General features: G+C 68.8%; 55 protein-coding genes (2 of these 55 only partly in view). 26 read left to right on the forward strand and 29 right to left on the reverse strand.

What is annotated here, in order from left to right; genetic code table 11:
• Positions 1-86 carry the 3' end of a hypothetical protein gene (locus ACQP2T_RS49005; protein ID WP_433511661.1) on the forward strand. 232 nt of this gene lie to the left of the window's left edge, so 86 of the gene's 318 nt are visible here — the last part of the coding sequence; its start codon lies beyond the left edge, outside the window; the stop codon is at positions 84-86.
• Positions 87-126: 40 nt separating this feature from the next.
• Here ACQP2T_RS49005 and ACQP2T_RS49010 read toward each other — a convergent pair whose 3' ends face one another.
• The 3 genes from ACQP2T_RS49010 to ACQP2T_RS49020 all read right to left on the reverse strand — a co-directional run bounded on the left by ACQP2T_RS49010 (position 127) and on the right by ACQP2T_RS49020 (position 2,216).
• Positions 127-696, reverse strand: a complete 570-nt coding sequence (locus tag ACQP2T_RS49010; RefSeq protein ID WP_433509575.1) for a transposase — start codon at positions 694-696, stop codon at positions 127-129.
• Positions 651-1,196 (reverse strand): winged helix-turn-helix domain-containing protein, encoded by a 546-nt coding sequence (locus ACQP2T_RS49015; protein WP_433509576.1) that lies wholly within the window; start codon positions 1,194-1,196, stop codon positions 651-653. The genes ACQP2T_RS49010 and ACQP2T_RS49015 overlap by 46 nt, the downstream gene beginning before the upstream one ends.
• Before the next feature lie 447 nt (positions 1,197-1,643).
• The gene (locus ACQP2T_RS49020; RefSeq protein WP_433511662.1) at positions 1,644-2,216 is read right to left on the reverse strand and encodes a TetR/AcrR family transcriptional regulator; all 573 of its coding nucleotides are present in this window, start codon (positions 2,214-2,216) and stop codon (positions 1,644-1,646) included.
• Between the two features lie 103 nt (positions 2,217-2,319).
• On the opposite strand from ACQP2T_RS49020, the gene ACQP2T_RS49025 reads away from it, so the two are divergent.
• On the forward strand, positions 2,320-3,255 hold the full coding sequence (locus tag ACQP2T_RS49025; protein ID WP_433511663.1) for an SDR family oxidoreductase: 936 nt from the start codon (positions 2,320-2,322) through the stop codon (positions 3,253-3,255).
• Between the two features lie 91 nt (positions 3,256-3,346).
• On the opposite strand, the gene ACQP2T_RS49030 is transcribed toward ACQP2T_RS49025, so the two are convergent.
• The 3 genes from ACQP2T_RS49030 to ACQP2T_RS49040 all read right to left on the reverse strand — a co-directional run bounded on the left by ACQP2T_RS49030 (position 3,347) and on the right by ACQP2T_RS49040 (position 6,530).
• A complete protein-coding gene (locus ACQP2T_RS49030; protein WP_433511664.1) occupies positions 3,347-4,120 on the reverse strand; it encodes a TIGR03084 family metal-binding protein in 774 nt (257 codons plus the stop codon).
• Positions 4,121-4,230: 110 nt separating this feature from the next.
• Complete coding sequence (locus ACQP2T_RS49035; protein WP_433511665.1) at positions 4,231-4,899, reverse strand: SGNH/GDSL hydrolase family protein; 669 nt, start codon at positions 4,897-4,899, stop codon at positions 4,231-4,233.
• Positions 4,900-5,045: 146 nt separating this feature from the next.
• Positions 5,046-6,530 carry an MFS transporter gene (locus ACQP2T_RS49040; RefSeq protein WP_433511666.1) on the reverse strand — a complete coding sequence of 495 codons (1,485 nt, stop codon included), beginning with the start codon at positions 6,528-6,530 and terminating at the stop codon, positions 5,046-5,048.
• Positions 6,531-6,778: 248 nt separating this feature from the next.
• Between ACQP2T_RS49040 and ACQP2T_RS49045 the strand changes: the two genes are divergently transcribed.
• Positions 6,779-7,393 carry a TetR/AcrR family transcriptional regulator gene (locus ACQP2T_RS49045; RefSeq protein WP_433511667.1) on the forward strand — a complete coding sequence of 205 codons (615 nt, stop codon included), beginning with the start codon at positions 6,779-6,781 and terminating at the stop codon, positions 7,391-7,393.
• 177 nt (positions 7,394-7,570) lie between these two features.
• Here ACQP2T_RS49045 and ACQP2T_RS49050 read toward each other — a convergent pair whose 3' ends face one another.
• The 6 genes from ACQP2T_RS49050 to ACQP2T_RS49075 all read right to left on the reverse strand — a co-directional run bounded on the left by ACQP2T_RS49050 (position 7,571) and on the right by ACQP2T_RS49075 (position 14,621).
• Positions 7,571-8,179 (reverse strand): hypothetical protein, encoded by a 609-nt coding sequence (locus ACQP2T_RS49050; RefSeq protein ID WP_433511668.1) that lies wholly within the window; start codon positions 8,177-8,179, stop codon positions 7,571-7,573.
• Positions 8,180-8,401: 222 nt separating this feature from the next.
• Entirely contained in the window at positions 8,402-8,863 is a 462-nt protein-coding gene (locus ACQP2T_RS49055) for a hypothetical protein (RefSeq protein WP_433511669.1), read from the reverse strand.
• Positions 8,864-9,093: 230 nt separating this feature from the next.
• Positions 9,094-10,383 carry a homoserine dehydrogenase gene (locus ACQP2T_RS49060; RefSeq protein WP_393466511.1) on the reverse strand — a complete coding sequence of 430 codons (1,290 nt, stop codon included), beginning with the start codon at positions 10,381-10,383 and terminating at the stop codon, positions 9,094-9,096.
• The gene (gene lysA, locus ACQP2T_RS49065) at positions 10,380-11,762 is read right to left on the reverse strand and encodes a diaminopimelate decarboxylase (protein ID WP_433511670.1); all 1,383 of its coding nucleotides are present in this window, start codon (positions 11,760-11,762) and stop codon (positions 10,380-10,382) included. Before lysA ends, ACQP2T_RS49060 begins: the two co-directional genes overlap by 4 nt.
• A 121-nt stretch (positions 11,763-11,883) precedes the next feature.
• The gene (locus ACQP2T_RS49070) at positions 11,884-12,486 is read right to left on the reverse strand and encodes an anticodon-binding protein (RefSeq protein WP_433511671.1); all 603 of its coding nucleotides are present in this window, start codon (positions 12,484-12,486) and stop codon (positions 11,884-11,886) included.
• A 287-nt stretch (positions 12,487-12,773) separates the two neighbouring features.
• Positions 12,774-14,621 (reverse strand): hypothetical protein, encoded by a 1,848-nt coding sequence (locus ACQP2T_RS49075; protein WP_433511672.1) that lies wholly within the window; start codon positions 14,619-14,621, stop codon positions 12,774-12,776.
• 70 nt (positions 14,622-14,691) lie between these two features.
• Between ACQP2T_RS49075 and ACQP2T_RS49080 the strand changes: the two genes are divergently transcribed.
• Positions 14,692-16,326 (forward strand): asparagine synthetase B family protein, encoded by a 1,635-nt coding sequence (locus ACQP2T_RS49080; protein WP_433511673.1) that lies wholly within the window; start codon positions 14,692-14,694, stop codon positions 16,324-16,326.
• A 261-nt stretch (positions 16,327-16,587) separates the two neighbouring features.
• A complete protein-coding gene (gene treS, locus ACQP2T_RS49085) occupies positions 16,588-18,288 on the forward strand; it encodes a maltose alpha-D-glucosyltransferase (protein ID WP_433511674.1) in 1,701 nt (566 codons plus the stop codon).
• Here treS and ACQP2T_RS49090 read toward each other — a convergent pair.
• The 3 genes from ACQP2T_RS49090 to ACQP2T_RS49100 are packed head-to-tail and all read right to left on the reverse strand — an operon-like array spanning position 18,280 to position 21,772.
• Positions 18,280-20,547 (reverse strand): FtsX-like permease family protein, encoded by a 2,268-nt coding sequence (locus ACQP2T_RS49090; RefSeq protein ID WP_433511675.1) that lies wholly within the window; start codon positions 20,545-20,547, stop codon positions 18,280-18,282. The two genes, treS and ACQP2T_RS49090, sit on opposite strands and share 9 nt — an antisense overlap.
• Entirely contained in the window at positions 20,544-21,269 is a 726-nt protein-coding gene (locus ACQP2T_RS49095; protein ID WP_397295441.1) for an ABC transporter ATP-binding protein, read from the reverse strand. Before ACQP2T_RS49095 ends, ACQP2T_RS49090 begins: the two co-directional genes overlap by 4 nt.
• A complete protein-coding gene (locus ACQP2T_RS49100; protein ID WP_433511676.1) occupies positions 21,266-21,772 on the reverse strand; it encodes a PadR family transcriptional regulator in 507 nt (168 codons plus the stop codon). The genes ACQP2T_RS49095 and ACQP2T_RS49100 overlap by 4 nt, the downstream gene beginning before the upstream one ends.
• Positions 21,773-21,900: 128 nt before the next feature.
• Between ACQP2T_RS49100 and ACQP2T_RS49105 the strand changes: the two genes are divergently transcribed.
• From ACQP2T_RS49105 to ACQP2T_RS49140, 8 genes are all read left to right on the forward strand, one after another.
• Positions 21,901-23,148 carry an ABC transporter substrate-binding protein gene (locus ACQP2T_RS49105; protein WP_433511677.1) on the forward strand — a complete coding sequence of 416 codons (1,248 nt, stop codon included), beginning with the start codon at positions 21,901-21,903 and terminating at the stop codon, positions 23,146-23,148.
• Positions 23,149-23,155: 7 nt separating this feature from the next.
• Positions 23,156-24,481 carry an ABC transporter substrate-binding protein gene (locus ACQP2T_RS49110; protein WP_433511678.1) on the forward strand — a complete coding sequence of 442 codons (1,326 nt, stop codon included), beginning with the start codon at positions 23,156-23,158 and terminating at the stop codon, positions 24,479-24,481.
• 11 nt (positions 24,482-24,492) lie between these two features.
• The gene (locus ACQP2T_RS49115) at positions 24,493-25,872 is read left to right on the forward strand and encodes an ABC transporter permease subunit (protein WP_433511679.1); all 1,380 of its coding nucleotides are present in this window, start codon (positions 24,493-24,495) and stop codon (positions 25,870-25,872) included.
• Positions 25,869-26,768, forward strand: coding sequence for a carbohydrate ABC transporter permease (locus tag ACQP2T_RS49120; RefSeq protein WP_433511680.1), 900 nt, complete (start codon positions 25,869-25,871; stop codon positions 26,766-26,768). Before ACQP2T_RS49115 ends, ACQP2T_RS49120 begins: the two co-directional genes overlap by 4 nt.
• Positions 26,769-26,858: 90 nt before the next feature.
• Positions 26,859-28,226, forward strand: coding sequence for a M1 family metallopeptidase (locus ACQP2T_RS49125; protein ID WP_433511681.1), 1,368 nt, complete (start codon positions 26,859-26,861; stop codon positions 28,224-28,226).
• Between the two features lie 69 nt (positions 28,227-28,295).
• The gene (locus ACQP2T_RS49130) at positions 28,296-28,973 is read left to right on the forward strand and encodes a uracil-DNA glycosylase (RefSeq protein WP_433511682.1); all 678 of its coding nucleotides are present in this window, start codon (positions 28,296-28,298) and stop codon (positions 28,971-28,973) included.
• Between the two features lie 10 nt (positions 28,974-28,983).
• Positions 28,984-29,307, forward strand: coding sequence for a hypothetical protein (locus tag ACQP2T_RS49135; protein ID WP_433511683.1), 324 nt, complete (start codon positions 28,984-28,986; stop codon positions 29,305-29,307).
• Positions 29,308-29,379: 72 nt separating this feature from the next.
• Positions 29,380-29,670: an MTH1187 family thiamine-binding protein gene (locus ACQP2T_RS49140; RefSeq protein ID WP_357942525.1), complete on the forward strand. Its 291-nt coding sequence runs from the start codon at positions 29,380-29,382 to the stop codon at positions 29,668-29,670.
• A 35-nt stretch (positions 29,671-29,705) separates the two neighbouring features.
• Here the strand turns inward: ACQP2T_RS49140 and ACQP2T_RS49145 are convergent, their stop codons facing one another.
• On the reverse strand, positions 29,706-30,407 hold the full coding sequence (locus tag ACQP2T_RS49145; protein WP_433511684.1) for a helix-turn-helix domain-containing protein: 702 nt from the start codon (positions 30,405-30,407) through the stop codon (positions 29,706-29,708).
• A gap of 172 nt (positions 30,408-30,579) precedes the next feature.
• On the opposite strand from ACQP2T_RS49145, the gene ACQP2T_RS49150 reads away from it, so the two are divergent.
• The 3 genes from ACQP2T_RS49150 to ACQP2T_RS49160 all read left to right on the forward strand — a co-directional run bounded on the left by ACQP2T_RS49150 (position 30,580) and on the right by ACQP2T_RS49160 (position 34,356).
• Complete coding sequence (locus ACQP2T_RS49150) at positions 30,580-31,761, forward strand: cytochrome P450 (RefSeq protein ID WP_433511685.1); 1,182 nt, start codon at positions 30,580-30,582, stop codon at positions 31,759-31,761.
• A 3-nt stretch (positions 31,762-31,764) separates the two neighbouring features.
• Entirely contained in the window at positions 31,765-32,589 is an 825-nt protein-coding gene (locus ACQP2T_RS49155) for an oxidoreductase (RefSeq protein WP_433511686.1), read from the forward strand.
• A 171-nt stretch (positions 32,590-32,760) separates the two neighbouring features.
• Complete coding sequence (locus ACQP2T_RS49160; protein WP_433511687.1) at positions 32,761-34,356, forward strand: FAD-dependent monooxygenase; 1,596 nt, start codon at positions 32,761-32,763, stop codon at positions 34,354-34,356.
• Positions 34,357-34,385: 29 nt separating this feature from the next.
• Here the strand turns inward: ACQP2T_RS49160 and ACQP2T_RS49165 are convergent, their stop codons facing one another.
• The 4 genes from ACQP2T_RS49165 to ACQP2T_RS49180 are packed head-to-tail and all read right to left on the reverse strand — an operon-like array spanning position 34,386 to position 37,235.
• The gene (locus ACQP2T_RS49165; RefSeq protein ID WP_433511688.1) at positions 34,386-35,207 is read right to left on the reverse strand and encodes an ABC transporter permease; all 822 of its coding nucleotides are present in this window, start codon (positions 35,205-35,207) and stop codon (positions 34,386-34,388) included.
• The gene (locus ACQP2T_RS49170; RefSeq protein ID WP_433511689.1) at positions 35,204-35,512 is read right to left on the reverse strand and encodes a hypothetical protein; all 309 of its coding nucleotides are present in this window, start codon (positions 35,510-35,512) and stop codon (positions 35,204-35,206) included. Before ACQP2T_RS49170 ends, ACQP2T_RS49165 begins: the two co-directional genes overlap by 4 nt.
• Complete coding sequence (locus ACQP2T_RS49175) at positions 35,509-36,438, reverse strand: ABC transporter ATP-binding protein (protein WP_433511690.1); 930 nt, start codon at positions 36,436-36,438, stop codon at positions 35,509-35,511. The genes ACQP2T_RS49170 and ACQP2T_RS49175 overlap by 4 nt, the downstream gene beginning before the upstream one ends.
• A complete protein-coding gene (locus ACQP2T_RS49180) occupies positions 36,438-37,235 on the reverse strand; it encodes an ABC transporter permease (protein ID WP_433511691.1) in 798 nt (265 codons plus the stop codon). The genes ACQP2T_RS49175 and ACQP2T_RS49180 overlap by 1 nt, the downstream gene beginning before the upstream one ends.
• A gap of 62 nt (positions 37,236-37,297) precedes the next feature.
• Here ACQP2T_RS49180 and ACQP2T_RS49185 point away from each other — a divergent pair, with 62 nt between their 5' ends.
• Positions 37,298-38,533: a winged helix-turn-helix transcriptional regulator gene (locus ACQP2T_RS49185; protein WP_433511692.1), complete on the forward strand. Its 1,236-nt coding sequence runs from the start codon at positions 37,298-37,300 to the stop codon at positions 38,531-38,533.
• 387 nt (positions 38,534-38,920) lie between these two features.
• On the opposite strand, the gene ACQP2T_RS49190 is transcribed toward ACQP2T_RS49185, so the two are convergent.
• Positions 38,921-39,871, reverse strand: coding sequence for a hypothetical protein (locus ACQP2T_RS49190; protein ID WP_433511693.1), 951 nt, complete (start codon positions 39,869-39,871; stop codon positions 38,921-38,923).
• Between the two features lie 156 nt (positions 39,872-40,027).
• On the opposite strand from ACQP2T_RS49190, the gene ACQP2T_RS49195 reads away from it, so the two are divergent.
• Positions 40,028-40,606, forward strand: coding sequence for a DUF4240 domain-containing protein (locus ACQP2T_RS49195; RefSeq protein WP_433511694.1), 579 nt, complete (start codon positions 40,028-40,030; stop codon positions 40,604-40,606).
• 643 nt (positions 40,607-41,249) lie between these two features.
• Here the strand turns inward: ACQP2T_RS49195 and ACQP2T_RS49200 are convergent.
• Entirely contained in the window at positions 41,250-41,864 is a 615-nt protein-coding gene (locus ACQP2T_RS49200; RefSeq protein WP_433511695.1) for a hypothetical protein, read from the reverse strand.
• Positions 41,865-42,374: 510 nt separating this feature from the next.
• On the opposite strand from ACQP2T_RS49200, the gene ACQP2T_RS49205 reads away from it, so the two are divergent.
• A complete protein-coding gene (locus ACQP2T_RS49205; protein ID WP_433511696.1) occupies positions 42,375-42,593 on the forward strand; it encodes a hypothetical protein in 219 nt (72 codons plus the stop codon).
• Positions 42,594-43,169: 576 nt separating this feature from the next.
• Here ACQP2T_RS49205 and treZ read toward each other — a convergent pair.
• The 5 genes from treZ to ACQP2T_RS49230 form a co-directional block, all read right to left on the reverse strand.
• Positions 43,170-44,912: a malto-oligosyltrehalose trehalohydrolase gene (gene treZ / locus ACQP2T_RS49210; RefSeq protein WP_433511697.1), complete on the reverse strand. Its 1,743-nt coding sequence runs from the start codon at positions 44,910-44,912 to the stop codon at positions 43,170-43,172.
• Positions 44,902-47,079: a malto-oligosyltrehalose synthase gene (gene treY / locus ACQP2T_RS49215; protein WP_433511698.1), complete on the reverse strand. Its 2,178-nt coding sequence runs from the start codon at positions 47,077-47,079 to the stop codon at positions 44,902-44,904. The genes treZ and treY overlap by 11 nt, the downstream gene beginning before the upstream one ends.
• Positions 47,072-49,165: a glycogen debranching protein GlgX gene (glgX, locus tag ACQP2T_RS49220; protein WP_433511699.1), complete on the reverse strand. Its 2,094-nt coding sequence runs from the start codon at positions 49,163-49,165 to the stop codon at positions 47,072-47,074. Before glgX ends, treY begins: the two co-directional genes overlap by 8 nt.
• Before the next feature lie 174 nt (positions 49,166-49,339).
• Positions 49,340-49,891: a hypothetical protein gene (locus ACQP2T_RS49225; protein ID WP_433511700.1), complete on the reverse strand. Its 552-nt coding sequence runs from the start codon at positions 49,889-49,891 to the stop codon at positions 49,340-49,342.
• The gene (locus ACQP2T_RS49230; protein WP_433511701.1) at positions 49,888-50,166 is read right to left on the reverse strand and encodes a hypothetical protein; all 279 of its coding nucleotides are present in this window, start codon (positions 50,164-50,166) and stop codon (positions 49,888-49,890) included. The genes ACQP2T_RS49225 and ACQP2T_RS49230 overlap by 4 nt, the downstream gene beginning before the upstream one ends.
• 344 nt (positions 50,167-50,510) lie before the next feature.
• Between ACQP2T_RS49230 and ACQP2T_RS49235 the strand changes: the two genes are divergently transcribed.
• The 5 genes from ACQP2T_RS49235 to ACQP2T_RS49255 all read left to right on the forward strand — a co-directional run bounded on the left by ACQP2T_RS49235 (position 50,511) and on the right by ACQP2T_RS49255 (position 53,220).
• A complete protein-coding gene (locus ACQP2T_RS49235) occupies positions 50,511-51,362 on the forward strand; it encodes a helix-turn-helix domain-containing protein (protein ID WP_433511702.1) in 852 nt (283 codons plus the stop codon).
• A 203-nt stretch (positions 51,363-51,565) separates the two neighbouring features.
• Positions 51,566-51,727 carry a DUF397 domain-containing protein gene (locus tag ACQP2T_RS49240; RefSeq protein ID WP_433519934.1) on the forward strand — a complete coding sequence of 54 codons (162 nt, stop codon included), beginning with the start codon at positions 51,566-51,568 and terminating at the stop codon, positions 51,725-51,727.
• A gap of 233 nt (positions 51,728-51,960) precedes the next feature.
• The gene (locus ACQP2T_RS49245; RefSeq protein ID WP_433511703.1) at positions 51,961-52,065 is read left to right on the forward strand and encodes a hypothetical protein; all 105 of its coding nucleotides are present in this window, start codon (positions 51,961-51,963) and stop codon (positions 52,063-52,065) included.
• Positions 52,066-52,143: 78 nt separating this feature from the next.
• Positions 52,144-52,491 (forward strand): large conductance mechanosensitive channel protein MscL, encoded by a 348-nt coding sequence (mscL, locus tag ACQP2T_RS49250; protein ID WP_433511704.1) that lies wholly within the window; start codon positions 52,144-52,146, stop codon positions 52,489-52,491.
• 153 nt (positions 52,492-52,644) lie between these two features.
• Complete coding sequence (locus ACQP2T_RS49255) at positions 52,645-53,220, forward strand: hypothetical protein (RefSeq protein WP_433511705.1); 576 nt, start codon at positions 52,645-52,647, stop codon at positions 53,218-53,220.
• 27 nt (positions 53,221-53,247) lie between these two features.
• Here the strand turns inward: ACQP2T_RS49255 and ACQP2T_RS49260 are convergent, their stop codons facing one another.
• Positions 53,248-54,159: a threonine ammonia-lyase gene (locus tag ACQP2T_RS49260; RefSeq protein WP_433511706.1), complete on the reverse strand. Its 912-nt coding sequence runs from the start codon at positions 54,157-54,159 to the stop codon at positions 53,248-53,250.
• A gap of 67 nt (positions 54,160-54,226) precedes the next feature.
• Here ACQP2T_RS49260 and pip point away from each other — a divergent pair, with 67 nt between their 5' ends.
• Positions 54,227-55,198 (forward strand): prolyl aminopeptidase, encoded by a 972-nt coding sequence (gene pip, locus ACQP2T_RS49265; protein WP_433511707.1) that lies wholly within the window; start codon positions 54,227-54,229, stop codon positions 55,196-55,198.
• On the opposite strand, the gene ACQP2T_RS49270 is transcribed toward pip, so the two are convergent.
• Entirely contained in the window at positions 55,143-55,700 is a 558-nt protein-coding gene (locus tag ACQP2T_RS49270) for a phosphatase PAP2 family protein (protein ID WP_433511708.1), read from the reverse strand. The genes pip and ACQP2T_RS49270 overlap by 56 nt on opposite strands.
• Before the next feature lie 159 nt (positions 55,701-55,859).
• Here ACQP2T_RS49270 and ACQP2T_RS49275 point away from each other — a divergent pair, with 159 nt between their 5' ends.
• Positions 55,860-56,560, forward strand: partial view of a universal stress protein gene (locus ACQP2T_RS49275; RefSeq protein WP_433511709.1) — the 5' portion only. Its footprint extends 94 nt past the window's final position; only the first 701 of its 795 coding nucleotides appear in the window; the start codon lies at positions 55,860-55,862; its stop codon lies beyond the right edge, outside the window.

Consider the following 56,560-nt stretch of genomic DNA (forward strand, 5'->3'; position numbering starts at 1 on the left):
ACTGGGTTGCTGCCAACAGTAAGCGCTATATCCGACGGGTCGAACGGGTTGCCGCCCGAAACTATCCGGTGACTGACGATGGCTGAGCAGATCTGAACGACTTCTAGAGAGTTTCAAAGGCTGTGGTTATGGCGGTTTGAAGTCGAGATGGGTCTTGGCGATGAAGCCGCTGATCAGCTGAGGCCGGTACTGCATCTTCTTCAGCCTGGTCTTGATCAGTCGGGCGAGCTCGTCGAGGGTCTTCTTGGTCAGGTTGGCCAGCGAGCGCTTCAAGTGGGCCCAGACCGCCTCGACCGGGTTGAGTTCGGGTGCGTAGGTGGGCAGTCGGATGACCGTCAGCCATGGGCGGGCGTTGATCAGCGTGCGCATCTTCACGCTGATGTGGGTGTTGAGGTTGTCCCAGCAGACCACGATCGGGCCGCCGAGCTGCTGGTGGGCGGCGTCCAGCAGGGCCGCGTAGTCGCGTTCGGAGAAGGACTTGCGTTCGCCCTTGCGTCCGCGGCGTAGCCGGATCCGGTAGATCAGCCGCGGGGCGCAGCCGGGTTTGGTGGCCACCAGGCCAGCGATCATGACCGTGCCCGAGCCGCCGCCCGACACCTTCACCACCGGGGTGGTCCCGCGCGGTCCCCAGCTACGGCCCTTGGGCGGCCTCAACCCCTGGCCAGCCTCGTCCTCGAAACATAACCAGGCGCCCAATCGTGCCGCGGTCCTTTTCCCTCGCTCCAGGCATGTTCCCGCCAGGCGGCGATCGCGTCCTCGTCGCGTTCGGCGGCCCGGCGGGCGGGCGCCTGCCAACTCCACCCCATCCGATGCAGCAGGTAGTCCACCCCGCCCACCGTGTAGGACACCCCGAACAGCCGACCGATCAGATCCGCGATCCGGGCCAGGGTCCAGCATTGGTCCTCGGCCCAGCCGTGCGCGGCAGGCCCTTGTTCCAGCGCCGCCGCCAAGGCCTCCACCTGTGGGCCGGTCAGTTTGCACTTCTCCCCGCCCGGCCCCTTGGAGGCCAGCGCGTCCATCCCGCCTTGGTCAAAGGCCCGGTGCCAGCGGTTGGCCGACATCAGGCTGACCCGGAAGTGTTCGGCGACCTGCCGGTCACTCGCCCCGGCGGCGAACATCTCCCCGGCCGCGAACCGCACCTGCTCCCGGCGGGCCCGCGCCTGCGCGGTCAGCCCGCCACTGTCGGGATATCTCATGTCTCCGGTATGAACGGCGACCGCCCACATGTCACCCCAGCCGTGACGATACAACTACATAACGTCAACCTTTGAAGCTCTCTATTACGAGCGCAACGGTCAATGGCAGGACGAGGACCATCTCGTCCAGGCAGACTATGACGTTGAGGTCACCGATCCGCGTTGGTTGGCGGCGCTGGTCCCCGGCCATAGCTGGGGAACCCCGGTGTATTCAAACCCGGCCGACCAGCCGCCGGTCTACCGGTGAAGCCTCCCGCTACATGACCGGACCCTCCACCTCCTCAGCCGCACAACATGCTCTTGAAACGGCCATGCGTTTCACGGGGACTCGTCGACAGCGAGCATCAGCAGAACCCGGGACGTGGACCAGCCGCGTTGCTGGTAGGGCTGCCCGGCGAACCGCCGCAGCGCATGTGTGGTGCGCATGCGGCGGGCCAGGTGATGGGCCTAGGTGACCCCCGCGCCCGCGGTCAGTGCCTTCAGCTCGTCGAATGATTCTCGGATGAGTTGCGGGAAGTCCGGCTGGCCGGTGGCGAGCCAGCGTACGAACGCGATCTTGAAAACCGCGATCCCCGCCTCAGCGGCCAGGCTCGCGGCCGTGTCCGCGACGCCGCGCAGGCGCAAGGCGTCGGCGAGCGCCGAGGCGAACGACTCGAGTTTGATCAGCTCACGCTCTCGAAGCTCCGCGTTCGCGGCGATGATGGCCTGGCGCTGCAGGGAGTGTTCGCGGCGCTCCTGAAGCTGGGCGGCGGCGGCCTCGAAGGCCGCGGCGACCGCGTCGATCGGCGCTGTGGAATCAGGGGCGTCGGCGACGGAGCTCACGAGGAGCTCTTGCAGCGCGGCCCCGCCCCAGAACAGCACCTCGCGCTTGTCGGCGAAATGCCGGAAGAACGTTCGCTCCGTTAGCCCCGCCCGGTTGGCGATCTCGGCCACCGTGGTCTGTTCGTACCCGCGTTCGCCGTAGAGCTCCATTGCCGCTTGCACCAGCCGGCCGCGCGCGTTCGGCTCCCATCGCCCCATGCCCCGATCGTACCTTGATGACAGCGACTGACATTGCTTGCTACTGTGATGACAGCAACTGACATCAGTCAGCCGCTCGGCTGACTTATCCGGAGGTTTTCTCATGCGCGTTTTCGTCACCGGCGCGTCCGGCTGGATCGGCTCCGCCGTCGTTCCCGAGCTCATCGGCGCGGGCCATCAGGTCACCGGGCTGGCCCGCTCAGAGGCCTCGGCCGCCGCCCTCACCGCGGCCGGGGCGCAGGTGCATCACGGCACACTCGATGATCTCGACGGCCTGCGGGAAGCGGCCGCCGCGTCGGACGGCGTGATCCACCTCGCGTTCAAGCACGACCTCGCCTTCTCTGGAGACTTCCAGAGCGCTGTCGACGCGGACCGTCGAGCCGTCGAGACGATGGGCGAGGCACTCGCGGGTTCTGATCGACCGTTCGTCCTCGCCTCCGGGCTGATCGGGCTGGCACCAGGGCGGGTGGCGACCGAGCAGGACGGGCGTGGTCCCGCATCGGATGCGGCGCAGCCGGGCAGCGGTCCGCATGCTCGTCAGGCCACCGCGCGGCTGACGCTCGCCCTCGCTTCCCGCGGCGTCCGCTCGTCGGTCCTGCGGCTCCCCCCGACGGTGCACGGCGAAGGCGACTACGGCTTCATGGCAGCCATAGTCGGCATCGCCCGCGACAAGGGCGTCTCCGGCTACATCGGCGATGGGGCCACGCGCTGGCCCGCCGTGCACCGGGTCGACGCCGCCCGCCTGTTCCGCCTGGCGCTGGAGCAGGCCCCGGCGGGATCGGCGCTGCACCCTGTCGCCGACGAGGGCGTGCCGATCCGCGCCATCGCCGAAGTGATCGGCCGCCATCTCGGCATCCCGGTGGCCGCCATCTCGCCGGAGAGCGCGGGCGAGCACTTCACCTGGCTGGCCGGTTTCCTCGCGACCGACAGCCCGGCCTCGAGCACGCTGACCCGCGAGCTACTGGGGTGGCAGCCGACCCAGCCCGGACTCGTCGACGACCTCGACAAGGGGCACTACTTCCACAGTTCATCCGCTTGATCGGCTTCTGGACGAGCCTGCTGACGGACACGCTCATGGCAAAGGTCCGCCTGCGTCCAGGAGGGCGGACCCGAGCTCGCCACTCGCCTCCTCAGAGGAAGACGCGAGCGATCTCAAGCCACTTCCGCGCGTCCTCGCCGACTGCCGTGAGGTCCGTCTGGGCTCGGGGCCTGCGCTGGGTGACTCGAAGGCAGAAGTCCAGAGCGCTGCCCTGAACCCGTTGTTCGGCATCTTCTGGGCCCCACGCCCAGGTTTCGCCGTCGGGAGCAGTCAGCTCGACGCGGAACGGCTCTGCCGGAGTAGGCAATTGGGCGGCATAGAACGACAGCTCCCGCCCTATCACTCCCAACGAGGCCACATGCTGGAGTCGAGCAGTCGGACGGCGTGAGGCACCCAGCGCGTCGAAAACGTCCTGCCCGTGAGCCCATGTCTCCATCAGTCGCAGCGGCACCATGAGAGCTTTGGTCAGCTGGGAGCCGTACCACGGAAACCCATGGTCCAGTGGAACGTCATGTAGCGCCGCTGCCACTTCGGTCCGGCCCGCGCGCCACTGTTCCAGAAGCACTGATCGCGGTTTGGCCGCCCCCTCGGCCGCGTCGAGATCAGCGGATTGGCTGCCTGCGGCTTCCGCCTGCTTCAGCACGGCGTCGAACGCCTCCGGGGTCCGGATGGCGATGAGAACGTTCGCATCCGCTGAAGCAAGGTGAGCGATCTGGTGGGCGATCGTCCACCCCACTGCCGGGGTCGGCTTCGACCAGTCGGCCTCCGCCGATACCAGGGCATCGAGCTCATCCCCTTCGGCCACCAAGTCGGGCAGAGCCCGGTCGAGCTCTACACCGGACAGGTCAAGCCCGTAGTTCAACATCGGTGCCACCTCCACAAAGTTGATCTAGGGTGGTCAGGCTACCCGAGGATGATCTCGGCAAGCCGAACTCCGTTCCCGCCCCTGACCGGTCGGGAGCCGTGGGCGCCCGGTCACGAGACCAGTCGCAGCCAGGCCGCCGCGAGTGCGGCGTGACCGGCCGACGTCGGGTGTACGCCATCCGCGGCCCAGTACTCCGGCCCGGTCGTCGCGGCGAGTTCGGCGAACATGCCGTCGGCGGGAACCAGATGGGCACCGTACTTGTCGGCGAGTTCCCGCACGGCCTGGATCTTCGGGTTCAGGTCGGCGCGCCATTCCTTTCGCTCTTTCTCTCCGATGAGTGCGCGCGCGACACCAGCCTTGACGACGCCGCTGATCGGCAGGAGGAAGGGCTCGATGAGGATCAACTCCGTGCCCGCCTTGGCGAGGGGCGCGAGCAGGCGGTCATAACCCGCTTCGAACTCCTCCACAGGGATCACGTACCCCTCCGGGTCCAGCGTGTGCCAGCCCATGTCGTTGACCCCGACGAGGATCGACACCACGTCCGGTCGCGCGTCGAGCACGTCCGCCTGCCAGCGGGCTTCGAGGTCCATCACCTTGTTGCCGCCGATCCCGGTGTTCAGCCAGGTCACGGGGCGGTCCGGATGCCGGAGGCCCCACTCGCCCGCGATGCGCAGCGGGTAGCCGAACCCGAGGCCGTCTTCGCTCCGCAGCCGTTGGCAGTCGGTGATCGAGTCTCCGGTGAACACTACGGTGCTGCCGGGTCGGAGGGTGATCGTCATGTGTGCTCCTTGAAATCGGTTCGGGGGGGTCGGTTCGGGGAGGGGCCCGGGGATCGGTTCGGGGAGGGGAAGAGTCACCAGGGGAATGGAGTACTGCTCAGCTCTCCGAAGCGCTGTGTGGCCCAGTGATGATGGTGCGTGGGGTGTCAGGCGTCCTGGGGGACGGTGTCGTCGATGGGAGTGGCCCCCTGGTCGCCGACGGCGGGCCGGGTGCGGGCGATCCCCCAGCCGACAAGGACCGCCGCGACGATGGTGAGGGTGAGACCCGCGATGGTGACGGCCTGGTGGAACTCTCCGGTCTGCCGCGGGCTCCAGTGGGAGGTGGCGATGTCGCCGGTGAACAGAGTGGCGAGGATGGTGCCGGTGACGACTATGCCGGTGCCGGAGGTGACCTCGGTGGCGGTGTCGACGAGCGCGGTACCGATGGTGGTCCGGTTCTCGGGCAGGCCGCGTACCACGTTGAACCCGGCGACGACGCCCACCACGCGCATCCCGGCCGCCACGAGGACGAGCGCGATCGCGACCCACAGGTAGCCGAACCGGCCGAGCAGACCGTAGACGGCGAGGCCGGACACGACCGCCGCGGAGCTGATCCATGCGGCCCGGTCCAGGCCGACGCGCTCCACGAACGGGTTGACGAACGCGCTGCCGGCGATGAGTACGACGACCTGCGGCAGCATCCCGATGGCGGCCAGTGCGGGCGGCCAGCCCCAGTCGAGCTGCAGTTGCAGCGTCACCATGTAACCGAGTCCGGCGGTCGCCAGTCCGGTGGCGGCCTTGTAGGCCAGGCCGCTGGAGACCAGGGGGAGGGCAAGGAGCTTCAGGTCGAGCAGCGGATGGCGGGCCAAGCGCTCGCGCAGGACGAAGCAGATCGCCGTCCCGGCGGCCATGGCGGTGACCACCCAGGGCGCCCAGGAGCCGGCACCCTCGTCCACGAACAGCGTCGGCGCGAGGAGCGCGAGCACGATCGTCGCCGTACCCAGCAGCATCCCGGGTACGTCGAGGGGGTCACGGTGGAGGCCGGCCGGGTCGTCGGCGGCGACGCCGGACCGTACGCCGAGGAACGCGAGCACGGCGATCGGCGCGTTCACCAGCAGCAGGACCTGCCAGGGAGCGACCGCCAGCACCAGGCCGCCCGCCGTCGGGCCGACCGCGAGCCCGACCAGGCCGACGGTCGAGATGAGGGTCAGTGCGCGCACGCGCAGGCCGTCCTCCTCGAACAGCCGGAACGCCAGCGCCATCGATCCCGGGGTCGTCATCGCCGCGGCGACCCCCATCGTCGCCCGTACGGCGATCAGCTGCTCGGCGCTGGTGACCACGGCGGTCGCCAGGCTCGCCCCGGCGAGCAGGACCAGCCCGATCAGCATGATCCGCCGCCGGCCGAACCGATCGGCCACCGCGCCGAACACCAGCATCAACCCGCCGAACACGACCGCGTAGGCGCCCGTCACCCACTGCAGCGCGGTCGTCGAGGCGTGCAGCTCGCGTCCGATCACGGGCAGGGCGACGTTCAGGATCGAGTTGTCCAGCATCTCGAAGAGGAACACCGCTGACAGTCCCGCCAACGCGACCCACGCTTCCCGCAACGACCGGGGAGTAGGACCGGGGTGGCCCGCCGCCATCTCATTCATGAAGATCCGCGCCCGTGGGGCGCTCCGGCACGGGGCTGTCCGACACGGGACGGCTCTCCGGCACAGGGCTGTCCGGCCGTTCGTGCGGGCCGGTCACCTCCCCTCCCCCGTACGGGACACGGCCGGGGTGCCGCGCCACCCGCTGGGGCCTACCGGGGTCCGCCCCGGCGACAATGACGGTTGTCTGTTCGATGAACACGCCACTACGTTAACTGACTAAGTTAAGTGACACAAGGAAGTGGAGCCGGATGCCCAGGACCGGAGCGCGAGGCGGGCCGCAGACGCGGGCGAAGATCTCGGAGGTCGCGACCCGGCTGTTCGTCGAACGCGGATTCGACGCGGTCACGGTCACCGAGGTCGCGCGAGAGGCCGGGGTCTCGGCCGTGACGGTCTTCAAGCACTTCCCGCGCAAGGAGGACCTTCTCCTGGACCGCGAGGTCGACGCCGTTGGGCTCCTGCGCTCAGCGGTACGCGACCGCGCCCCGGACGCCGGAGTGCTCCAATCCCTGCGTGATGTGGCGTTCCGTCTCCTCGAGGAGCGGCACGCCCTGTCCGGCCTCAAGGACGGGTCCGTCCCCTTCTTCCGGACCGTCGCGGCCTCGCCCGCGCTGCTCGCCCGCGCCAGGGAGATCGCCTCCGACCTCCAGCAGACCCTCGCCGGCGAACTCGAAAACGACCCGGCCTTCGACGGCGACGCCCCGCTGCTCGCCGCCTTCTTCATCGCCGGCTACTCCACCGTGCTGGTGGAGACCGCCCGGCTCCTGATCGCCGAAGAACCGGCCGACACCACCGCAGACGACCACCGCGCCCGCCTGGAGCGCCTGTTCGCCGCCCTCAGCGGCGGATTCGCGCCCTCGCTGTGAGGATCAGCGGCGTGCTGTGCTCAGTGGCGGGCAGTGCGGCGGTGATCCTCACGGCGTACAGCACGCAGTGGCGGACAGTGCGGCGGTGAACCTCACGGCCGCACTGCCCGCCTGCGTTGCGGGCCAGGTCGAGAACGCCCCCACGCCACGCTCGTCGATCAGCCAGCCGAGCTGTGGTCACGTGATGCGGTTCGCCTTGTCCGCCGTCTTGCGGAACTGCGTGCCGTCCCACTTGTAGATCTGGCTGACCATCAGGTCTGGACAGCACCTGGGGGCCTGGTCGCTGAGCGCCTTGCCGTGCAGCTGCACACGCCCGCCCTGGATCGCGACCTTCAGGGACTTGAAGTAGCGGTTCTTGCCGAGTTTCCCGAGCAAGCGCGGAGCCGAGGGCTTGGAGGCTCCGTCGTAGACGAAGGCGATCAAGGGATTGCTCGACGTCGAGCTCGGGCACGACGACACGACGACGGTCTCACGCTTGCCGTCACGGGTAAGGTCGCCGACGGCGGCTACGCGGGCGTGCACGACGTACCAGGCGGCGCGCGGCCTCGGCTTGGGGCAGTTCAGAGCCGGCTCCACTACGGACGGCCAGTCGATCCGGTCGGCGGAATTCACCGCGATGGAGACGGTGGCCGGTGCCGCCGCACTGTCCACGGTGGCCGCGTTGGCCGTGTTGGCGATACCCCCGCCGAGGACGACCGTCAGGCAGGCGGCCAGGGAGGCGGCGCCGGTCCAGGCTCCGTATCGGCGGGCTCTCGGGTGGCTCGTGCGCTCGGTAAGTGAGGTCATAGTCAGTCCGACGCGGGAAACCTCGGAGATGTTGTGGGCTATTTGTTCCTGCCGTGAGACAAACGCCGATCCCATCGTGATGCTCGAAGCGCATCGGCCCTGCTTGGGACGGCGTGTTGCGAGCACCGGTCTCCTCATCCCTTGGCGGCATCGTTTGTGCCGAATCGCAACCGCCATTCGGCACCCACCGGTGGCGGTGCCACGTCATCTCCGCGCTTTGGGCTACGGTGCGAATACCTCGCCGTGCTCCTCATCGGGCAAGGGCCGGCCCGCCTGTGCGGCCAAAGCCGGATCGGCCAGGATTCGGGCAGTCGCCCGCCATTCAGCCGTTATTCGAGGCAACGTGGCATGCACGTCGAGATCGATGACGTCGCGAGTGGCATCGACGATGTCACGGACGAATTCCTGACGCTCGCCAACCGAAAGATGGCGAACCCACGGGAAGACCACCGGCAGAGCACGTTCGACCGCCCGCGCCCCCTCATCGCTCGCGACCAGTACGGCCAGCAGGCGAGACACGACGTCGGCCGTCTCCTCCCGCTCCCGATCGTGCCGCGCGGTGGTGATGTACAGGTCTTCGCCGTCGCGACGCTTGACATGCAACCGGTGCGCTCGGTCGAGCGTGTCTGCCACTCGTTTGGAGTGCTTCGAGAGGTCGGAGAAAGGCACGGTCGGAGTAGCCATACCGCGACGCTACTTCGGAACAAATTCCAAAGTTATGGGAACGCCCGGGCCGATCAAAGCGGTCCCAGATTGCTGCCGGACGCGCTCAGGCCAAACGTCCGCCTGCGGAAAGACGCCCGAGCGCAGCGAGGACCATGCCTTTGTGGGGGTGTGGGGGGCGCTGAGCCCCCCCCACCGAACACAGCCCGACCCTCAGAGCGCGAAGCGCCCCAAGGGGAGGACCATGCTTGTCAGAGGTCGCCTTCCACCCGCATCACGCTGGCCACCGCCCGCACGATGTCGAGGTCGCGCAACCCCTCCATGGTGGCCGACAATGCCGCGTCCGTTGCCCGGTGGGTCACGATGACGAGTTGAGCGTCGTCCCCGTGGCCCTCCTGGCGTACTGTCTGGATCGACACGTCATGCTTGGCGAACAGGTCCGCCACCCGGGCCAGCACGCCCGGCTTGTCCGCCACGTCCAGCGCCACGTGGCACCGCGTGACGGTCGCCCCCATGGGGTGCACGGGCAGGTCGGCGTACGTCGACTCCGAGGGGCCGCGCGTGCCCGCCAGGCGGTTGCGGGCCACCGCCACCAGGTCGCCGAGCACCGCCGAGGCCGTCGGCGCGCCGCCCGCGCCCTTGCCGTAGAACATGAGCTGGCCCGCCGACGCCGCCTCCACGAAGACCGCGTTGTACGCCTCGCGTACGCCGGCCAGCGGGTGCGTCCGGGGGATCATCGCCGGGTGTACGCGGACCCCGACCGAGCGGCCGTCGTCGGAGCGGGCGCAGATGGCCAGCAGCTTGATGACGTAGCCCATGGCCTTGGCCGAGGCCACGTCGGTGGCGGTGATCTCGGTGATGCCCTCGCGGTGCACCTCTTCCGCCGTCACCCGGCTGTGGAAGGCCAGGCCGGCCAGGATCGCGGCCTTGGCGGCGGCGTCGAAGCCCTCGATGTCGGCCGTGGGGTCGGCTTCGGCGTAGCCGAGCGTCTGGGCCTCCTCCAGGGCGTCGGTGAACGAGGCGCCCGTGGAGTCCATCTTGTCGAGGATGTAGTTGGTGGTGCCGTTGACGATGCCGAGGACCTGTTTGACGTGGTCGCCGGCGAGTGATTCGCGTAGCGGGCGCAGCAGCGGGATGGCTCCGGCCACGCTGGCCTCGAAGTAGAGGTCGCCGCCGCCCGTGCGGGCGGCCTCGTGCAGGGTCGCGCCGTCCTCGGCGAGCAGGGCCTTGTTGGCGGTGACGACCGACTTGCCGCTGGACAGGGCGGACACGATCAGCGAGCGGGCGGGCTCGATGCCGCCGATGACCTCGATCACGATGTCGACGTCGTCGCGGGTGACCAGCGACTCGGCGTCGGTGGTCAGGAGCTCGGGTGCCACCTCGACGTCGCGCTTGCGGCCCAGCCGGCGTACGGCCACACCGGCCAGCTCCAGCGGTGCCCCGATGCGGGCGGCCAGGTCGTCGCCCTGCTCGTGGATCAGCCGGATGACCTGCGAGCCCACCACCCCGCAGCCCAGCAGGGCCACTTTCAGCGGTTTCACAACTGCCCCCTCAACAGGTCGTCCTCGGTCTCGCCCCGCACGATGACACGTGCCTCGCCGTCGGTGACGGACACCACGGCGGGCTTGGGCAGATAGTTGTAGTTGCTGGCCAGCGACCGGCAGTAGGCACCGGTGGCCGCCACGGCGATCAGGTCGCCCGGCGCGAGGTCGGCGGGCAGGAAGCAGTCGCGCACGATGATGTCGCCGCTCTCGCAGTGCTTGCCGACCAGGCGGCTGAGCATCGGCTCGGCGGAGCTCTCGCGGCTGGCCAGCACGGCGGTGTATTCGGCGCCGTAGAGCGCGGTGCGCACGTTGTCGCTCATGCCGCCGTCGACGCTGACGTACGTGCGCAGCCCCTCGACGTCCTTGACCGTCCCGACCTCGTAGAGGGTGATCCCGCCGGGCCCGACGATGGTGCGGCCGGGCTCCACGGTCAGCCTCGGCACCGGCAGCCCGGCGTCGGTGCAGACCTTGGAGACGATCTCGCGCAGGCCGTCGGCGATCTCCTTGATGTCGGGGGCCTCGTCACCCTCGACGTAGGCGATGCCGTAGCCGCCGCCCAGGTCGAGCTCGGGCAGCACCACGTCGTGCTCGTCCTTGATCTGCACGAGCAGCGTGGCCAGGCGGCGCGCCGCCACCTCGAACCCGGCCGTGTCGACGATCTGCGAGCCGATGTGCGAGTGGAGCCCGACGAGCTCCAGCGCGGGCAGCGCGAGAATGCGGCGTACGGCCTCGGCGGCGGCGCCGGTGTTGAGCGACAGGCCGAACTTCTGGTCGTCGTGCGCGGTGGCGATGAACTCGTGCGTGTGCGCCTCGACCCCGGTCGTCACCCGGATCATGACCTTGGGCCGTGTGCCGTGCCTCTCGGCGAGGAACCCGAGCCGGGCGATCTCCTCGTAGGAGTCGACGACGATGTGGCCGACGCCCGCCTCCAGCGCCCTGGACAGCTCGGCGGCCGACTTGTTGTTGCCGTGCAGCGTGATGCGCGAGGCCGGGAAGCCGACGCTGAGCGCCACCGCCAGCTCGCCGCCGCTGGCCACGTCGAGGCCGAGGCCCTCGTCCTGGAGCCAGCGGACGATCTCCTTGCACAGGAACGCCTTGCCGGCGTAGTGGACCTCGGAGCCCGCGAAGGCCGTGGCGTAGTCGCGCATGCGCGAGCGCACGTCGTCCTCGTCGAACACGTAGAGGGGCGTGCCGTGGTCGCGGGCCAGATCGCGGACGTCCACGCCGCCGATCGTGAGCGCGCCATCGGTCCGGCTCGACGTTCGCGGCCAGATCGAGGGATTGATCCGGTTGAGGTCGGCGGGCGCCAGCGGTGGGCGCTCGTGGGGCAGCATCTCTGCGTGCCGGTCCCCGGCGGGATGGACGAATCGACTCACCCGAACGAGGCTATCGGAACCGCCGAACCGCCCGGACCCGCTGCCCACGTATCGAGACACGATCAAGCTCCAGGAGGGATATTTTTACGATTTTTCGCCCTTTGGCCGGATATTTTGCCAATCACAGACGCTCCGGGCCCGGCAGCACCTTGAGCACCGCCGCCGCCAGCCGGACGCGCGCCGTGTGCACCGGTGCGGGGGGCTCGTCTCCCATGGGTACGGCGGGGGCCAGCTCATGGGCGTCGTGGTACGCCGTCGCCAGCCTTACCAGGTAAGGCTCCCACCCAGGAGACCTGCTCAGTCGCCGGCCCGGCAGCTCGGCCAGCACGCGGAGCACGGCGCGGTCTCGCGGGTCGGCGAGCAGCTCTGGGCGGAAGGGCCCGGCTGGGACGTCCAGGTCGCGCGCCCATCGCTGGACGGCGGCCGCCCGCGCGTGGGCGTAACGGACGACGAAGCCCGGGTTCGCCCATGTGCGGGGGAAATCCGGCCAGGGGTCCTCCGGTATGTCGAGCGGCTCCACGGAGTCCACCAGCGTCCCAGGTACGTCCACGACGATCCGCAGGAAGCCGTTGTCCAGGACCTCGCCGGAGACGCGCGCCGCCAGGGAGGCGGGGGGTACACCGCGACGGAGTGCGGCGGCCGAGATGTAGACCGCCTCCCGCTCCCACGTCCCCTCCGGCACCGGCGGCTCCCCCAGCACCTCGGCCAGCTGTTCTGGCGTCACGGGGTGGCCGCCGTGGTGGTCACGATGGTCCCCCGTCCCACGACGGTCTCAATCCCTGTGACGGTCTGTTGTGGCTGGGGTCTCTTGGAGGGATACCCCCTCCGGGGAGCAGAGGAAGGCGGCCCGTCGTGGCTGGGGTCCCTTGGGGAGACCCCCTCCGGGGGAGCAGAGGAAGGCGGCCCGTCGTGGCTGACGTCCCTCGGGGGAAGCGGAAGAAGACGGCCTGTCGTGGCAGGGGTCCCTGGGGAGAGACCCCTTCCGGGGAGCGGACGAGCGGACACACCGCGCTAGATGAGCGCGTGTGGCTCGGCGGAGCCGTATTCGACCAGTTGAGCGGCCCCCAGCAGCCACCGGTCCTCCTCGCGTACCCGCACATAGCCGAACCGGTCGGCCGAGAACACCTTGATCCCGTCCGCCCGGCACTGCCGCATCAGCACCTCGTCCCACCCGTCCGTGAGGTCGGCGAAGCCGAGCTCACGCAGGGTGTTGCGGCGGGCCAGGAGCGTGGCGCCGGCGATCTCCGGCAGGTAGGAGTATTCGGCGTCCGGCTGCTTGAGCAGGGTCGCCTGCGGTTTGCGGAGGTGGGCGTAGAAGGCGGCCTTGCCGACGATGTCGGCCGTGCTGAACAGGAACGCCCTGCGCAGGTCGGTCAGATAGTGGGCCCCGTAGACGTCGCGCGGATCCATCACCGCGACCAGGTCGGCCTCGCACAGGTCGAGACCGTGGTTGAGCATGGCGCCGGTGCTGGCGGCCGGGTCGAGGTCGCGGAAGACCACGTCGACGCCTGTCAGGACCTCGCGGACGCGCTGCTCGGCCCCGCGCCAGGCGAACACCACCACCTGGGTGACCCCCGACTGCCTGGCCACCTGGGCCAGCGCGTGCTCCAGCAGCGCCGAGTCGGGCACCGGCAGCAGCACGGAGACGTTGAGCGTGGCGCGTACGGCGGGCAGGCCGATGGCCTCCAGCAGTTCGTCGGTCCGCTCGGACATCGTGCCGGTGGCGTGGGCGCGACGCAGGGCCGCGTGCGCGCGGCGCGCGTCGGGCTCGGTGCCGATCGAGGTGTTGCAGGCCGCGAGTTCGGCCAGCACCCACTGTGGGGTGCCGGGCGGGCAGTCGACGGAGGCGGGCCAGCGGTAGGAGGTCAGCACGTCGGGGTAGGTCAGGTGCTCGGGCAGCAGCTGGTCGAGCGTGAGCACCCGGTCGATGCGGCCGCCCGAGAGCGGGATCGGGTTGTGCACCCGCGGCTGCACCCCGAAGTGCAGGCGCGGCCAGCCCACGGTGAGGTCGTTGGTGAAGCGGTGCTCGAACAGCTCGGCGGCGGCCGTATAGGGGGCCACGTCGCCCTGCGTATGCCAGAACACCGTGCGGATGCCCCGCTCGGCGCACCAGGCCAGCAGGGCCTTGAGCCCCTCGCCCGGCTCACCGGTGATCTCCTCGGCCCACGGGCCCTTGGTGACCGACTCGACCACGAGCAGGTGGGGCACCTCCAGCGGCAGCACCCTGGCGAAGTCGCGCGGCGTGAAACCAGTCGTCTGCCGCCACTCGTAGCGCAGCAGCGCCTCGGTGTGCGGGTCGGCGATCACCGCGGCGGTCAGGTGCGGGCGGGTGTTGGGCCCGGTGGGTACGCGGAACGGCTTGAGCTTGAACGAGGCGCCGTTGAGCGTACGCACGGAGGTGGTGGCCTGGTAGGCGGCGCCCGGCCGCTCGTCCTTGTCCTTGGCCGCGGCGGCGACCGGCTTGCGCTTGGGCGCGGTGGGTCGTTTGACCGGCTTTGCGGCGCCCTTGAGACCTCTGGCCAGGCGGACCGGGTTGCTCTTGCCGCTCCTGATCGCGTCGCCGAGGCGGTTCCAGCGGGCCACCTTGATCGAGGAGAGCTTCCAGTTGGCCACCTCGGCCTGGAAGCGCTGCTCGGCGAGCTCCTTGCGGAGCTTCTCGGCGGCGGCGCGCTCGATCTCCAGCCGCTCCTCCGCGTCGGTGAGCCGCTCGGCGAGCGCCTTGGCCTCAGCGGCGTGGTGCTCGGCCTCCACGAGCCGCGCCTGGGCCGCGTCCAGCAGCCTGGCCAGCTCGGCCGCGTGCTCGGCATGGGCGATCGCCTCACGCAGCGCTCGCCTTGTGCTCTCCAGCTCAGTGCTCACCGAGACCTCCGATTCCTAGCCCGGCAAAGGATACTCTTTTGCGGGAAGCAGCTCGAAGGGATGAGATCCGGTGCAGTTCAACGTGCGGCCCTATGTCTGCGGCGGTCTCGGCCGGATCGACACCGTCATACTCGGCAAGCTCGCCGCCGCCGGGCCTCGGGTCAGACCGGCGCTCCAGACGGCCGAGGCGGCCCTGTACAGCTCGACGCCGCTGCCGCCCTATCACCGCGCCGGGGGCTCGTTCGCGTTCTCCTGGGGTGAGCGCAGGCCCTCGGCTCTCGACGGCTGGATGTCCATCGCCGAGACGTACGAGGTGCCGGGGCTGATCGGCGACGGCCCGCGGATCACGTTGCACGCGGGCGCGCTCGGGCTGGTCGACGTCTATTACGTACGGCACGGCGACGCGATCTATTTCTCGTCCCTGATCCAGCCGTTGCTGTCGCTGGTCCCGGTCGAGATCGACTGGTCCGCCTGGGCCTCGATCATCCAGGTGACGTTCCCGCTCGGCGAGGCGACGCCCTACCAGCGGATCAAGCGGCTGCCGGGGTCGAGCGCGCTGGTGTTCGACGGTGAGCGGCTGGCCACGGAGCGCGGGCTGCCGCGCTGGCTGCGCCGCGAGCCGTACGAGACGTGGACCAGCGCCCACGAGATCGTCGAGGTGCTGCACGAGGTCTACAAGGACTACGACGGACGCAAGCTGCTGGTGCCGGTCAGCGGCGGCTACGACTCGCGGCTGCTGGCCAGCGTGGCGAAGGCGCGCGGCTTCGACGTGGAGTCCTGGACGACCAGCCCCGACGAGGGCACCGACACCGACATAGCCTTCGCCCGCTCGATCACCCGTGAGCTGGGCATCACGCACCGGGTGATCACCCAGTCCGCCGACGACTACCCCGGCGACGCGGCGGAGGTGGCCCGCCGGCTCGAATACCTGACGCCGCACCACGCCTGGTACGCCCCGTTCGCCAAGGAGGTGCAACGGGCGGGCCGGGTGCTGGTCGACGGCCTGGCCGGCGGCCCGCTGCTGAAGAACTTCATGGTGAGCGGGGCCGCGCTGGAGGCCACCTCGCAGGCCGAGCGGTCGGCCGCGGTGCTGAAGTCGCTCAGCCTCGGCGCCCCGTCACAGCCGTTCCTGTCGGCGGCGGCCGGCGCCTGGATGGAGGAGGCGGTGCGCGAGCAGTTCGCCGCGGCGACCTCCATGCTGCACGGGCACCGGGCCGAGCTGCCGCTGTCGGTGCTGCACACCCGCACCGTGCGGGGCATCGCCCGCTCGGCGGTCAACCTGGTCGGGCCCGAGGCGTCGTTCGCGGCGCCGTTCATCCACCCCGACTTCTTCGACGCGGCGCTGTCGGTAGGGGTGGCCAGAAAAGACAAGGGTCGCTTCTACCGCGAGATATTGCACGCCGCCAACCCGCGGGTGGCGGCCCTGCCGTCCACGAACGTGGTCAAGCAGCCGCTGCTGCGGGTCCCGCTGCGCTCCACGGCCGCTCCCGCGCGGGCGTACGCGCACCGCATGCTGGAGACCGTCGCCGCGCGGGTGCCCGAAATGCTGTCGGATGAGCTGCACATGGTCATCGCGGGCGGCCCCGACGCGCTGACCCGGTTCAGCGGGTGGAACGACCGGTTCTGGGTCCGTGGGCTGGTGCTTTTCGGGCTCTGGCTGAGCGACTTTGAGAACGATCTCGGTGATGTATCATCCCCTTTCTGATGAACTCTCGGTAACATCACGGTTACGCAGTGATCTCGTGGGTATTAACGCGAGCACAGCACAAGCGGGTTCCGGAAAGCCAACGGGCTGGTAGTGTTCGGCCCGTAAGCGCCGCACAAGCGGGCACCGGGTCACAAATCCGGTCCGTTCAGGGCATGAGGTTCGCAGGGATGACGACCTCAGGCGGCGCGGTCACCAGCTAGTTAGCGCCGGGGAAACCGGTGACTCCGTCCTGCCCACATCTCCTTCTGTGAGCGACATATGATCAACGCATCCCCAACACCGGAGCCGATTTCCGAGGCGTTCGTCTCGGAGGATCCTTCCTGGTACAAGCGGGCGGTGTTCTACGAGGTCCTTGTCCGAGGGTTCAAGGACTCCAACGGCGACGGCACCGGAGACCTGCGTGGTCTCACGGAGAAGCTCGGCTATCTGGAATGGCTGGGCGTCGACTGCCTTTGGCTGCTGCCCTTGTACGAGTCGCCGCTCCGCGATGGCGGGTATGACATTTCCGACTATATGAAGATCCTTCCGGACTTCGGGGACCTCGGGGATTTCGTCCATCTGATCGAGTCGGCGCACGAGCGCGGGCTGCGGATCATCACCGACCTGGTGATGAACCACACGAGCGACCGTCATCCCTGGTTCCAGGCGTCGCGGCACGACCCGGAAGGGCCGTACGGCGACTTCTACGTGTGGGCCGACGAGCCGACCGGCTTTCCCGACGCCCCGATCATCTTCATCGGCGCGGAGGAGTCCAACTGGACCTACGACCCGGTGCGCAAGCAGTACTACTGGCATCGCTTCTTCCACCACCAGCCGGACCTCAACTATGACAACCCGGCTGTGCAGGAGGCCATGCTGGAGGTCCTGCGGTTCTGGCTGGACCTCGGCATCGACGGCTTCCGGCTGGACGCGGTGCCCTACCTGTTCGAGCGCGAGGGCACCTCGTGCTCGGGTCTGCCCGAGACGCACGCGTACCTGAAGAAGGTCCGCGCCGAGGTCGACCGCCTCTACCCCGACCGGGTGCTGCTGGCCGAGGCGAACGGCTGGCCCGAGGACGTCGTCGAATACTTCGGCGACCCCACCGTGGGCGGCGACGAGTGCCACATGGCCTTCCACTTCCCCCTCATGCCGCGCATCTACATGGCGGTCAAGAAGGAGACGCGCGAGCCGATCTCGGAGATCATGTCGCGCACGCCCAAGCTGCCCGACACGGCCCAGTGGGGCATCTTCCTGCGCAACCACGACGAGCTCACGCTCGAGACGGTGACCGAGGAAGAGCGCGACTACATGCACAACGAGTACGCCAAGGACCCGCGCATGCGGGCTTACCTGGGCATCCGCCGCCGGCTCGCGCCGCTGCTCGACAACGACAGGGACCGGATCGAGCTGTTCACGGCCCTGCTGCTGAGCCTGCCGGGCTCGCCGATCATGTACTACGGCGACGAGATCGGCATGGGCGACAACATCTGGCTGGAGGACCGCGACGCGGTGCGCACGCCGATGCAGTGGAGCCCCGACCGCAACGCCGGCTTCTCCTCCGCCGACCCGGGGCGGCTCTACCTGCCCGCGGTCATGGACCCGATCTACGGCTTCCAGGCGGTCAATGTGGAGGCGCAGCAGCGCAGCGAGGGCTCGCTGCTCCACTTCACCCGCAAGATGCTGGAGATCCGCCGCAGCCACCCGGTGTTCGGCCTCGGCGCCTACACCGAAATGTGGTCCTCCAACAACTGCGTGCTCACCTACGTCCGCGAGTACGGCGACGACGTCATGCTGTGCGTGAACAACCTGTCGAAGTATCCCCAGCCGGTGGAGCTCGACCTGCGCCGCTTCACGGGCATGACGCCGGTGGAGGCGCGGGGCGGGGTGCACTTCCCGGTGATCGGCGAGCTGCCCTACCTGCTGACGCTGCCGAGCCACGGGTTCTACTGGTTCGCGCTGAAGAAGCTCGTCTCAGCGTGAGGTGACGGGCACCTGGGCGCGGGCCGCGCGGCGGGCCGGGATGAGCGCGACCGCGAGCGCCGCGCCCACGGCGACCAGCACGGCGACGATCAGCGTGAGGACCGAGGGCGGGCGGCCGATGCCCGCCCCGACTCCGCTGGTGTAGCCCTGGAGGTCGATCAGCCCGGTCACCACCGAGGCCCCGGCCGCCGTGCCGGCCACGATGCCCAGCACGACCAGCAGCCCGGTGCCCGTCACCAGGGTGGCCATCACCTGCCGCGGGGTCAGCCCCATCGCCTTGAGCACAGCCAGATCGAATGCGTGGTCGCGCAGCCCCAGGGCGCTGGCCGTGAGCAGGTTGGCCAGGCCGATCAACGCCAGCACCGCGATCAGCGCCACGATCACCACCCGGATGACCGACAGCCGGTCTGCCGGGTTGACCACCCGCTGCACGTCGAGGCCCTCCCCCGAGGCCGCCAGCAGCCTGCCGCGCACCTCGCCGGGATCGGCGCCCTGGCGCAGCGCGAGGGCGTAGAACTCGGGAGGCACGGAGTCCTTGGCCGCCAGGCTGTCGAGCCCGACGGAGAGCACCTCGCCGTCGAGGTCCGGCTCCACGGTGCGGCCGACGATCCGCACGATCAGCGGCGAGCCGCCGACGGTCAGCCGGATCCGGTCTCCGATCCTGACGCCGAGCAGGTTGAGCAGCCCCTGCCCCGCGACGGCCTCGCCGGGCTGGCCGTACATGCGGCCTTCGACGACCGGGAACGGGTAGGGGTCGGCCGAGCTGCCGATGGCCCGCACCCTCACCGAGCGGGCCGCGCCGGGGGCCAGGGCGTTGACGTCGGTGCCCGCGTAGACGCCCTGGACGGCCCTGTCGGACTCGGCGATGCGCTGGGCCTCGGCCGCATCGCGCTTGCCCGGCCGGACGTACAGGCTGGCGTGCTGGCCGACCTGCTCTGGGTGGATGAGGAAGTTGTCGAGCGTGGCCCAGACGCCGAGCCCGATCGTGATCATCATCATCGGCACGGCCAGGCCGAACACGGTCAGGAACGCGGGCAGCCGCCTGGTGAAGGCGTCGCGGGTGCCGAGGATGAGCGCGGGTGGCAGCCGTACGAGCAGGGCCAGCCGGGCTAGGCGGGACAGGTGGCCGCGCGGCGGGGCTGCGGGAGCGCCGGGTATGGGCGGCGTGCGCCCGCCGCGCCATGCGGGCACTCCGACCGCGGCGAGCACGGTCAGCACGGTGCCGCCGACGATGGTCAGCACGGGCACGGGCGCGACGGAGGTCGCGCCGAGCGCCGCTACCGTCACCGCCCAGCCGCCGAGCGTGCCGAGGCCGATGCCGAGCAGACCGAGGGCGCCGTGCTCGGCCAGGAGCAGCAGGGCGACCTGGCCCCTGGTGAAGCCCATCGACTTGAGCGTGGCCAGGTCGCGCAGCTGGCCGAGCACCCGCCCGCCGGCCGCGTTGGCCAGCGCCAGGACGGCGGCGACCAGCCCGACCACGCCGAACAGCGCCAGCAGCGTGCCGAGCAGCCGGTTGTCGAGCTCCATCGCGGCCCGCACCTCGCGCCAGGTGTAGACGCGCTGCAACTGGTCCTCCAGCATGACCACGACGCGCTGGGAGACGACCTGGGTGGCGTCGGGGTCGGCCAGGCGCAGGCCGGTCACCCACTCGCTGCGGCCGAGCATGGGCTCGATCCGTTCGAGTGTCGCCGGCAGCACCCAGGCCAGGCCGGGCGTCCACTCGGGGTAGAAGCCCTGCTCGGCGGAGTCGGCGATGCCGCGTACGTAGAGAGTGTGGCGCTCGCCGCTCAGCGCGATGATGGAGAAGGCGTCGCCGAGCTTGAGCCGCAGCGCCCTGGCGAAGGAGCGCTCGACCACCACGCCATCGGCCTGGGCGGGGTCGAGCCAGCGGCCCTCGGCCACGACCGGGTGCGCCACCCGGGGCGGCGTGGCGGGCATCGCGCGCAGCGCCGCGGGCTCCTTCTTGCCGTCCTGGACCACGGTGACGGGCGCGGACCTGTAGGGCCCCGCGGTCTGGGTGACGCCGTCGATGCCGCCCAGCGGGACCTGGGGGCTGTCCTTGGTGTAGAACCACACGTGGGCGCCATCGGTCTGGGCGAACAGGCTTCGCCACGGGTTGGTGCCGTCTTCCAGCAGGGTGACGGCGGTGATCAGCGCGGCCACGATCCCGGCCACGGCGAGCACGGTGAGCAGCGCCTGGCCCCGCCTGGCCCGCAGGTCGGCCCTGATCCACCGGCTGCCCGCCCTGGCCGTACTCATCGGAGGTCGATCACCTCACCGGCCGTCCCCGTACGCCTGCGGGTGATCCGGCCGTCGTCGACGATCTCGCCGTCGAACAGCGACACCAGGCGGTCCGCGAGGGCGGCCACGCGGGCGTCGTGGGTGACCATGACGATGGTCTGGCCGTCCTTGTGCACGTCGCTGAGCAGCCGGAGCACGTCGCGGGTGTTGCGGCTGTCGAGGTTGCCGGTCGGCTCGTCGGCCAGCAGCACGCTCGGCTGGTTGGCCAGCGCGCGGGCCAGCGCGACCCGCTGCTGCTCACCGCCGGAGAGCTGGCCGGGCGCCGCGTCGGCGCGTTCGGTGAGGTTGAGGGCGCCCAGGAGGCTCTCGCGGCGTTCGCGGGCGTCTTTGGGCGAGGCTCCGGCCAGCAGCGCCGGCAGCTCCACGTTGTCGGCCACGGTCATGTTGGCGACCAGGTTGAAGAACTGGAAGACGAAGCCGACCTTCTTGCGCCGCAGCAGCGCCCAGGCGCTCTCCGAGAGCGTGTCGACGCGCTTCTCGTCGAGCCAGATCTCGCCGCTGGTGCGGGCGTCCAGCCCGCCGAGCATGTGCACCAGCGTCGACTTGCCCGACCCCGACGGCCCCATGATCGCGACGAACTCGCCCGGCTCCACCCGCAGATCCACCCCGCGTACGGCCGGCACGGGCACCGCGCCGTCGGAGTAGATCTTCACCAGGTTGACGGTCTTGATCACGCTCATGCCAGATCCTCCTGGCACCGGGCCAGCCAGTCGAGGTCGGCCTGCAGGTGCAGCATGGCCCCCTCGATGAGCAGGACCGCCACGGTGTCGGCGGGCGCCGTACGGGCGAGGAGGTCGTTGAGGTCGCTCATGAGCGAAAGATAGTGCCGGCGCTGCCGGTTGATGAGCGCCATCCGGTCGGCGATGCCGGTGAGCGGGGCCAGGACGAGCTTCATGAAGAACTCGTCGCGCACCCGGGGGCCCTCGGTCGGCTCGTCCACCCAGGTGGTGAGCACGTCGCGGCCCTTGGCCGTCAGGTAGTAGACCTTCTTGTTCGGCCGGTTGGACTGCTCCACGTCGACGGCCCTGACCAGGCCGTCCTTCTCCAGCCTGCCGAGGGTCACATAGATCTGGCCGATGTTGGGAGAGGGATAGGCGCTGCCGAAGGTCTGCTCAAGGGCCTGTTTGAGCTCGTACCCGTGGGCAGGTTCCTTGGCCAGGAGCGCCAGCAGGTGCAACCGCAAGCCCCACCTCCCCCTTGTGTTACGGATGCGTTACGCGCTTCTCCGTTGACCGTCAGATTACATGTGTGCATAACATGAATGCATCTACCTAACACGAATGTAATCCTTCTGAACTGGGAGGTCATCGGGTGCATCGCTCGTTGCCGATCGTGCTGGCCGTCTGTCTGGCGGCCGGGTGCGCGGCGACGGGTGACGAGGTCGGCGGCGATACCGGCACGGGCGGCACCGGCCCGATCACCTTCGCCACCGGACGCGACACGACGGCGTACCTGCAACCCCTGCTGGATCGCTGGAACCAGGCCCACCCGGCCGAGAAGGTGACGCTCCTCGAACTCCCCGAGGCCGCCGACGAGCAGCGCGCGCAGATGGTGGCCAATCTCCAGGCCAGGAGCAACCGCTACGACGTGCTCGGGCTGGACGTGGTGTGGACCGCCGAGTTCGCGGAGAACGGCTGGATCATCCCCCTGGAGCGCGGGCTCTTCCCGCTCGACAGGCTCCTGCCGCCCGTCGTGGACACCGCGGTCTACAAGAACAAGCTGTGGGCGGTGCCGTACACGAGCAATGCCGGCCTCCTCTACTACCGAACCGACCTGATCAAGAAACCGCCGCGCACCTGGGCGGAGCTTCGCGAAAAAGCCCTAGAGGTCACGAAAAAGCGGGACATCGGGGGTTACGCCGGGCAGTTCCTCGCGTACGAGGGGCTGACCGTGAACTTCTCCGAGGCCGTGCAGTCGGCGGGCGGGCAGATACTCAGCCCCGACGGCACGGAGGTGACCCTCGACCCGGCCAAGGCCAGGATCGCGCTGGACTTCCTCATCCAGGGCCTGCGCGAGGGCTGGATCCCCAAGGAGTCGCTGTCGTACAAGGAGGAGGAGTCCCGCCTGGCCTTCCAGGAAGGGCGGCTGGCCTTCGCCCGCAACTGGCCCCACGCCTACGGCCCGGCGACGGCCAAGCTCGGCGGCAAGTTCGCGGTGACCAGGCTTCCCGGGCTCAACGGCCCGGGGTCGAGCACGCTCGGCGGGGTCAACCTGGCCATCAGCGCCTACTCCAAGCACCAGCACACCGCCCAGGAGTTCATCCGCTACTTCACGGGCCTGGAGAACGAGCGGCGGGTGCTCACCGAGGGCTCGTTCCCGCCGGTGTGGACCGAGCTCTACGACGACCCGGCCCTGATCAAGCGCTTCCCCTACCTGCCCGTACTCAAGGAGAGCATCCTCGCCGCCAAGGCGCGGCCGGTCAGCGCGAACTACAACCAGCTCAGCCTGGTGATCGCCAGCTCGGTCGCCAAGGCGCTGAGCCCTCCCTACACCGAGTCCGCCGACGATGTGGCGGCCTCCATGAAGTCCGAACTGCAAGAGATCATCAGCACACAGTGAGGCAGCCATGCGAAAAGCCAGAGCAGCAGCGATCCTGGCAGGGCTCGCGGTAGCGGTCGCCGCCTGCGGAAACGCGCCGACGACCACCCAGCCCACAGCGTCGGGCTCGGCGCCGGCGAGCGACGGCGGGAGCAAGACACTCCAGGGCGTCAAGCTCGAGATCGCCGCCAAGTGGACCGGCGAGGAGCAGAAGAACTTCGAAAAGGTGCTCAAGGCTTTCTCCGACAAGACCGGCGCCACGGTCACCTATGCCTCCACCGGTGAGGACACCGGTGCCTACCTCGGCCCGCGCATCCAGGGCGGCAGCCCGCCCGACGTGGCGGTCCTGCCGCAGCCGGGCCTGGTCCAGCAGTACGCCAAGCAGAACGCGCTGAAGCCGCTGACCCCCGAGGTCACCAAGGAGATCGACACCAACTACACGCCGTACTGGAAGGAGCTGGGCTCCGCCGACGGCAAGCCCTACGGTGTGCTGATCAAGGCCGCGCACAAGTCGCTGGTCTGGTACCGCGCGCCGGCGTTCGAGGACGCGGGCGTGCAGCCGCCGACGAACTGGGACGAGCTGGTCAAGGCCGCCCAGACGATCGCCGACTCCGGCACGGCGCCGTTCTCCCTCTGCGGCGCCTCCGGCTGGACGCTGACCGACCTGTTCGAGAACGTCTACCTGTCGAGCGCGGGTCCGGACAACTACGACAAGCTCTCCAAGCACGAGATCCCCTGGACCGACCCCAGCGTGACCACCGCGCTGCAGAAGATCCAGCAGATCGTGGGCAAGAAGGAGTTCGTCCTCGACGGCAACTCCGGCGCGCTGCAGACCGACTTCCCGACCTGCGTGACCAAGGTGTTCGGCCAGAAGAAGGCGGCCATGGTCATCGAGGCCGACTTCGTCGCCACCCAGGCGACGCAGGACGGCGCCAAGGTCGGCGAGGACGCCAAGATCTTCCCGTTCCCCAAGGCCGGTGACACCGCTCCGGTCGTGCTGGGCGGCGACGTGGCGGTCGCGATGAAGGACTCCCCCGGCGCCATGGCGCTGCTGCAGTTCCTCGCCTCCAAGGAGGGCGGCGAGATCTGGGCCAAGCTGCCCGGCTACCTGTCGCCCAACAAGAACGTCTCCCCCGACAACTACCCGGACCCGCTGACCAAGCAGCTCGGGCAGACGATCATCTCCGCCGGTGACGCCGTCCGTTATGACATGTCCGACCTGGCGCCCAGCGCCTTCGGCGGCACCGACGGCAAGGGCGAGTGGAAGGTGCTCCAGGACTTCCTGCGCAACCCGAGTGACATCAAGGGCGCGCAGACCAAGCTCGAAGATGAGGCCAAGAAGGCCTGGAAGTAAGAGGTAAGGCCGTGACCGAAAAGGTGGACGGCCCGAAGGCCCCGCGCGAGGACGACACCTCGCGCGGGCCCGCCTCCGGACCGGCTGAAACCCCCCGCACGCAACGACGCCTCGGCCCATCGCCGACGGTCGCGATCGCCTTCCTTCTCCCCGCGGCCCTGCTGCTGGGAATCTGGGTGGTCTACCCCATCGTCTACTCGATCTTCCGCAGCCTGTTCGACGCGGCCGGCAGCGGATTCGTGGGCCTGGGCAACTACGCCACGATCTTCACCGACGCGGGCATGCTCACCACGATCAGGAACAACCTGATCTGGGTGGTGGTCGCCCCGATCGTGGTGACGACGCTGGGCCTGATCTTCGCGGTGCTCACCGAGCGCATCAAGTGGGCGACCGCGTTCAAGCTGATCGTCTTCATGCCGATGGCGGTCTCGCTGATGGCCGCGGGCGTGATCTTCCGGCTCGTGTACGACGAGGACCCGGGCAAGGGCGTCGCCAACGCCATCCTGACCACGGTGCACGACACGTTCTCCTCCTCCCAGGGCTACCCGGACGCGCGACCCCGCGAGGGCGACCAGTCGGCGGTCGTGGCGGACAAGGGCGCGATCGTCACCAAGCAGCCCGTCCAGCCGGGTCAGCCGGTGCTGATCCCGATCGTCGGCATCAAGCCGAACCTCATGCCGAGCGCCGCCCAGCCCGCCAAGGCCGCGCCGCCGGGCAACGCCCTGTCCGGAACGGTGTGGTTCGACTTCACCCCGGGCGGCGGCGGCAAGAACGGCGCGCCCGACGCCACCGAGAAGGGCCTGCCCGGCATGACCGTGGAGGCGGTCAAGGACGGCCAGGTGGCCGGCACCGCCACGACGGCCGACGACGGCTCCTTCCGCTTCGAGGGGCTGGCCGCGGGTTCCTATGTCGTACGGCTGCCGCAGTCGAACTTCGAGGCGTCCTACCGCGGCCTGACCTGGCTCGGCCCGACGCTCATCACCCCCGCGATCATCGGCGCGTTCGTCTGGGTGTGGGCCGGGTTCGCGATGGTGCTGATCGCGGCCGGTCTGGCGGCCATCCCACGTGACGCGCTGGAGGCGGCCCGCATCGACGGCGCCACGGAGTGGCAGGTGTTCCGCCGGATCACCGTGCCGCTGCTGTCGCCGGTGCTGCTCGTCGTCTTCGTGACGATGATCATCAATACGCTGAAGGTGTTCGACCTGGTCTTCATCATCGCGCCGCCATCGGTCCAGCCGCAGTCGAACGTGGTCGCGCTGGAGATGTGGCGGGTCTCGTTCGGCGGTGGGAACAACCAGGGGCTGGGCAGCGCGCTCGCCATCTTCCTGCTCATCCTGGTCCTTCCCTTCATGATCATGAATATCCGCCGGTTCAGAAGGGAAGACACGTGACCACGGCAACCGCCCCGGCTCCTGCCGAGGTCCATACGGGCGCTCCCCGCCGAAATGTGATCACGCGCGTCGTCGACCGTCTCGGCGGCGGCGCCGTCCAGGTCGTGATGGTGCTGCTGGGCCTGTTCTGGCTGGTCCCGACGCTCGGCCTGATGGTCGTCTCGCTGCGCTCCCCTGCGGTCAACGGCGCCGAGGGCTGGTGGACCATCTTCACCAAGCCCGCCGAGCTGACCATCGAGAACTACAAGAACCTCCTGGCCAGCGGCTTCACCTCCTCCTTCTGGAACACCGTGTTCATCACGGTGCCGACCACGGTCCTGGTGATCGGGATCGCCGCGATGGCCGCCTACGCGTTCGCGTGGATGGACTTCCCGGGCCGTGACCTGGCGTTCCTGGTCGTGGTCGGGCTGCTCATCGTGCCGATCCAGATCGCGCTGATCCCGGTCGCCATCTTCTACGGCGGCGTCGGCATCTTCGGCACGATCCCCGGCGTGGTGCTGTTCCACGTGGCGTTCGGGCTGCCGTTCGCGATCTTCCTGCTCCGGAACTTCTTCGTCGGCATTCCAGCCTCCCTGCTGGAGGCGGCTCGGATGGACGGGGCATCGGAGCTGAAGATCTTCGTGCGGGTGGTGTTCCCGCTCGGCAAGCCGGCGATCGCCTCGCTCGGCATCTTCCAGTTCCTGTGGGTGTGGAACGACATGCTCATCGCGCTGGTCTTCGCCGACACGGACAACCAGCCGATGACCAAGGCGCTCCAGTCTCAGATGCGGCAGTTCGGGTCGAACGTCGACATCCTCTCGTCGGGCGCCTTCCTGTCGCTGATCATCCCGCTGGTCCTGTTCTTCGCCTTCCAGCGCTACTTCGTGCAGGGCATGATGGCCGGTTCGGTGAAGTAGCTCCACATGTGCCAGCCAGATGCGGGGGCATGGGCACCCGCCTGCCGAGGGGGGCAGGCGGGCGCCCGTAACGCGCTCTAAAATTCAGCCATGAAGCTCCTCGCGGCGGCGGTCGCCACCCTCATCGCTCTCGGCCCCGGCTCCGCCGGCGCGGGCGTCGGCCCCGGGGCCGAGGGCGCGGGTGATCCGTACTTCCCCCAGCAGGGCAACGGCGGCTACGACGCCACGCACTACGATCTCGCGCTGGGCTACGATCCGGGGTCCGACCAGCTGAGCGGTGTGGCGACGATCACCGCCCGGGCCACGCAGGAGCTGAGCCGCTTCGACCTGGATCTCGTCGACACCCTGACCGTGCGGTCCGTGGTGGTGAACGGCGCGGCGGCCTCGTTCCGGCGCAGCGGCCCGGAGCTCGTGGTCACCCCGCCCGGCGGGCTGGCCTCCGGGCGCCCCTTCTCCGTCGTGGTCCGCTACGACGGCAAGCCGACGTACGTCGTCGACCCGGACGGCTCACACGACGGCTGGATCCGTACGGACGACGGGGTGTTCAACGCCAACGAGCCGCAGGGGGCCATGACCTGGTATCCCGGCAATCACCACATGACGGACAAAGCCACGTACCGCTTCACGGTGACCGTGCCGAGCACGCGGGTCGCGGTGGCGAACGGCGACCTGGTTTCGAAGACGTCCCAAGGCGGTCGCACGACGTACGTGTGGGACGAGAGGGAGCCGATGGCCAGCTACCTCTCGACCGTCACCATCGGAAAATTCCAACTTTCCGACATCAAGATCGGAAACCTCCGGGTAATCACCGCCGTGGACCCCCGGGACGCTGCGAAAGCCGGAGACTTCGCCAAGCGCCACAAGCCCATCCTTGACTACTTCGGCTCGCTCTTCGGCCCGTACCCGTTCTCCTCGACCGGCGGCATCATCGACCGCGCGACGGACGTCGGCTACTCACTGGAGACGCAGACCCGGCCGATCTACCCCCAGGTGCCGAGCGAGCCGCTGCTCTCCCACGAGCTCGCCCACCAGTGGTTCGGCGACACCGTGACGCCGACACGCTGGAAGGACATCTGGCTCAACGAGGGCTTCGCCACCTACGCCGAATGGCTCTGGCAGGACAAGCTGGGCACCAAGAAGGTCCAGGACTCCTTCGACGCGGCCTACAGCCGCGCCCCGGAGGACAAGTTCTGGCAGACGCCCACCGCCGACCCGGGCGGCGCGGCCGGCCTCTTCGGGGATCCGGTCTACTCCCGCGGCGCGATGACGCTGCACATTCTGCGCGGCGCGGTCGGCGACCGCGCGTTCTTCACCATCCTCAGGACCTGGGTCAACGATCACAAGTACGGCAACGCGGACACCGCCGCCTTCATCGCCCTGGCCCAGCGGGTCTCGGGCCGGGATCTCGGCACGCTCTTCGACCAGTGGCTGTTCCAGCGGGGCAAGCCCGCGCTGTGATCATTCTGGTACGGCGGCCCACCGGATTCGGGCCGCGAGCCGTACCAGACCTGGCTAAGCTCAACAGCCATGGCCAGTCGTCCCTTGAACGAAGTCGTCGAAGCCGGATGGGCCAGTGCGCTGGAGCCCGTCTCCGAGCGCATCTCCCATATGGGCGAGTTCCTCCGCCATGAGATCGCCGAAGGCCGGCAATACCTCCCCGCGGGCGCCAACGTACTGCGCGCCTTCAACCAGCCCTTCGACGAGGTCAAGGTGCTGATCGTGGGCCAGGACCCCTACCCCACGCCCGGTCACCCCATCGGGCTGTCGTTCTCCGTCGCCGCCGACGTGCGGCCGTTGCCCGGCAGCCTGCTCAACATCTACAAGGAGATGGAGACCGACCTCGGGCTGCCGCGGCCGTCCAACGGCGACCTGACCCCGTGGGCCGACCAGGGCGTACTCCTGCTCAACAGGGTGCTCACCGTAATGCCCGGCAAGCCCGCCTCCCACCGGGGCAAGGGCTGGGAAGAGGTCACCGAGCAGGCCATCCGCGCGCTGGTCGCCCGCGACAAGCCGATGGTCGCGATCCTGTGGGGCCGCGACGCGCGCAACCTGGCGCCGATGCTCGGCCGCGTGCCGCGCATCGAGTCCGCGCACCCGTCTCCGCTGTCGGCGCGCAACGGATTCTTCGGTTCCCGGCCCTTCAGCCGTGCCAACGAGCTCCTTGTTCAGCAAGGCGCCGGTCCTGTCGAGTGGAAGCTGCCCTAGCATCTTCGCCATGAGTGATAACGAGAAGTTCCTGCGCCTGACGGTCGAGCTGACCGTCGAGGTGCTCGACGTGGACGCGCTGCAGGCCGCGGCGCTGGCCGAAATCCGGCACCCCGACGCCGACCTCACCGAGGAAGAGCGGGCCGAGCAGGTGGAGCTCGTCAACTCCGACGACACCGGCGCGTCCGCCCTGCAGTGGCTGATCGAGCCGGACCACGTCCTGCAGCTCGTCGACCACATCGACGAGATCGAGCCGCGCGAGGCCGTCCTGGGCGTCGAGCCCTCCGACGGTCCCAGCGAGGAAGACGAAGAGGACGACCACGAGCACGCCTGAGTCCAGTGCGGGCCACGAGGTCGCTTCGATCGGCATCGTGGCCCGCGCTGTGAGTTGTGAGGGGATACTGAGTTGATCGTCGCGTTCTCGATCACGCCACTGGGCGTCGGCGAGGGGGTCGCCGAGCCGGTCGCGCGCGCCGTCAAGGTGGTGCGGGAGAGCGGGCTGCCCAACCGGACGGACTCCATGTTCACCACCATCGAGGGTGAATGGGACGAAGTCATGGCGGTGGTCAAGCAGGCGGTGGACGCGGTGGCCGAGGTGGCGCCGCGGGTCAGCCTGGTGCTGAAGGCCGACCTCAGGGCCGGTGTCACGGACGGCATGACCAGCAAGATCGAGTCCCTCGAACGCCACCTGTCCTGACCGGTGCCTCTGGCTGGGGTGGGGTCAGCCCTGGCCTAGTTGGCGAGGGCGTGCCGCCAATGCTCGGCGGCTTGGGCCATGTCCTGGTGAAGGTGCTGGAAGAACCGGCTGGCGGTGTGCATGCGGGAGCCCGCCGGGTTGATCACGCCGTAAATCTGGGCTCCCTGCCGAGTGAAGTCCGCCCACAGGACCATGCCCTGGAGGCTGGCCTGCCAGGCCTGATAGCAGACGTGGTCGTCGATCAGGTACCTTTCGCGCCGTCCCTGGCGTTCGCGGGCGACCAGCCCGCGCTGGTCGAGCCAGGCGACCGCCTTGGAGACCGAGGCGGGGCTCACCCGCAGCCGGGCGACGAGTTCGGCGGCGGTGGCGCCGCCGGTATCGCTGACGAACAGGCAGACAAGGACCCTGGCACTCATGGCCGGAATCCCGGTCTGGGTCATCATCGTCGCGAAGCGTTCCTCGAAATCCCGCACTGATTCCGGGTCCCACCCGGGCGCGTCCGCGTGGGCGACGGGCGCGGTGTGCGCGACCGGCCTGTGGCGACGGGCCCGCCACTGAGTGGCCTGCTGGGCCTGGTTGGCCCGGTAGCGGTGGTGTCCGCCGTTTCGGGCGACCTCGCGAATGATCGTGGACTTGGACCGTCCGAGCCGGCGGGCGATCTCGGCGTACGGAAGGCCCGCGGTCAACCCGGCGGCGACCTGCTGGCGCTCCTCGTAGGTCAGACGACCTCCTGCCATCGTCAATCCTCTCCTCCGGCCGATCAGGCCTGCCGGTGCGTTCAGCTCCAGAGTCAACGCATCGATCGCGTCGCTTCTAGCTCGGCTTATCGCCGCGACTTGTTGTTTCTGATGGAACCACATTCCTAGCGTTTCGCTCATCGCAAACACAGCACACGACAAGGAGACCGCGGTGAGCACAACATTGCCGACCGAGCGGCGCGCGGACCGCCCGTTCGACCCGCCCACGGGACTGGCCGAGCTCCGCGAGCAGCGCCCACTGAGCCGGCTGGCCTACCCCGACGGTCACGAAGGTTGGCTGGTCACCAGCCACGCCCTGGTGCGCGCCGTGCTGGCCGACTCGCGGTTCAGCGTCCGGGCCGAGCTCCGGCACATGCCGATCTCCGGGGCCCCGGACAGTGACCAGCCCCCGCCTCCGGGGATGTTCGGCGGCATGGACGCGCCGGAGCATACGCGCTACCGCAACCTGCTCACCGGGAAATTCACCGTTCGCCGGATGCGCCAGTTGAGCGAGCGGGTCACGCAGATCACCGAAGAGCACCTGGCCGCGATAGAGCGGCAGTCCGGCCCGGTGGACCTGGTGACGGCCCTGACACAGCCGGTCCCCGCGCAGATGATCTGTGAACTGCTCGGAGTGCCGTACCAGGACCGGGCCCGATTCCAGCAGCACGCGCTGGACTTGTTCCGCCTGAACGCCCCGCCGGAGGAACTGGCGGCGGCCTACGGAGCGGTGCACGCGTTCGTCGAGGAACTGGTCGCGGCCAAGCGCGTGGCCCCCACCGACGACCTGCTCGGCGACCTGACCGAAACCGACCTCACCGACGAGGAACTGGTCAACATCGGCTTCTCACTCCTGGGCGCCGGCATGGACACCACGGCCAACATGCTCGCGCTCAGCGTGTTCGCGCTGCTCGTCCACCCCGACCAGCTCGCCGCCCTGCGTGCCAACCCCGGCATCGCCGACCGCGCGGTCGAGGAACTGTTGCGGTACGCGAGCATCATCCCGTTCACCATCCGCACGGCTCTGACCGACGTGGAACTGAACGGTGAGGTGATCAAAGCCGGGGAGACGGTCACCATCTCGGTGCCGGCGGCCAACCGCGATCCCGCGCATTTCGCCGACCCCGACACCCTCGACCTGCTCCGCTCGACCAGCGGGCACGTGGCCTTCGGCCACGGCGGGCACCAGTGCCTAGGTCAGCAGCTAGCGCGGGTGGAACTGCGGGTCGCGCTGCCCGCCCTGATCACCAGGTTCCCGGACCTGCGCCTGGCCGTCCCGGTTCAGGACGTGGCCCTGCGCACCGACATGCTCATCTACGGCGTGCACGCGCTGCCCGTCGTCTGGGAGGTGTGACCCATGCCGAAGGTCTGCTTGATCACCGGGGCATCGGCCGGTATCGGTCTGACGACCGCCCTGGAACTACTGCGCACCGGCCACGTCGTGTACGGAGCCGCACGGCGCGTACGGAAGATGGACGTCCTGCGCGAGGCCGGTGGGCACGTTCTGGAGATGGACGTGCGCCGCGACGCCGACCTCGACCGGGTGATCGCCACCATCCTGCGGGAGCAGGGCCGGATCGACGTTCTGGTCAACAACGCCGGAACGGTCCTGCACGGCGCGGTCGAGGATGTCCCCCTGGACCTGGCGCGCGACCAGTTCGAGGTCAACGTCCTGGCTCCCGCCCGATTGATCCAGCTCGTCCTGCCGCACATGCGCGACCAGGGATCCGGGGTGATCGTCAACGTATCCTCGATCGGCGGCGAGATCAGCCTGCCGCTGGGCGCCTGGTACTACGCCTCCAAGCACGCCATGGAGGCCCTCTCCGACACGCTGCGCATGGAGGTCGCGCCGTTCGGGATCAATGTCGTGATCGTTCAACCCGGCATCATCAAGACCGAGTTCGAGGACCAGACCGCCGCGCAACTGCGCGAGCACTCCGGGCTCGGCGCCTACCGTTCGATGGCCGCGGCGATGGCCGAACGCAGCGAGAACGGGCTCGACCAGGGCTCCGATCCCCAGGTCGTCGCCGAGACCATCCGCGCGGCAGTCGAATCCGATGCTCCGCGGACCCGCTACGCCGTCGGCTGGCTCGCCGACAAGCTCCTTGAGCTCAACCGGACTCTGCCCGACCGCGAGTTCGACGCACTGGCGAGCCGCTCGATCACCGGAGGCACGGCATGAAGACCACCATGGTCAACCGTTGCGGCCCTGTTTCCGGTCCACTACTCACAGAGTCCTACCCTTTCAGCCTCTAGTACATTTCGAGATATGTCTTGACCCGCCTCGTAGACGCGACATATCGTGTCGCTCGACCGATAACGCGATACTACGCGTTCCAGGAGGTGGGTTGAGTTGCACGAGCGAGTACCCGTTCTTGTCGTCGGCGGCGGTTACGCCGGGCTGAGCGCGGCAGCGCTGCTGGCGTGGCGGGGAGTGCCTGTCACGCTGGTCGAGCGGCACCCCAGTACGTCGGTCCAGCCCAAGGCGTTCGGGGTGGGCCCCAGGGCCGTCGAGTTACTGCGGCCGGTGCCCGGGGTCGAACAGTCACTGCGGGACATCTGGCAGGGCATCGGTGACGGCATGCGCATAGCGATCGCATCGAACCTGGCCGACCCGAACCCGCACATGATCGTGACCGGCGACGAGGACGACTTCGCCTTTCTCGCCGACGTCACGCCCGCCGTGCAGGTGGGCGCCCCGCAGGCGGAGGTCGAGCGGGTGCTGCGGGCCAAGGCCGAAGAGCTGGGGGCCGACCTGCGGTTCTCCACCGAGCTGGTCTCGCTGGAGCAGGACGCCGAGGGTGTCACGGCGGTCATCCGCGCCGACGGCGTCGACAGTGTCGTACGGGCCGACTACGTGGTGGCCGCCGACGGCTTCCGCAGCCCGCTCCGCGCCCAGCTCGGCATCCCCGCTTCGGGGAAGGGCGAGCTGGGGCTGATGTGCTCGATCATGTTCGATGCCGACCTGACCGGGCTGGTACGGGAGCGCGAGGTCACGCTCTGGTATCTGCGGAACGAGGTCTTCACCGGCGTCATCGTGACCGGCACGGGCGTGGGCGCGCACGTCGTGGGCGTCAACTACGACCCCGCCAAGGGTGAGAGCGAGGCCGACTTCACCGAGGAGCGCTGCGTCGAGCTGGTACGGGTGGCCACCGGCGTGCCCGACCTCGACGTACGGGTGCTCGACAAGACCACCTTCGCCATGGCGCACGTCGTGGCCGACCGCTACCGCGACGGGCGGGTGTTCCTGGCCGGCGACGCGGCTCACACGATGCCGCCCACCGGCGGGCAGGGCGGCAGCACAGCGCTCCAGGACGGCTGCGACATCGCGTGGCGGCTCTGGCTGGTGGCGACCGGGCAGGCCGGGCCGGATTTCCTCGACACCTATGACGCCGAACGCCGTCCCATCGGCACGCTGACGGCCAACGCCCAGCTCGCGAACCTCGGCTTCCGGATGCCTCCCGCGATGCGCACCGAGTACCCGGAACCGCTCGAAGACCCCATGGCCGCCATGATCGGATACCGCTACCACTCGACGGCGATCCTGGAGGAGCCCGATGACGACGGGTCGATCCTGGAGGATCCGCGCGTACCGACCGGGCGTCCGGGCAGTCGCGCCCCGCATGTGCCGCTCGACTGGGACGGGCAGCTGATCTCGACCATCGACCTGTTCGGATCCGGTTTCGTGCTGATCGCCGGGCCTGGGGGGCAGCAGTGGATGGACGCGGGGCGGCTGATCAAGGAGCGGCTGCGCATTCAGCTCACGCGCGTGCTGGTGGATGAGGAGCTGATGGACGTCGAAGGCTGCTGGACGGAGAGGTACGGCGTGGACAGGGGTGGCGCCGTGCTGATCCGGCCAGACGGCTACGTCGCCTGGCGCTCGCCGTACGCCGACCCGGACCCCGCGGCCACCCTCGAACGAGTGCTCCGGCAGGTGCTCAGCCGCTGACGGCGGCCCAGGAGGTTCCCTCGGTCGCCTCAGAAGAGGCGCAGCTGCCCGGTCCGCTGGGCTCGTGCCTCTCCCAGCCGAAGCGCGACGACCGCCGCGAGCAGCAGGACTCCGGACAGTACGGCCAGCCCGGCCAGCTCCCCGGCCAGGTCGCCGACGCCCTGGCCATCGAGCAGCGCACCGCGTACGACCGCCAGACTGCCGGTGAGCGGGAGCACCGAGCCGACGGCCCGGATCCAGCCGGGCAGCGCGAACACCGGCAGCCGCACCCCGCTGGCGAACCACATCGGATCGTCCAGCAACGTGTAGAGGAAGGCGGCGTCCCTGGAGAAGATCAGCAGGCTGTTCAGGAACGCCCCCCACGCGACCGCGGGCACCAACATGGCCAGGAAGACCACCGCGTACATGGCCGGGTGGGCCACGTTCACCACGTCCAGCAGCGTGAACATCGCCACCGCGAAACAGGCGAACAGCCAGGCGTTCTGCACCAGCGCGCCGAACCCGTTGGCGATGACCACGACCAGCCGGTTCGCGGGTGACAGGAAGAGGAGCTCCAGCGTGCCGGTCTGGCGCTCGAAGGAGAAGTGCCAGGCCGACTGCACCAGCGAGAAGAAGAACGTGAAGCCGAGCGCGCCCGTGGCCAGGAAGGCGAGCAGCCGTTCCGGGTCGGCGGCGAGCGGCCAGCGCTCGGCGATGCCCGGCGTGGCGGCCAACGGCCGGAGCGTGTAGTAGGTCTCGGCGAGCTTCAACAACGGCCAGACCAGCATCGAGAACAGGACCAGCTTGCTGCCGAAGATCTGGCGATGCTGCTTGAGCGCCTCGGCCCGCATGACCTTCATCGCGTGCCTCACGTCATCACCTGCCAGCGGCTGGTGGTGCGGTTGCCGAGGGCACAGGCCGTACAGCCGGTGCCGGTCTCCGTCCGGCACCACGCCGGGGCCGCACCCACCTCCACCTCCACAGCCGTCCACGGCGGGGCCGCACCCACCTCCACCCCGGCTCGCGCCTGAGTGCCGCCCACCTCGGCCCACGGCGGAGTCGTACCGGCCTCCGCGCGGGTCCAGGGCGGAGTGACGCCCATCCGGAGGCGGCACCACGTCGCCGTCACGCCCAACCCTGTGCGGCACGGCGACCAGCTCGTGTGCGGCGCGATCACGCGACCACCTCCAGGGAGCGGTCGCTCAGCGCGAGGATCGCGTCCTCAAGGGACGGCTCGACGATCTCCAGCCCGCCGAGCGCGCCGCCCGCCTCAATGATCGTCGTGGTCAGTGCCCCGGTCAGGTCGTCCGGATGGTTCAGCTCGACCACCCCGCCCGGTGCGAGCCGTACGCGGCTGTCGAAGGCCCGTACGGCGGCCTCGATCTGGGGCGACAGGTTCGTGACCGTGACCCGGACCGTCCGATGGCAACCGGTCTGGGCCATCAGCTCGGCCGGAGAGCCTGCCGCGAGGTGGCGGCCGTCGCCGATCACGTACACGTGCTCGCAGAGCTGCTCGACCTCGGCCAGGTAATGGCTGGTGAGGAGCACGCCCTTGCCCCGCTCGGCCAGCCCGGCCACGACCTTGCGCAGGTCACGGGCGATCGGCGCGTCGAGCCCCAGTGTGGGCTCGTCGAGCAGCAGGTAGTCGGGGTCGTTGATCAGGCCACGGGCGATGGACAGGCGCTGGGTCATGCCGCGCGAATACTGTTCGACCCGGGTGGTGGCGGCGTCCGTCAGACCGACGAGTGCCAGCAGCTCTTCGATGCGCGGCTTGAGGACTTTTGTGGGGATGTCATAGAGCTGGCCGAAGTACCAGAGATTCTCCCGGCCGGTCATCCGTGCGTAGACCATGCGCTCGCCGCCGGCGATCAGGTTGATCCTCTTGCGTACGGCATGCGGCTGTCTGACCGGGTCGAGGCCGCCCACGCTGACGGTGCCGGACGTCTGCCGGAGCAGGGTGGCCAAGATCTTGATGGTGGTGGTCTTGCCCGCGCCGTTCAGCCCGAGCAGCCCGGTGACGCGGCCACCGGGGATCGACAGGTTCAAGCCGTCAACGGCCACCTTCGCGCCGAACTCCTTGCGCAGGTTCACGGTCTCGATCATCAGTAGCTCCGTTCCATGGCCCTGCGCTCAGCCCAGGGCATCGCGAGTAATCCGGCGGCGGCGTAGGCGAGACCGAGCGCGACGGCGACGGCGAGGCGGCCCGGGTCCAGTCCGGTGCCGCCGGTGAAGACGCCGCGGATCACGTCCATGGCGGCCGTCACCGGCACGACCTCGCCGAGCCATCGGACCGCGTCAGGCAGGTACTCCCTCGGAAAGGTGAACCCGGACAGCAGGGCTATCGCGTGGAACACACTGTTCTGGGTGATGTGCGCCTCACCGGCGACGATCATCACGTTGCTCAGCACGGCCGACATCCCGAACACCGCCAGAGCCAGCCCCGCCACGGCCAGCACGGCGTCCACCGCCCCCGTGGGCTCCGGACGTACCCCGAACAATGCCGCGCACCCGAACAACACCGCCACCTCGACCGCCACCGCGGTGAAGGCGAACGCCGAGAACCCCAGCAGGTACGGCAGGCGCCGCGCCGGAGCGACGAGCAGCGCGCCCATGGTGCCTTCGCGCTGCTCCTGGATCATCGCCTTGCCGGTCCAGAGGATGCCGTGGACGACGAACATGTACGCGCCGGCGCCCACGGCGATGTACCCGAGATAGTCGCTGGTGCCCGCCTTTCCACGGAACTCCGCGGATATCTCCCCGCCCGCCACGGCCCGCAGCCCCAGGTAGGCCAGCCCGATGGTGAAGACACCCAGCAACAAGGTGCCGATGAAGTATGACCATGGGTAGGCCCGCCTGGTCACCAACCACGACCGTCTCAGGGTCGCCCATGCCACGCTCATGAGTCTCCTTTGGGAACTGACTAAGTTTCTATCAGAGACTCACTTGACGGTAAAGTCGGGGAATGGCCAGAGAGCTGCGCTCGCAGGACGCCGACTGCTCGATCGCCCAGGCAGCCGCCGTGATGGGTGATTGGTGGAGCCTGCTCATCGTCCGCGAGGTGACCCGCGGGCATCGCCGGTTCGACGACCTGCTGGGCGAGCTGGGCATTTCCCGCAAAGTCCTCACGGAACGCCTCAAGCACCTGGTGGAACACGGGGTGCTGACGCGTGAGCCGTATCAGAGCGGGCCGGTGCGGTACGAGTACGTACTCACGGACGCGGGCTGGGCACTGGCGCCCATGCTGATCACGATGCAGGACTGGGCAGACCGCTGGCTCCTCGGCGACGGCACCCTCACGGGGGTGGCGGCCCCGCAAAGCCCAGAAGCGGCCCGCGTCCACGCCCTATTGGGCACCCACATACCGGCCCCACTGCGGCTACCCGCCGCCATCAACCGCCCACCACTCACCACCCCCCAGACCAACACCACCGATCAGACTGACAGCACTGACCAGGCCGAGAGCGCCAACCGGACCGATAGCGCCAACCACCCACCGACCACCACCGACCCGAACGGCACCGGCGCCCGCACACCAGCCACAATCCACCTCACCGGCACCACCAACCGGACCGACGGCGCCAACCATCTGCCGCCCACCACCGACCCCATCAGCACAGCCAACAGCCCATCAGCCACCACTGGCCCGGACGACACGGACGAGACCCGTGGCATCGATCGCACAGGCGGAGCAGGCGACATGGTGGTTCGTCCATTGGTCGCCATCAGTCAAACCACCTCGACGAGTGAGGGAACGGCATCGCTCGATGTCGTGGCCGATGCGCGGGCGACGGTCCTCTTCGCGTACCCGTCGACGGGTATGCCCGCGCCGCTACCGCCCGGCTGGAATCAAGTCCCCGGAGCAGCGGGCTGCACGCTCGAGAACCGTATCTTCCGTGACAGAAGCCCCGAATTCGCCGCCCATGACATCGCCATCCACGGGGTGAGCACGCAACGCCCCGACGAGCAGACCGCCTTTGCCGCCGCTGAGGACATTCCGTTCCCCCTGTTCTCGGACATGGACCTGCGCCTCGCAGCGGCTCTCCGCCTCCCCACCTTCCGCGCCGGCCAGGCCCTGCGGCTCAAGCGCCTGATCCTGGTCGTGGACCGTTTCCGGGTGATCCGCCACGTCATCTTCCCCGTACTGGACATCCCGGCCGCTATCTCCGAGGCTCTGACAGCCGCCGAAGCCATCAACTGACACAAGGCAGGCACCCGACGCAACGCGAACACCTGCCGATCCTTGTCCGGAGTCCCCTCAGGCCCATCCCCCGGCCCTCATCCAGCACCCCTTGCACCATCCCCGGGCCCTTCTCCAGCACCCCCTCAGGCTCTGCCGCCGCCCCCCGTCCACACCCCCACAGGCTCTGCCGCCGCCCCCGTCCACACCCCCTCAGGCTCTGCCGCCGCCCCCGTCCACACCCCCACAGGCTCTGCCGCCGCCCCCGTCCACACCCCTCGGACCATCCCCGGGCCCTCCCCCAACACCCTCAGGCCCGTCCGCCACCCCCCGTCCAGCACCCCACGCTCCATCCCCGAGCCCTCCCCAAAATCCCCTCAGACTCATCCCCCGATGCTCGCCAGAGGGTCAGTTGGCGAGTAGTTGCTCGCGTTCTGCCAGGAGTGCTCTGTGCTGGGCCTCCAGTTGCGTACTGCGACCGGCCAGGGCCTGCACGGTCTCGGTGACCCACTGGGAGATCGAGGCCACCGCGTCGCGAGTCCTGTTGATGCGCTGGTGTTTCAGTGCGTCAGTGATGATGTTGTCGAAGAACGAGTCCACGAACCACCGCGTGTCCACCTTGGGCATCTGGAGGTCGCCGACCCACCCGATGTCCGCCAGTTCGCGGGAGAAGACGTCGAGCGCTCGCTGGGCGTGCCAGGCCGCCTGCTCCGCCCTCGACAGATGACTGTGTTCGATCGCGTCGGCCACCACACCGCCGCCGAGCATGTCCCAGGTCGACGCGCCACGTGCCTTGCTCAGCAGCGTCAGGACGACGCCCAGCGCCTTGCCCGCGGCCTTGCCCGCTTGCCAGGCTTCGAGGTGTTCTCTGATGTCGGCTTGCGTGTCGGCCAGTTTCTTCGATGTCCCGAGCAGCTTCTGACCGCGTTCGTTGCCGAGCCCGATCAGCAGCCGCTCCTTGTCGGCCAGCAGTTTCTCGTACGCCTGACGCGCCCCCGAGATCGAGGCCAGCTCGCGGTCGGTGACCTCCAGATCGGCGGTCAGATCCTCGAGCCGCCTCCGCTGACCGTGCAGCCGCTCCCAGGCGGCATCGGCTTCGGCTCGTTCCCTGGCCAGCCTGTCCTCCTTGGAGCCCGCGACAGGGGCCGCGAGCAGGGCCAGGAAGCCGCCTAGCCTGCCTTCCAGGCGGGCGACGTCGTGCTGCTCTTTGGCCAGTTGTGTCTCCAGCCGGCCGGTCAGCTCGGTGACCTCCCGGATCTGGTCGGCTGTCGCCTGCCGCCGGGTGGTCAGGTGGTCGAATCGGCGAATTTGCTCGCGTGACTCGCGTAATTTACGGTCAACGTCTTCGAAAGCGTCCACACGGGTTTTACGAATGGCGGCCACACGAGGTTCCTCCTGGAAGGGGATGGGCCGGTCAGATCTTCCGCGGCGCCATGCTTGTCGGTACTTGATCTGATTGAGCAAGTCACCGGTTTGAGGGCGTGGATCATCGGGGCTGATCGGTACGATTCCCGCGTGACTGAAGATGATTTCTGGGAGATCGTTGAGTCGTGTCGGGCTGCGAGTGGCGGGGACTTCGCGGAGCAGGTGTGGTTGCAGCGTGAACGGCTGCTTGCCCTCACGGTGGATGAGCTGGTGAGTTTCACCGCCCTTTGGGACACGGTGGACAATCGCGCCTACACCTGGCCGATCTGGGACGCTGCGGCCCTGGTTTTTGGCAACCCCGAGGACTTCGACGTCGACCCGTGGGCCATGCGGTTCGATCCTGCGCGGTTTGGCGACAAGGGGTTCAATGACGATGCGTTCGAGGGCTTCCGCGCGTGGCTCATCGGGCAGGGACGTGTGGCGTTCAAGCGGGTCGTCGACGATCCAGATAACTTCGCTGATCTGTACGGCCAGTGGAATTGTGAGAGCGGCGAGCACGCGGAGGAATACGCTTCGCAGGTCTATGAGGTCTATGAAGAACGCACCGACGCTGGGGTGCCGCTGTCGACCGCTGAGCCAAGTGGCGAATCGGTGGATGTGGAGGACGAGCAGATCGCCCGATCGCGGTTCCCTCGGCTGGCCGGGTACCGCTACCTCGGTGACGATTAGCGCCGGGTTCGTATCTTGGTGAGCATTAGCGCCGGGTTCGGCGACCGAGGCGGCGTACCGGTCGTCCGAAGCGGTCCAGCCGCAGGCACTGAGGTTGGCTCGCCTCTGTTGACCGACTCGGTGGCGAAGATCCCGCGGAAGTCGTACGGGGTGAATCGCACCGTCCAAAACTGCGGGTAGTGCTCGGAAAGTTCCTCGCAGCATCGCCGGAGCTGCTGCGACACCGTGGCAGGAGAGATGACCCGCCGTGTGGTGCCGTGTTGGCGCTGGAACCGGCCCGCCGCCGTGCCAGTTCCTGCAGCAATGACCCCCATCGCCACCACCGCCTCGCACGCCTGCGCCCACGATAGAAGCCGCTGACGCGACCAAACAGCCAGGACAGCAGCCACCCCGCTCGGCAAGTGACCACCGCAAGGAGCTGCACCCTACGGGGTTCCTGTGGGCGGGTTCATGTCCCCGGGGCTGGGGCGGATCCATCAGGTCACAGCCGAGGACAGGCCACATGCTCCATACCGCGCTTCCTCCCGGACGGTGTGTGGACTGGCTCACCCCACGAGAACCGAGGACAGCTCCATCAGGTCACAGCCGAGGACAGGCCACATGTCACATGCCGCGCTTCCTCTTGGACGGTGTGTGGGCTGGCTTACGCCACGAGAACTGAGGATGGGTCCGTCAGGTCACAGCCGAGGACGGTCGGCATGTCGTGGGTGGTGCGGTGGGTGGCGCACAGCCAGTCGTTGAGGGAGCCGCTGAAGCCCGGCGGTGGACCCACCTTGAGGTGGGTGACCTGGCCTGTGCCCGGGGGTGGGTCGGTCCTGAGGTAGGCGACCTGGCCCGCGCCTGGAACTGGGGCGACCTTGAGCCGGCTGATGCGGCGGATGCGGCCGTGGCTGGTCGGGTCGGTGTCGCAGGGGGTGAGGTGGACGGTGAAGGGTGAGCCGCCGTGCCCGGCTGAGGTCGCTATGCGTACGTGGTCGTCGATCGTGCGCTCGGTGGCGTCCGGGTGGGTCGCGAGGAAGGCCAGGTGATCGGTGACGAGGTGGTGTGCCACTCTGCGGAGCAGGCTCGTGGCGCACAGGCTGTGGGCGCAGGCTGCGCCGTCCAAGGTGATCTCGGGTAGGGCGAAGCGACGCAGGCCCCGGGAGGTGACGCGCAGGCAGTCGCAGGCGCCGGTGTCAGCCGGGTCCCACGGCGGGCAGGTGGCGTCCCCGTGGACCTGCACGTCCCAGCCCAGCCAGTCGTCGGCCAGGCGGAACACGGGCGACTCACCGATTGCTGGGAAGGCGACCGGGTCGTCTCCCCGCCGACGACCGACCGCCCCGGACCCCGGCCCGGCGACGACTGACCCAAAAGCCGGCCCGGACACCGACCTGGATATCGGCCCAGAGGTCGCCCCGGGTACTGATCCGCACTCCGGCCCAGGTATCGGTCCAGCTACCCGGCCGGACACCGGTCCAGAGGTCGGCCTAGAGACCGACACAGGCATCGGTCCGGAGACCGGTGCCGAAACCGACCCGGAGACCGACCCGGACATCGGTCCGGAAACATGGTCAGAGACTGACCCGGACGCGGGCCTAGCGACCGGTCCAGACACCGGCCCAGGGTTCAGCCCGGACACCGGCCTAGAAACCGCCCCGGAGATGGATCCAGACACCGGCCCGGCTACTCGCCTGGGTATCGACGCAGAGACCGACCCGGACACCGGTTCGGAGGTTGGTTGGAAGCCGCCAGCGCTGGGTGGTGGCGAGGGAGTGGTCGGGATGTCGGTGTGTCGATCGCAGGTGAGCAGTGTGATGCCCGTCAGCGGATCTATGACCAGCCCCTCGCACTCCTGCGCCACCGCGCGCGCCGCCGCGCGGGCTACCTGGATGCTGGTGGGCAGCGCGTGCGGGGGTGCTGTCGAGGAGACCAGGACGTGCTGCTGGGCTCGGCGGAGCAGGTGGCGCTCCTCGATCGCGAGCGTGACACCGGCCGGTCTCCAGGGTGAGCGGTGATGGGTGACGGTCAGGAGCGGGGTGCCCAGGGCGGCGCTCACCGCCCGTCTGTAGGGTCTGCCGACCCGCCATGGCATGAACGACTCGATGTCGAAAGGGACGTGCACGACGGGGACGACAAAGTGGGACGTCAGGCGGGCAGGCAGAGGGAGAGTGATCTTCACGTAAGCCTCCGGGGGTGCGGTGGGGCACCAGGATCGGTGATCGGGAGGTGGAGGCGTGGAGGCGAACGGCGTTCTGGGGATAAGTCTCGGCAGATGGGGCCGGGGCTGTGGACAACAGCCGGGGCTGTGGACAACAGCCGGGGCTGTAAACAACAGCCGGGGCTGTAGAGAACAGCCAGGGCTGTAGACAACAAACAGCCGGGGCTGTGGGCAACAAAAGCACAGGGCAAGGACATCCGTCCGTCGAGACTCCTGCGGGCCGCCAGATCAATCCCGAACCGACCGCGGCCACCGCGAGTTAAAAAACGATGATCCAAGCCCGCTCGCCAGAAGGTCCAGACACGTGATCCAGGCCCGTCCCCCCGAAGGCCAAAACGAGTGATCCAAGTCAACCCTTCGGGATGGTCAGACAGGTCCGCTCTTCTGACCGCCAGGGGACCTGAAGATCGCCATACTCTGCCCAGGCAGCCAAACCCCATCCTCACCAGCGGCGACCGGCTCATCAGAGGCCAGCAGGGCGGCCCCCACCGACACCGGCAGCGTCACCGAGTCCGCCCCGAAATTGACCGTGACGCACAGCGACCCCCGCCACATCACCAGCCACTTCCCGTCCGGGTCGAACTCCACCCGGACGCTGTCGAAATGCGGGTCCGACAGCTCGGGCAGCGCCTTGCGCAGTGCGATCAGGTCGCGGTACCAGCACAGCAGCGACCAGTGGACCTCCTGTTTCACCTCGTCCCAGTCCAGCTTGGAGCGCAGGAACGTCTCCTCACGCGACGGGTCGGGAGCGTCCCAGGCGTACCCGAATCCGTCGAACTCCTGCTCCCTGCGCCCGCCCTCGCTCTCCCGCAACTGCGGGTCGACGTGGTCGGAGAAGAACAGGAACGGCGTACCGGCCCCCCACTCCTCCCCCATGAACAGCATCGGGGTGAACGGCGAGGTCAGCAGCAGTCCGGCGCCGAGTTTGAGCGCGGAGACGGGCAGCCGGTCGCCCAGAGGCCGGTTGCCGATCTGGTCGTGGTTCTGCAGGCAGGCGACGAGCCGGTGGCCGGGCACTCCGACGTACGGCGCCCCGTGCGTACGGCCGCGGAAGCTCGACCAGCCGCCCTCGTGTACGACACCGCGGGTCAGCGCCTTGGCCAGCGCGGACAGGTCGGTGAAGTCGGCGTAGTAGCCGTGGCTCTCGCCGCTCACCGCGCAATGCAGCGCGTGGTGGACGTCGTCGTCCCACTGCGCGGTCATTCCCAGCCCGCCCGCGTCGAGGGAGCGGACCATGTGCGGGTCGTTGAGGTCGGATTCGGCGATGAGCGACAGCGGCCTGCCCACCGCGCAGGACAGCGCGTCCACCTGGTCGGACAGCTTGGCCAGCAGGTGTGTGGCGCGCTTGTCGTGCAGCGCGTGTACGGCGTCGAGCCGCAGGCCGTCGATGTGGTAGTCGCGCAGCCACTGCAGGGCGTTCTCGATGAAGTAGCGGCGTACCTCGTCGGACCCCGGCCCGTCGAGATTGACCGCCTCGCCCCAATAGCTCCCGCTGAACCCGGCGAAGTAAGGGCCGAAGGGGTGCAGGAAGTTGCCCGATGGGCCCAGGTGGTTGTAGACGACGTCGAGCAGGACTCCGATGCCGGCGCGATGGCAGGCGTCGACGAACGACTTGAGCCCGTCGGGGCCGCCGTACGTCTCATTGACCGCGTACAGGTCCACCCCGTCATAGCCCCAATTGCGCCCCCCGGGCACCGGGGCCACCGGCATGACCTCCACGAAGTCCACGGACAGCTCGACGAGATGCGGCAGCTTCTCGATGGCCGCCTCGAACGTGCCGGCCTGGGTGAACGTGCCGATGTGCAGCTCGTAGATCACCGAGCCGCGCAGGTCGCGGCCGGTCCACTCATGGTCGGCCCACGTGTAGCGCGCGTGGTCGTAGACGGCGCTGGGCCCGAAGACGCCATCGGGCTGGCGGCGGGAGCGGGGGTCGGGGTACGGGCCTTCGCCGTCGAGTACGTACCGGTAGCGAGTCCCATGCCCGGCCTCCGGTACGTCGGCCGCCCACCAGCCGCCCGCACCGGCGGTCATCGCGCGGCGCCCGTCGAGGACGTCGTCCAGGTCGACCTCCACGGTCGTGGCGTTCGGAGCCCACACCTCAAAGATCATGTCTCTCCAGCAGCGCGACGGGGTATCGGGCGAGCAGGTGAGCGAGAGGGACGCGGCCGGTGTAGACGCCGCCGGTCAGCAGTTCGCGCCAGGTGCCGGGCGGGAGGGTCAGCGTGGTGCCGCCCCAGCCGAGACACATCTCCCGCTCCCCCAGCTGTACACCCGCAACCTGCGCGCGGCGGGCGAGGCGGACGGGCAGGCGCGTGGCGACCGCGACCGCTTGCGGCGGTTCGTCTCCGCGCGCGAAGGCGATCGCGTGCTCCGCCGCCTCCCCTTCGGCCAGAAGCGGTGTGTACGGCGCCGCGGGGTCGAGCCGACGCCGCAGCCGCAGCGCCTGGGTCGTCACCGCGAGCTTGGCCGCGTCCCAGCGCGACACCGGCGACCGCCCGAACGTCACCGGCCGCCGGTTGTCCGGGTCGACCAGCGAGAAATCCGTCATCTCATTGCCCTGATAGACGTCCGGCACCCCGGGCATCATCAGCTGGACGAGCTTGGCCCCGAGCGAGTTGGCCATGGCGAAGGCGTCGACGCGCTCGGTGAACTCGCCCACCGGCAGCTTCACGGCCGCCGCGGAAAAGTCGCGAAGCCGCTGCTCGTACCCCGGATCCGGATTTATCCAGGAAATGGAGGTCTTGGCCTCCCGGGCCGCCTTGAGCAGGTATTCGGCGAACCGTTCGCCGGAGATCGGCCAGGCCGCCATGAGGTTCTGCCAGGCCAGGTAGTCGAGCCGTGGATCGAAGCTCACGGCCGCCGACCATTCCGACACCGCCTCGGCCCACTCGTCGGGCAGCTCCGACAGCACGGCCAGCCGGGCGCGTACGTCTTCCGACCGCTTGGTGTCGTGCGTGGACAGCGTGGTCATCGTGTACGGTCGCAGGTCGCGGCAGAACGCGTGGAAGTCCGGCACCGAGACGCCGAACAGGTCCGGATCGCCGCCGACCTCGTTCAGACACGACAGGGGGAACCACCGGTACAGCGCCGTGTCCTCGACCCCCTTGGCCATGACCGGCCCGCAGGTCTGCTGGAAACGCGTGATCACGTCGGCGGGGCCGTACAGGACCTGCTGGACGAACGGTTGCACGGCGGGCGAGCACGCGTCGGCGGCCCGCTCGACGATCTCCACCGATGCGGGTGGCGGCGGCTCGCCCGGCACCATGTACGCCCGGTACACCGGCATCGCGGCGAGCAACTCGGCGACGGCGGCCGGAGCGCACCCGGCGGCACGGGCCAGGCGGCGCACCTCGGCACCGAAGAACAGCTCGATGACCTCGCGCTTGGCCTCCGCCACCACCGGCCGGAAATCGCCGGGCAGACCGGTGAGCCGGGTGAACAGCTCGACCAGCGGCGCCTCACCGGCTGGGTCGACGAACAGGCCGTTGACCCGGTTCAGCACCTCGTAGCCGGTGGTGCCCTCGCAGTCCCAGTCCTCGGGCAGCCGCTCGTCACCGATCAGGATCTTCTCCACGACCGTCCAGGCGCCGCCGGACCTGGCGCGCAGGCGTTCGAGGTAGCCGCGCGGATCGGCCAGCCCGTCCGGATGATCGACGCGCAGCCCGTCGACCAGACCCTCGTCGAGCAGCCAGAAGATCACCTCGTGCGTGGCGAAGAGCACCTCGGGGTTCTCGACCCGCAGCCCGATCAGCGTCGACACGTCGAAGAAGCGCCGGTAGCCCGGCCCCTGACGCCAGTCGACCAGCCGGTAGTGCCCGGGGTGGGGGAAGACGTGCTCGTGGTAGCGCAGCACGTCGCCGTCGACCACCGGCTCGACGTCGTCGCCGAGCACCGGCAGCGCCACCTTCCCGCCGTCCCAGTCGATGTCGAACCAGGCGGCGTACGGGGAGGCCGGGCCTTCGGCGAGCACGGACCAGAACTGGGCGTTGATCGTGTTCATGTGGTTGGGCACGATGTCGAGGACGATGCCGAGGTCCTGTGCGGCCAGCTGCTCGGCCATCTCACGGAACCCCTTGGCGCCGCCGAACTCCGCCCTGATCCGGGAGTGGTCCGTGACGTCGTAGCCGTGCAGCGAGCCGGGCGTCGCCTGCAGGATCGGCGACAGGTACACGTGGCTGACCCCCAGGTCCCGAAGATACGCGGCGATCTCCCCCACCTGGGCGAACCCGAAGTCGGGCGTCAGCTGGACCCGATAGGTAGAAACCGGCCTAGACACGACGGAGCACCCGTACGCTGCGACCAGGCACCGCGACCCCTTCCCCCGCTCGGCACATCCGGACGTCGAGCACGATCGGCATGGCGGTGTCGATCTCGGTCTGCCACATCTCGCCGTAGTCCTTGGGGACCGTGAACGTGATCATGTCGTGGTGGGCGTTGAACAGCAGCAGGAACGAGTCATCCCTGATCGGCCGGCCGCGCCGGTCGGGCTCGGTGATGGCCTCGCCGTTGAGGAAGACGGCCAGCGACTTGGCGTAGCCGACGTTCCAGTCGCTGTCGGTCATCTCCTCCCCCGACGGGGTGAGCCAGGCGATGTCGTTCAGGCCGCGTACCGGTTTGCCGTAGAAGAAGCGCCTGCGCCGGAAGACCGGATGCTTCTTGCGCAGCGCGGCCAGCCTCTGCGTGAACTCCAGCAGCAGCCAGTTCTCCCTGACGTCGGACCAGTCGACCCAGGTCAGCTCGTTGTCCTGGCAGTAGCCGTTGTTGTTGCCGTGCTGGGTGCGGCCCAGCTCGTCGCCGTGGGACAGCATCGGCACGCCCTGCGACAGGAACAGCGTGGTCAGGAAGTTGCGCTTCTGCTGCTCGCGCAGCGACTCGATGGCCAGGCCCGCCGGGCCCTCCGCGCCGCAGTTCCAGGACCGGTTGTCGTCGGTGCCGTCGCGGTTGCCCTCCTTGTTGGCCTCGTTGTGCTTGACGTCGTACGAGACCAGGTCCTGCAGGGTGAATCCGTCGTGGCAGGTGACGAAGTTGATCGAGGCGGCGGGCCGGCGGCTGTCGTCCAGATAGAGGTCGCTGGAGCCGGTGAACCTGGAGCCGAACTCGGGCAGCGTCGCGGGCTGCCCGCGCCACAGGTCGCGGATCGTGTCGCGGTAGCGGCCGTTCCACTCCGTCCATCGTGAGGGGAAGTTGCCGACCTGGTAACCGCCCGGCCCGAGGTCCCACGGCTCGGCGATCAGCTTGACCTGCGACAACACCGGGTCCTGCTGGACCAGGTCGAAGAAGGAGCTCAGCCGGTCGACCTCGTGCAGCTCACGGGCCAGGGTCGAGGCCAGGTCGAAGCGGAACCCGTCCACGTGCATCTCGATGACCCAGTAGCGCAGCGAGTCCATGATCATCTGAAGCGCGTGGGGCGAGCGCATGAGCAGGCTGTTGCCGGTGCCCGTGGTGTCCAGGTAGTAGCGCTTGTCGCCGTCGACCAGCCGGTAGTAGTCGGGGTTGTCGATCCCCCTGAGGGACAGGGTCGGCCCGAGGTGGTTGCCCTCGGCCGTGTGGTTGTAGACGACATCGAGAATGACCTCGATCCCCGCCTCGTGCAGCGCCCGCACCATGGCCTTGAACTCCAGCACCTGACCGCCCCGCTGCCCCTGACTGGAGTAGCGGTTGTGCGGCGCGAAGAAGCCGATCGAGTTGTAACCCCAGTAGTTGGACAGCCCGCGCTGCTCCAGGATGTCGTCGGTGACGTACTGATGGACGGGCATCAGTTCGAGCGCCGTCACGCCGAGCTTGGTGAGGTGATCGATGATCTCCGGGTGGCCGAGCGCGGCGTACGTGCCGCGCAGGTGCTCGGGGATCTTCGGGTTGCTGATCGTCAGGCCGCGCACGTGCGCCTCGTAGATCACGGTGTCGTGGTACGGCGTGGCCGGCGGCCGGTCGTGTCCCCACCCAAAAAACGGATTTATCACGATAGAGCGGTGGACATAGGGCGCAGAGTCGGCCTCATTGCGCGCGTCGGGCTGGCCGAAAGGGTAACCGTAGACCGCCTCGTTCCAGGTGACGCCACCCTCGATCGCCATCGCGTACGGGTCGAGCAGCAGCTTGGCCGGATTGCACCGCAAGCCCCGCTCCGGCTCGTAGGGCCCATGGACGCGATAGCCGTAGCGCTGGCCTGGACCTATGCCCGGCAGATAACCGTGCCAGATGAACCCGTCGACCTCGGTCAGCGGCACCCTGGACTCGGCGTTGGCCTCATCGAAAAGGCACAGTTCGACCTTGTCCGCGACCTCCGTATAAAGCGAGAAATTGGTGCCTGCCCCGTCATATGTCGCACCGAGAGGATAGGGGTCTCCCGGCCAGATTTCGATCATCGAGGCTCCCTTGCCGTCTTTCCCCATGTTCCGTTCCCTCGCTCCGCCGGACAAGCCCGGCCTCGAAGGAGGCGTCCGGCCCTGGCTGATCACAGGTCCTTCCCACCAGACGGCTTAACACGCTTCCCGCCGGTGAGCCGCCCCTGATGGCGCGGTATCAGAGGCGACCCACGTTCACAGCATGCCTCGGGCGTGCCGAGCCTTCTCGGACAGAGTTCGGAAAGAACGGCCCCGCCGGATGACTTCGAGCAGCACCCAGTGCGGGCTGCCGGCGTGTGGCCGGACGACCACCTCGGTGGCCCAGCAGGCGGCCGCGATGACCTCACGACCCTGCTCGACGATGGACGGCGTGGTCCCGGCCCGGCACCACAGCCAGACGCGCTCCCCGAACGGCGCCGGCGCGCACCACACGATGACCGGGATCTTGCCTCGCCTGTTGACGACGTACGCCTCGACGAGTCCAACGCGGATCCGGTGCGCGGTGACCACGCACCGGATCCGCCCCCACGCCCCTGACCGCGCGGGCGGCCAGAGGACGATCACGGCGGGCACGGCCATGGCCGCCAGGGAGATGGGGCCGAACGAGGCCACGATCAGGTACGCGAGGAGTGGCAGGCAGATGACCGTCGCGACCTCATACCGCCACCGCCACAGCACGACCAAGGGGTTCGGTCGTGATATCGGGGTGGTGGCGCGGTTCAGTTCGTCGAGGAACCGCCGGTTCATGGCCGCACTCTGCCCAGCCCCAGGCAGGCGCGGCACAGACCCTGCCTGGTGACGCCTTCGCCTGCGCAGGCGGCACACCGTACGTAGGTGTCGAACTCGGGGGCGCGATAGACCCGCATGAGCAGGGCGGGCCGGCGCACCTGCCAGCCCCGTCCCCTGGCTCTCGCGTCCAGCTCGGCGAACGCCCAGGCATCGAGGACTTCGAGGATGCTGACGAGGAGGCGACGGACGGGATTACGAACCGTTGATTTTAGGGTTATGTTGCTAACATCCATGGTGGATCGTCCTTCTGCTCTGGCAGCGGGGGATGGTCGTCCTTCAGCTGGGCCGGTGCGGCTACACCGGTCCAGCTTCGTGTCCGGTCGGCGATTCCGGCCCCAGCGGCGCTGGTCCAAGCCGCCCCCCGGGACCGAGTCGCTCCTCCTACGGGCATCACGCCCTCCTTCTCTCGGCGTCCCTTTGGGAGCTGTTTACCCGTAAATGCGGATGCCTATGGCAATTGCCATAGGAACATGTCGGTGACGTTTGCCTTACTCACATGCCACCGGCAATCACCTCGGCATAGGATCTCGGCACGGCGTCACGAAGAGGTGATCGGCCATGGCCAGATGGATGAGGGATGATGGCGAACCCGACCCTGCGCCAGCGGCAGCTGGCCGCCCGGCTACGCGAGATGCGCACCGAAGCCGGGCTGAGCATCGCCGAGGTCGCCGAGCAACTGCTCTGCTCCCCAGCCAAGATCAGCCGCATCGAGACCAGCCAACGGCGGGCCAGCCTGCGCGACGTTCGCGACCTGTGCGGACTGTACGGAGTCGCCGACCCGTCGGAGCTGATGGCGTTCGCCAAGGAGGCACAGCAGCTGAGCTGGTGGCAGGACTCCGAGGACGTGGGCTTCCGCCCGCTCATCGGGCTGGAGGCCGAGGCCGTCGAGATCTCCGAGTATGAGACCACGACGATTCCAGGACTGCTCCAGACCGAGGATTACGCCAGAGCCGTGATACAGGGCTTCCTGCCGCGCATCGCGAGCGACGTGCTCGATGAGCGCGTGGCCGTCCGAATGAAGCGCCAGGAGATCCTGCACAAGTCGTCGCCGCCGCGCTACTGGGTCCTGCTCGACCAATCCGCGCTGCACCGCCATGTCGGCAGTCAGCAGATCATGGCAGAGCAGTTGACCCAACTCGCCGAGCTGAGCCATCTGCCGGACGTCACCATTCAGGTCGTTCCGTACACCGTCGGCGCTCACATGGGGTTCGACAGCGCCTTCATGCTGCTGGCGTTCGACCCGAACGCGGGCGTGGCCGACACCGTCTACCTGGACACACTCGCCGGGCAGATCTTTCTGGAGAAGCCCAACCAGCTCATCCGGTTTAGGGAGGTGCTCAACCACCTTCGAGCCGCGGCGCTCCGCCCCGACGATTCCAGAAAACGGATATTGGAGCACCGAGACCTATTTGTCGCTCAAAAAGGCTGAAAACGATTCAGCCAAGCACCGGCAAATGCCAGCGGCAACTGACAGCCAGGGCCTAGCATGTGGGGTTGGGCCCGATCTTTCACGCGCGCCGTTTCTGCACGTCAAGGGCCCACCTTGCAATCAGCTTGGCGCGCTCCTGCTAGGGGTCTCGCCATTCCTAGGCAGGAGAGTGACAAATGACCTCGCATCCTCAGCTGGAGCCTATGTGGAGGATCTCCTCCCACTGCAACAACGGCAGTTGTGTCGCTGTGGCCAAGCTTCCGAGCGGTCGAATCGCCATTCGCGACACCAAGGTAGCTGAGGGCGACATCCTGCAGTTCTCTCCTGAAGAGTGGGCCAGCTTCATCGGGAGCATCAAGGGGTAACGCTCGAAGACGTGCGGAGGGCAGGCATGAGTCGCCTGCCCCTTCCGTTGCATATGGCCCATCAATCCCACTATGGGGTAGATGCCGGGTTACGATTGCGGTGCACCATGCCTGTCACCGACCTTTCTGCGAGGTACCGCATGAGTTCCCCCCAGGCTCCGCGTGATCTGACCTGGCACTCGTGCAACAACGGCAATTGCGTGGAGGTAGCGAGGCAAGTCGACAGAGTGCTCGTGCGAGTCGGCACCGACTCCACCGGCGCGCATCTGTCGCTGACCCGGCAGGAGTGGGAAGGCTTCCGAGACGGCATCAAGGCCGGGACGTTCGACATCGTCTAACCGCCCCTCTACCGCGATATATGCCCGTAGCGGCGGGGGAAGGTTTGACCCTTCCTTGACCGGCTATTTACCCAGGCCATGGGCGGATTCAAGAAGTTCCTGCTGCGTGGCAACATCGTCGAGCTGGCGATCGCGGTGATCGTCGGCGCCACCTTCAGCGGGCTCGTGCAGGCGCTGGTCGCCGACCTGGTCACACCGCTGATCGGGGCGGTCACCGGGGGGAGACAGCCGAACTTCGCCGAATACTCCTTCACCGTCAACGGGAGCGAGTTCAAGTACGGCGACTTCCTCAACCACCTGCTCACCTTCCTGATCATCGCGGCGGTGGTCTACTGGCTGATCGTGCTGCCGATGAACCGGCTGATCAGCCTGTTCGACAAGGGCGAGGCCGCGACGACCCGGCCGTGCCCGGAATGTCTGAAGTGACATCCCCCTTGAGGCGCGCCGATGCGCTCACTGCACGGCACAGCTGGTTCCGGAGTCGGAGAAGCCGCGCTAGACGCGGTCATGAAGCCGGGCGTTCCCGCGTGTGCGGGGGTGAGTGCCACCAACTGCTGCTCAATCCGACAAGATGAGCGGGTGAGCGTTGAGTTGATGGTCTGGGACGAGTCCGCGCCGATCAGCCGGGATCAGGCGCGGGCCGCCTACCTGGCGGTCAAGAAGACACAGCCCGTCGCGGGCGAGGTGCCGGAGGTGGCCAAGGAGCTGCCGGGCGTGGTCACGGTCTATCCGGGACATCTGCTGGTGACGATGGACCTCGACACGATGGACGAGATGTCGGCCCAGGTGTTCACCGTCGCGCGGGCTCATGGGCTGGTCTGCTACGACCCGCAGCGCGATCTCGTGCACAACACCGCGCCGCTCGGTGTCTATGAGGGCATGCAGCTCCACACCGGTGACGGGATGATCGTCCACGATCCGGACCTCGGGCTGGTGCACGACGTCCTGGCCACCATGTCGCCACAGAACCCATTCGTCACACTGGTCAACTTCGGGCGCCACTTCATCCAGGTCTCCCCCGGCTACGAGCTGGAGTACAAGGAGGCGGCGCTGGCGCGGACGATGGTGGACGAGCTGGCGGAGGTGCAGCGGGCCTTCCAGGAGTACGCCACCGGGGACCGGTCGTTCCTGGCCCGCCACGAGTGGACCGCCTGAACGACTGGACGCCTGAGAGGTCCAGGCTTAGACGACCTGGCGCAGCAGGTCCGGGTTGACGTTGCCGCCCGACAGCACCAGGACCGTCCGGCCCTCGGGGACGCGCCCCGACAGGTAGGCCGCCGTCGTGACCGCTCCGCTCGGCTCGGCCACCAGGCGGGCCGAGCGGGCCAGGTGGCCCATGGCGTGGCGGATCTCGTCCTCCGACACGGTGACGATGCCGTCGAGGTGCTCGCGCAGGTGCGCGAACGTCAGCTCCGACAGATCGGCCCGCAACCCGTCGGCGATCGTACGGAAGGTCCGGGCCGGCTCCCAGGGGATCACGTGGCCGGCCGCCAGGCTCTCGGCCGCGTCGGCGGCGAGTTCGGGTTCGACGCCCAGCACGGTGGCCTCCGGCCGCAGCGCCTTGACGGCCGCGGCGATGCCCGAGGCGAGTCCGCCGCCGCTGACCGGCACGACCACCACCTCGACGTCCGGCAGGTCCGCGACGATCTCCAGCCCGATGGTGCCCTGCCCGGCGATCACCGCCAGGTGGTCGTACGGCGGGATCATGGTGAGCCCCCGCTCCTCGGCCAGCTTGAGTGCCCCGGCGATCCGCTGCTCGGGCGGCACGACGACCAGCTCGGCGCCATGTCCCTTGATCGCCGCCGCCTTGACCTCGGGGGTCCCCTCGGGCACCACGACGACGCACGGCACCCCGAACTGCTTGGCCGCGTACGCCAGCGCCTGGCCGTGATTGCCGGAGGAGTGGGTGACGACCCCGTCGGGCCGCAGCGCCGCGACGGCGTTGTAGGCGCCGCGGATCTTGAACGACCCGACCCGCTGCAGGCTCTCCGGCTTGACCCAGACCTCCCCCATGGGCACCAGTGGGGTCCGCACCGCGACCGGCTTGATGCGCTCGGCCGCGTCCCGGATGTCAGCGATCGTCACCAGCTCCATGGGCTCACCCTAGTCTCGGTGAAGAGCAGGCAATATCGTCCGGAAGGAATCAACCACAGGAGTGCGCATGAGTAACCTGTATCCCCCCATCGAGCCCTACGACTCGGGTCTGCTCGACGTGGGCGACGGCAACCAGATCTACTGGGAGGTCTGCGGCAACCCGGCCGGCAAGCCCGCGGTCATGCTCCACGGCGGCCCCGGCGGCGGGTGCAGCGCCAAGCACCGCCGCCAGTGGAACCCGGAGCTGTATCGCGTCGTCCTGTTCGACCAGCGCAACTGCGGTCGTAGCCTGCCGCATGCCAGCGACCCGGGCGTCTCGCTTGAGGCCAACACCACCTGGCACCTGGTCGCCGACATGGAGCGGCTGCGCGAGCACCTGGGCATCGACAGGTGGCAGGTGTTCGGCGGGTCGTGGGGCAGCACGCTGGCCCTGGCGTACGCGCAGACGCATCCGGACAGGACCACCGAGCTGGTGCTGCGTGGCATCTTCACCCTCCGCCCCGAGGAACTGGGCTGGTTCTACCAGGAGGGCACCTCCCGCCTCTTCCCCGACGTGTGGGAGTCGTTCATCGCGCCGATCCCCGTCGAGGAACGCGGCGATCTGATCGCCGCCTTCCGCGCCCGGCTGGAGGGGGACGATCCCGAGGCGCGGCTGGCCGCGGCCAAGGCGTGGGCGCAGTGGGAGGGCAGCACGGTCACGTTGCGGCCCGATCCCGAGCTGGTCGCCGAGTTCGGTGAGGAGAAGATGGCGCTGGCGTTCGCGCGGATCGAGAACCACTACTTCACCCATCTGGGCTGGTTCGAGCCCGAGCAGCTGATCGCGAACGTGGACCGGATCCGCCACATCCCCGCCGTCATCGTGCAGGGCCGCTACGACGTGTGCACGCCCATGGCCACCGCCTGGGACCTGCACAAGGCGTGGCCGGAGGCGCGGTTCGAGGTGGTGGACGACGCCGGGCACGCCGCCACCGAGCCGGGCATCGTCAGTCGGCTCGTTGCGGCGACAGACGGCTTCGCGCCAGCCGTACCATCGGCGTGACGGCCCCCACCAGCAGCAGCGTGAAGAGCGGGGCCAGCGTCAAGCCGAGCAGGAAGCCCGCGGCGACGTCGTGCGGGTAGTGCACGCCGACGAACACTCGCGAGAACGCCATCACCGCCGCCAGCGGGAGCACCACCCAGGCCAGAGCGCGCCAGGCCAGGATGAGCGCCCCGGCGGCGCCGGCGGCGATGACGGAGTGGTTGCTCGGGAACGACCAGTCGCTCGGGGGCGGGCATTCGGCGATCGTCGGGATCCCGCCCCAGCACGGCCGGTCCTCCCTGACGAAGGTCTTCACGACCTCGCTGAGGACGTAGGCGCACACCACACCGGCGGGTCCGGCGATCGTGATGGCCAGGTCACGCGCCGGCCCGTTCCTCTCCCGCCACCAGCACCACGCGAACAGCGCCGCGAAGAGGAACAGCCCGGCGTCGGTGCCCTTCTCGGCGAGAGTGTGCAGCCACGCGGGCGTGGAGAGGGCGAAGTCGACGATGTCGCGGTACAACAGATGTCCAATCCGTGAACGGGCAATGGACATAACCCTACGAACGATCACTGCTCGCCGCCTCCCCCGAACGTCCAAAGGTGCTGAAATCCGGCCGATCCCCTGGAGAGGTCCGGCAGGCTCGCGTAGGCCCAGTTCAGAGCGGGTAGGGAGGCAGTCGTGATCGGAGAGCACGTGGTCGTCGGCTATACCGGCGAGTCAGGGGGACGCGACGCGCTCGCCCTGGGTGCCGCGATCACGCGGGTCACCGGCGGCGAGCTCACCGTGGCCGCCATTTACCCGCCGGGCAGCCCGGGGTTGGCGGTCGAGGCACAGGCCGGGCTGGCGCACGCGGCGGAGGAGCTCGGCGATGTGCCGGCCGAGTACATCGCGTTCGAGAGCAGGGGCGCGGGTCGCGGGCTGTCGGTGCTGGCCAGCCGGATCAAGGCCGATCTGATCGTGGCCGGCTCGGCGGGTGGCGGGCAGGCCGGGCGCATCTCGATCGGGGCGACATCCGACAGCCTGCTCCACCTGTCGTCCGAGGCGGTGATGCTGACGCCCGCCGGCTACCGGCCGCCGGCCGAGCCCTCGCGGCTCACGCTCGCCTACGTGCACCGCCCGCAGTGTGACGAGGCCGTCGAGCGGATCGCGCAGGCCGCGCTCCGGCTCGGGGTGCCGCTCCGGCTGATCACGCTCGACCTGCGTACGGACGATCCGGGCCGGCTCGGGGACGACCTGGCGCTGGCCGTACGACTGGCCTGGGAGTCGAGCGGGATCGAGGCCGAGACGGAGATCGCCGAGGGGCACGACGTGACCGCGGCGCTGGAGGCGATCGAGTGGCTGCCGGGCGAGCTGCTGGTCTGCGCGGCCAGCGAGGACGC

It is taken from the genome of Nonomuraea sp. CA-143628 (assembly GCF_050942315.1).
Lineage (GTDB): Bacteria > Actinomycetota > Actinomycetes > Streptosporangiales > Streptosporangiaceae > Nonomuraea.

Bases quoted from the DNA above. Each gene is read 5' to 3' on its own strand.
- ACQP2T_RS49050 (WP_433511668.1), bottom strand. From the start codon at position 8,179: ATGACCTCACTTACCGAGCGCACGAGCCACCCGAGAGCCCGCCGATAC.
- ACQP2T_RS49130 (WP_433511682.1), top strand. From the start codon at position 28,296: ATGGCCAGTCGTCCCTTGAACGAAGTCGTCGAAGCCGGATGGGCCAGT.
- ACQP2T_RS49095 (WP_397295441.1), bottom strand. From the start codon at position 21,269: ATGAGCGTGATCAAGACCGTCAACCTGGTGAAGATCTACTCCGACGGC.
- treS (WP_433511674.1), top strand. From the start codon at position 16,588: ATGATCAACGCATCCCCAACACCGGAGCCGATTTCCGAGGCGTTCGTC.
- ACQP2T_RS49260 (WP_433511706.1), bottom strand. From the start codon at position 54,159: ATGGAGCTGGTGACGATCGCTGACATCCGGGACGCGGCCGAGCGCATC.
- ACQP2T_RS49175 (WP_433511690.1), bottom strand. From the start codon at position 36,438: ATGATCGAGACCGTGAACCTGCGCAAGGAGTTCGGCGCGAAGGTGGCC.
- ACQP2T_RS49240 (WP_433519934.1), top strand. From the start codon at position 51,566: ATGTGGAGGATCTCCTCCCACTGCAACAACGGCAGTTGTGTCGCTGTG.
- ACQP2T_RS49155 (WP_433511686.1), top strand. From the start codon at position 31,765: ATGCCGAAGGTCTGCTTGATCACCGGGGCATCGGCCGGTATCGGTCTG.
- ACQP2T_RS49180 (WP_433511691.1), bottom strand. From the start codon at position 37,235: ATGAGCGTGGCATGGGCGACCCTGAGACGGTCGTGGTTGGTGACCAGG.
- ACQP2T_RS49035 (WP_433511665.1), bottom strand. From the start codon at position 4,899: ATGACGATCACCCTCCGACCCGGCAGCACCGTAGTGTTCACCGGAGAC.
- ACQP2T_RS49030 (WP_433511664.1), bottom strand. From the start codon at position 4,120: ATGTTGAACTACGGGCTTGACCTGTCCGGTGTAGAGCTCGACCGGGCT.
- ACQP2T_RS49145 (WP_433511684.1), bottom strand. From the start codon at position 30,407: ATGGCAGGAGGTCGTCTGACCTACGAGGAGCGCCAGCAGGTCGCCGCC.
- ACQP2T_RS49045 (WP_433511667.1), top strand. From the start codon at position 6,779: ATGCCCAGGACCGGAGCGCGAGGCGGGCCGCAGACGCGGGCGAAGATC.
- pip (WP_433511707.1), top strand. From the start codon at position 54,227: ATGAGTAACCTGTATCCCCCCATCGAGCCCTACGACTCGGGTCTGCTC.
- ACQP2T_RS49110 (WP_433511678.1), top strand. From the start codon at position 23,156: ATGCGAAAAGCCAGAGCAGCAGCGATCCTGGCAGGGCTCGCGGTAGCG.
- ACQP2T_RS49235 (WP_433511702.1), top strand. From the start codon at position 50,511: ATGATGGCGAACCCGACCCTGCGCCAGCGGCAGCTGGCCGCCCGGCTA.
- ACQP2T_RS49230 (WP_433511701.1), bottom strand. From the start codon at position 50,166: ATGGATGTTAGCAACATAACCCTAAAATCAACGGTTCGTAATCCCGTC.
- treZ (WP_433511697.1), bottom strand. From the start codon at position 44,912: ATGATCTTTGAGGTGTGGGCTCCGAACGCCACGACCGTGGAGGTCGAC.
- ACQP2T_RS49015 (WP_433509576.1), bottom strand. From the start codon at position 1,196: ATGAGATATCCCGACAGTGGCGGGCTGACCGCGCAGGCGCGGGCCCGC.
- ACQP2T_RS49225 (WP_433511700.1), bottom strand. From the start codon at position 49,891: ATGAACCGGCGGTTCCTCGACGAACTGAACCGCGCCACCACCCCGATA.
- ACQP2T_RS49125 (WP_433511681.1), top strand. From the start codon at position 26,859: ATGAAGCTCCTCGCGGCGGCGGTCGCCACCCTCATCGCTCTCGGCCCC.
- ACQP2T_RS49055 (WP_433511669.1), bottom strand. From the start codon at position 8,863: ATGGCTACTCCGACCGTGCCTTTCTCCGACCTCTCGAAGCACTCCAAA.
- ACQP2T_RS49185 (WP_433511692.1), top strand. From the start codon at position 37,298: ATGGCCAGAGAGCTGCGCTCGCAGGACGCCGACTGCTCGATCGCCCAG.
- mscL (WP_433511704.1), top strand. From the start codon at position 52,144: ATGGGCGGATTCAAGAAGTTCCTGCTGCGTGGCAACATCGTCGAGCTG.
- ACQP2T_RS49020 (WP_433511662.1), bottom strand. From the start codon at position 2,216: ATGGGGCGATGGGAGCCGAACGCGCGCGGCCGGCTGGTGCAAGCGGCA.
- glgX (WP_433511699.1), bottom strand. From the start codon at position 49,165: ATGATCGAAATCTGGCCGGGAGACCCCTATCCTCTCGGTGCGACATAT.
- ACQP2T_RS49025 (WP_433511663.1), top strand. From the start codon at position 2,320: ATGCGCGTTTTCGTCACCGGCGCGTCCGGCTGGATCGGCTCCGCCGTC.
- ACQP2T_RS49040 (WP_433511666.1), bottom strand. From the start codon at position 6,530: ATGAATGAGATGGCGGCGGGCCACCCCGGTCCTACTCCCCGGTCGTTG.
- ACQP2T_RS49090 (WP_433511675.1), bottom strand. From the start codon at position 20,547: ATGAGTACGGCCAGGGCGGGCAGCCGGTGGATCAGGGCCGACCTGCGG.
- ACQP2T_RS49135 (WP_433511683.1), top strand. From the start codon at position 28,984: ATGAGTGATAACGAGAAGTTCCTGCGCCTGACGGTCGAGCTGACCGTC.